This window comes from Castellaniella sp. WN (assembly GCF_054457555.1).
In genome coordinates this window covers 724,532-775,287 of sequence record NZ_JBTKZC010000002.1, presented here as the reverse complement: position 1 = coordinate 775,287, position 50,756 = coordinate 724,532, and the positions used below count along the sequence as shown (strand labels likewise).

The window sequence follows — 50,756 nt, the reverse complement described above, 5'->3', positions numbered from 1 at the left end:
CCCGAGTTCGACAGTTAGAACCGCAACTCATTGATTTATAAAGAAGCGCCTTAAAAACGCTCCATTACAGATTAACGAAGGCCTCAGTTGCTGTGAGCTTTCCAACCTGCAGGCTCTTCAGGATGGCCGCCTGTTCGGCATCGATCGTCGAGATGCCCGTGATGGATTTGCCGCCCGGCAGCACGACCCGGTGGGTCTGGATGCGACGCAGAATCGACAAGGCGCGCTCGGGCGAGACCACGTCGGCCACGGGCTGTTCGCGCAGCCGCATGCGTATGACCCGTTGCAACACCAAGGCAATAAAGCAGATCATGGCGTGTGCCCGGATGCGATCGGGGCGTCGGTGGTAGACGGGTCCGATCTCAATTTCGGACTTGAGCACCTTGAAGCCCCGCTCGATGTCGGCCAGGGATTTGTAGCGGCTAATCACATCGGCTGGCGCCAGATCGCAGACGTTGGTGATCAGTAGCAGCTTGCCATCCATGGCGCGTGCCAGGGCCAGCGCCTTTTCATTGACCTGGTAGGTGAAGAGCTCACTTTTAAGGTCTACCCGGATGATGCGTGCGAGATGCGCTTCGCAGACCGCGTGATAGAACCGGGCGCGCGCGCCACCATCGGAGAGCTTGCGGCCTTTGCCGCGTACCCCAGCATCCTGGGCGTCCAGTTTGCCGACCCACTGGGCGGCCTGGGCTTCGAGCGCTGCAATTTTCTGATCGCGCTGGGCCGTTTGTTCGGCAGCCCGGTACCGATCATGGGCAACAACCAACCGCAGCCCTTGCCACGCCTGTTCGCCCACGATCTCGGGGCTGTCGCTCTCGATAGCCGCTTGGTTGATCGGTTCGAGCAGCTCGGCAAACTCGTTGTACCGTCGGCCGGGGACCGCCAGAATGAATTCCAACGGCTGGCCATTGGGCAGGCGCATGGCTTGCAAGTCTGCGAGGTTGTCAATCGACAGCAGCCCTCGATCGGCGACGGCGATTACCCGGCGCACCGGGAAGCGATCCATGACCTTTTGCAGCGAGGCCTTCAGCGTCCCCACTTCGGCCGTATTGCCTTCAAAGATCTCGTGATAGAGCGGGATGCCTTCAGCGGTTTGCACCAGCCCCAGCATGAACTGACGGGCAATGATGCCTTCCTTGGACTTGCCAAACTGGCGAATGTCATCCGTTTGCTCAGAGAGCCCTTCGGCACGAATCGTGGTCATGTCGTAGAAGACCACCGACAATTCTTCACTTACCAAGGGTTTGACGGCTGCGACCAGCGCCTGATCGATGACGGCCTGGTGCTCCACCATCGCGTCCATGGTGCGCAGCAATTGCTGGTGCTCAACCGATGCCAGATCGGTATCGGGAAAGCTGACGGTCTGTAGCCAGCGCAGGGTCCCAAGCTTTGAATCGGCATCGCTCAGGCGATTAAAGACCATGACGCGCAGTAGCGCCTCCAGGTCGATTTTGTGGCGGGTGCGCTGGCGCAGCACCTGACGCAGGCGATCCAGGCCCAGCTGCTTCCAGATCTGAGTCAGTGCCCAAAGGTCCCCGATGGCTCGTGAAGAATCGAAGCGGGCGGTGCCATCATCAAGCGCTGGTGAAGGCTCTATGCCCAGGATGCGCGCCAGGCCTTCGTGCAGGGACTTGATGGAATCACCCATCTGGTCCAAACGGCCAAGTGTCGCCACAGTGCGCTGCTTGGGGCACCCAGCGTCGTCGCGGTAGGCCTCCACGAGCTGCACATAGCGGCGGGGGCCTGACTTGGTGACTTTGATAAACATGCCATTACTATAATCACATATACACAGTATAGTCAATGCGCAATTATGATAACGTGCCATTACAAAATTATCGTTGTAATTCTGTGAAAGCCGCGTCGTTACTGCGTTTCGATCAAAAAGCAGGGGTCAAACTGTCGAACTCAGGTGCGCCGGTCCGCAGATGCCTTGCAGGCAAAGATCGAATACTACCGCTCGGTCGAACAGTCCCTGGCGCTGGAGTCACTCTCTGATGAAGGACATGCTGATGAACGTCGAAAACCGATACGAGCGCGGGCTCGCCAAACTGCGTGAGATCGATGGCGAAGCCGGGGAACGCGTACTGGAAAGCCTGGAAGGCATTGCCCCTGACTTCGCACGCTACCTGATCGAGTTCCCTTTCGGGGACATCTACTCCAGGCCGAACCTTGATCTGAAAAGCCGGGAAATCGCGGTCGTGGCCGGGCTCACCGCGCTCGGCAATGCCGCGCCTCAGCTCAAGGTGCATATCCAGGGCGCGCTCAATGTGGGCGTGAGCCGCGCGGAGGTGGTCGAGATCATCATGCAGATGGCGGTTTATGCCGGATTCCCGGCCGCCCTGAATGGATTGGCGGTGGCAAAAGAAGTGTTTGCGCAAGAAGGCGAACCAACCTGATCTGATTCTTGCCGCGCGCATCCTGATCTTGCGGTCTGCGCGGCATAGAAAAGTGGCACGGAAAGCACTAACCTATCATGCTCATATCCAGTATCGGGCTGTGCGCGATCCGCATGCGCGGTCCGGTATCCACTCTTTTCACATTGCCACGGAGACCGTTCCATGCCCTACGTCAACATCAAGATCACCCGCGAAGGCGCCACCGCCGAGCAGAAGGCCCGCCTGATCGAGGGCGCCACTCAGCTGCTGGTGGACGTACTGGGCAAGAACCCCAAGACCACCTTCGTGGTCATCGAGGAAGTCGACACCGACAACTGGGGGATCGCGGGCGAGACGGTGACGACGATCCGGGCGCGCGCCAAAGCGTCGGGCGGTTGACGGGCGCCGCCGCGTTCAGGCGGCCTTGGTCCCCGGGACGCGCCGGTACGTGACGAAATCGTAGGCCAGGCCGTTTTCCGGCGGCTGCGGCAGGCGTTCGGCTTCCCGCCAGTGCCCGGCGGGCAGCTCCGGAAACCAGGTGTCGCCATCCAGGTCCGCGTGGATTTCCGTGGCGATCAGTTCGTCGGCCAGCGGCAGGGCCAGGCGGAAAATCTGCTCGCCGCCGATGACGCAGACGAGATCCGCCCGTGCGCAGCTGGACAGGGCGGCTTCGAGGCTGGCGTGGCATTCGGCGCCGGGCGCGTCGAAGCCGGGGTCGCGGCTCAGCACCAGATTGCGGCGACCGGGCAGGGGGCGTCCCAGGGACAGCCAGGTCTTGCGCCCCATGACGATGGGATGGCCCAGGGTGCTGCGCTTGAAGTGCGCCAGGTCGGCGGGCAGGCGCCAGGGCATGGCGCCGTCGCGGCCGATCACTCGGTTGTCGGTGTAGGCGACGACCAGGCGGATGGGGGGATGGGACGGCATGGCGGGGGTGCTCCGTAAAGACATGCGCGCCAGTGTAAACCACGCGCGTCGACGGACCCGGCAGCCGGCGGCTTCAGTCCAGGCGCTGGATCGCCTGGTCCGCGCGGCGCGCCAGCAGTTCGGCCAGGCCGCCCTGGGCCAGCGTCAGGCCGGGCGCCAGGTCTATCAGGGGGCGCAGGACGAAGGCGCGTTCGTGCATGCGGGGATGGGGCACCGTCAGGGCGGGCAGGTCGATGGCCTGGTCGCCGTACAGCAGCAGGTCCAGGTCCAGGGTGCGCGGGGCGTTGCGGTAGGGGCGTTCCCGGCCGTGACGCTGTTCGATGGCCTGCAGCGCCGCCAGCAGGTCCAGCGGAGGCAGGGCGGTGCGCAGGCTGGCCACGGCATTGACGTAGTCGGGGCCGGAGGAATTCACCGGAGCGGTGCCGTACAGGGGAGAGAGGCGCAGGCCGGACACGCCGGGCGCGCCGGCCAGTTCGGCTGCCGCCCGGCGGACGGTGCCGGCGGCGTCGCCCAGGTTGGCGCCCAGGCCGACATAGACGAGGACGGGCGGGGTGCCGAGAGGGGGGGCGGAAGGGCTCATGGTCGTTGGCGTGCCGGACGATGCGCCGCACCGGGTGCCGGGGATCGTTCAGGCGGCGCCGTCCGGCGCCACAGCGGCGGCCGTCGCGGACTGGCCGTCCGCGCCTGAAGATGCGCCGCGCCGGCGGCGGCGTTTTCGGGTCGCGCCCGCGCCGGCGCGGCGGGCGCCTGCGTGGCCCGCCTGCCAGGCGTCGATCATCTGCGAACGGCGCTCGTCGTTGCTGTCGGACAGGTCCATCCACCATTGGGCCAGGACGCTGTCGACTTCGCGGGCCTCGGCCCGCAATTGCAGGAAATCCACGGCGGCACGGAAGCGCGGCTGTTCCATCATGCGCCAGATCGAGCGCACCGTGGCGCGCTCGAAGCGGGCCTGCATCAGCCAGATCTCGCGCATGTCGGCCTGGTGGCGGCGCTGGATGGCGAGCTTGTCCATCTGTTCCTCGATCACCGAGTCGGCGGCGTGGATCAGGGCCTCGTTGCGCTGCTTGCCCTGGGCGACCAGGGCGGCCCAGCGCTTCTGCACCAGCCGCCACAGCAGGGCGGCGAACAGGAAGCTGGGGCTGACGGGCTTGCCCGACCGGACCCGGGCGTCGGTGCGCGACAGGGCGATTTCCACGAAGGCCTCGCCGCCTTCTTCCTCGAAGATCCGGTCGATCAGCGGGATCAGGCTTTTCATCAGACCCGAGCGGCGCAGCTCGCGCAGGCAGTCCATGGCATGGCCGCAGGTCAGCAGCTTCAGTGTCTCGTCGAACAGGCGCGAAGCCGGGACGTGCTCGATGAGCGACGCCAGCTGGCTGATCGGGGCTTCGGTGGCCGGGTCGATGCGAGCCCCCAGCTTGGCCTGGAAGCGCAGCGCCCGCAGCATGCGCACCGGATCCTCGCGGTAGCGCGTTTCCGGGTCGCCGATCATGCGCACCACGCGGTTCTTCAGGTCCGCCACCCCCTGGTGGAAGTCGATGACCTCTTCTTTCAGGGGATCGTAGTACAGGGCGTTGATGGTGAAGTCACGGCGCGCGGCGTCTTCTTCGTGCGTGCCGAATTCATTGTCGCGCAGGATGCGGCCGTGCTCATCGGTTTCCTGGTTGCCGGAGGACGGCGCGCGGAAGGTCGAGGTCTCGATGATTTCCTGGCCGAACACCACATGCACCAGCTGGAAGCGCCGACCGATGACGCGGGCGCGCCGGAACAGCGGCCGGACCTGGTTGGGCGTGGCGTTGGTGGCGACGTCGAAGTCCTTGGGTTCCAGTCCGACGATCAGGTCGCGCACCGCGCCGCCCACGATGTAGGCGTCGAAGCCGTGCTGGTTCAGGACTTCGCAGACTTTGATGGCGTGCCGCGATACCAGGCGCCGGTCGATGCCGTGCTTGTCGCGCGACAGGCGCACCGGGCCGCTGGGCGGGGTCGCGAACAGTCGCGAGACGAAATTCTTGATGGTCTGCTTGAGCATGGCGCGTATTTTAAGGCTTTGTATCGCCGATGTCCCCGCTCAGGATTTTGCGTCCCGCAGGGCGCCGAACAGGTCGAGGATGCGCCAGCCCCGGCCGGCGGCGGTCTCTCGCAGTGCCGGGCTGGGGTTGGTGGCCACCGGGTGGGTCACTGCCTCCAGCAGGGGCAGGTCGTTCATGGAGTCGCTGTAGAACCAGGATTCGTCGAAGTCTTCCAGTTTCCGGCCCTGGTTCCGCAGCCATTGGCGCACTCTCAGGACCTTGCCCGCCTTGAAGCTGGGCGTGCCCTCGATGCGGCCCGTGTAGCCGCCCAGCGCGTCGCGCTGCGGGATGGTGGCGATCAGGTGCTCGAAGCCCAGAGCCCGGGCGATGGGCGAGGTGACGAAGGCGTTGGTGGCCGTGACGATGGCGCACAGTCCGCCCCGGTCCTGGTGCTCGGCGACTAGTTCGCGCGCGGCGGGCAGGATGCCCGGTTCGACGACTTCGGCCATGTAGTCCAGGTGCCAGCGGTCGAGTTCGTCGGGACGGCCCAGGCGCAGCAGGCCCAGCATGAAGTCGGCCGCTTCCTCGGCGGACAGGCTGCCCTCGTTGTAGCGGCGCATCAGATCATCGTTGCGGCGGCGCGCGGCCTCCGGATCCCCGGCGCGGCCGGTGCGCGCCAGGAATTCGGCCCATTGGTAGTCACTGTCGAAGGGCAGCAGGGTGTGATCCAGGTCGAACAGGGCCAGGTGGGTCGGCGGAGTCATGGCATCCTCGGGGCGGCCGGCGTGTCGGCCAGCAAGTTTTTCAGCAGGGGCAGGGTGATGGGGCGGTGGCGGGCCAGGGAATACTGGTCCAGGGTGTCGATCAGCGCCGTCAGGCGACCCATGTCGCGGTCGCAGCGGGTCAGGATCCAGCGCAGGACCTCGTCGGACAGCTGCAGCCCGCGCTGTCGGGCGCGGTCGCGCAGGGCCTGGGCGCGATCCTCGTCGGACAGCTGCTCCAAGCGGTAGACCAGGTCCCAGCCCAGGCGGGTGCGCAGGTCTTCGCGCAGGGGCATGGTCAGGGGCGCGCGGTCGCCCGCCGTCAGCAGGGCGAAGGCGCCCGGCGTGCCGGCGGCGGTGCGCCAGCGGTTGAACAGGGCGAACAGCGCGGCCCGGGCGGCGGGGTTCAGGTCGGCGACGTCGTCCACCGCCACCAGGGACAGGGACTGGTCCTCGTCGGTAGCCAGGGCGTGCAGCCGCTGCGCCGGAGAACGCGCGTCCAGGTAGTGGCCGCCCGCGCTCCGCGCCCGGGCGCGCAGCAGATGGCTGCGTCCCGAGCCGACGCCGCCCCACAGGTACACGGCGCGCCCGGGCGCGAGCAGTCGCACCGCCTCCAGCGCGGCCAGGTTCGCGCCGGGCACGAAACCGTCCAGCGACGGCATCGTGCCCGGCAGGATGTCGAGCAATAATTGCTGCGCCTGGGGCTGCACGGGAGGCGATGTCCGGTCTTGCGTCATGCTGGAAGGAACTTCATCGTAAAATCAGGTGAATATCCAAACCTGCAATTCTTGCACATTCGGCGGCTTTTCTCATGACATCAGGCTCCACTCCTTCCATGACCTACCGCGACGCGGGGGTCGACATCGATGCCGGCGACGCGCTGGTCGACCGCATCAAGCCCCTGGCCGCCCGCACGATGCGCCCCGGCGTGATGGCGGGGATCGGCGGCTTCGGCGCCCTGTTCGAGGTTCCGCGCCATCTGCGCGAACCGGTGCTGGTGTCCGGCACCGACGGCGTGGGCACCAAGCTGCGCCTGGCCTTCGAATGGCAGCGCCACGACACGGTCGGCATCGATCTGGTCGCCATGAGCGTCAACGACATTCTGGTCCAGGGCGCCGAACCCTTGTACTTCCTCGATTATTTCGCCTGCGGCAAGCTGTCCGTGGACACGGCGGCCCGCGTCGTGGGCGGTATCGCGCGCGGCTGCGAGCTGGCCGGCTGCGCCCTGATCGGCGGCGAGACGGCGGAAATGCCCGGCATGTACCCGGACGGCGAATACGACCTGGCGGGTTTCGCCGTGGGCGCGGTCGAAAAGTCCGCGATCATCGACGGAGCCGGCATCCGGACCGGCGACGCGGTGCTGGGCCTGGCTTCCAGCGGCGCGCACTCCAATGGCTACTCCCTGGTGCGCAAGATCCTGCAGCATGCCGGTGCGCGTCCCGACCAGGATCTGGGAGGCCGCCCCCTGGGCGACGTGGTCATGGAGCCCACCCGCATCTACGTCAAGTCCGTGCTGGCCGCCCTGGCGGCTCACGGCGCGGGGATCAAGGGCCTGGCGCACATCACCGGCGGCGGCCTGCTGGAAAACGTGCCGCGCATTCTCAAGCCGGACCTGTGCGCCCACCTGCACCGCGACGCCTGGGAGTGGCCGGCGCTGTTCCAGTGGCTGCAGGCCCAGGGCGGCGTGGCCGACCAGGAAATGGCGCGCGTGTTCAACTGCGGCATCGGCATGGTGCTGGTGGTGGATCCGGCCCGGGCCGACGCCATCGCCGCCACCCTGCGCGCCCAGGGCGAAACCGTCTACGCGCTGGGGACCATCGAAACCCGGGCCGAAGGCGGCGCCCAGACGATCGTGGATTGATCCGGTCCCCGGCCGCGGACCGGACTGTCCGGCGATCGTCCGGGGCGGTCCGATCCCGCGGCGGATGGAACGACGAAACGCCCCTCTGAAGTGAGGGGCGTTTCCCTGGACATCCAGGCGGGGAGCCGGCCCGCCCGGCCTGTCAGCGCCCGTAGGCGCTGCCTTCGGGATTGTCCAGCGTGGAGTGATGCCGGTTGTCGTGCATCGACAGGATCGCGATCATGCCGAGTGCGGCGATGGCCACCATGTACCAGGGGAATACGTTGCCGATGCCATGACTCTTCATGAACAGCGCGACGTATTCGGCGGAGCCGCCGAATAGCGAATTGCCGATGGCGTAGGTAAATCCCACGCCCAGGCCGCGGACGTGCACGGGGAACATCTCGGCCTTCACGATCCCGGAAATCGAGGTATAGAAGCTCAGGAACACCATGGCGGACAGGATCAGCAAGCCCACGATCAGGGGGGATTGCTGGGATCCGATGGCGCCGAGCAGCGGCACCGGCAGGATGATCATGCCGGTGGCGAAGATGATCATGGAATTCCTGCGCCCGATGCGGTCTGAAATCGAGCCCACGATCGGCTGCATCAGCATGAAGATGAACAGGCAGGTGGTCATGATCTCCGCGACCACGCCCTTGCTCAGGCCGGCGGTGTTGATCAGGTACTTCTGCATGTAGGTCGTGAACACATAGAAGGCCAGCGATCCGATGCAGGTGATGCCCAGCACGATCCAGAAGGCGCGCGGGTAGCGCAGCACTTCCTTGAAAGCGCCGGAGCCGGCGCGGGCGCGGTCTTTCTCCGTGGTGGTCTCGTCCAGCCCCGAGCGCAGCCAGAGCGACACCAGCGCGGCCACGGCGCCGATCGCAAACGGCAGGCGCCACCAGCCGGCGGAAATCTGCTCGCTGCCCAGCGTGTGCGTCATGATGACGGCCAGCAGGCTGGCCAGCAACTGGCCGCCGATGAGTGTCACGTACTGGAACGAGGAAAAGAAGCCGCGCCGTCCCCGCTGGGCGACTTCGGACATGTAGGTGGCGGTGGCGCCGTATTCGCCTCCGACGGAGATTCCCTGGATGCAGCGCATCAGGATCAGCAGCGCCGGCGCGAGGCTGCCCGCGGTCGTGGCGGTCGGCAGTACGGCCACCCCCAGCGATCCCAGGCCCATCATGATGATGGATACGACCATGGCGCGCTTGCGGCCGTAGCGGTCGGACATGTGGCCGAACAGGTAGCCGCCCACCGGGCGCATGAGAAAACCGATGAAAAATACGCCGGCCGCCTGCATGAACGCCACCGTCTGGCTGACGCCCGTGAAGAACTGCTCGGCGAAATATACGCTGAAGAAGGCATACGTATAGAAGTCGAACCATTCGACCAGATTGCCGCTGGAGGCGGCGAAAATCGACTTGACGACTTTTCCGGTCGGCGGTTGCTGGGATGATTCTGCTGCCGTACGGGCATGCGCATCGCCCGGGCCGGCCGGGTTGGCGGCAATCGTCATAGATGAATCTCCTGGGGGCGCCCCCATGCGATGGGGGCCGTCTCCTGAACGTGTTTATAGGGTCCGCATCCGTCCGGAAGACGGGCGGTGAGGCTTTTGTGATCCGAGTTTCGGACACTGCGGCATTTCCCGCATCCGGGTCATTCGCCTCCATCGACTCCGTAAAACTACGCAGGCCGCTCCGGAAGATGACGCCCGGACACGTGCTATCGTTGGCGGCGGAGCACACACCCATGACACTCATGACCTCCCACCGGGCCCTGCGTCTCTGGCGCTGGGGCATTGCCGCGATCGTGAGCGTGTTGCTGGCCATCGGGGCCGGTCACTGGGCGGGGCAGCAAGAGCTGCGTTCGACGACCCTGCGGCTGCGTCAGGCATCCGAGGCCTATGCATTGGCGCTGCATGGCATCATCGAGCGTTACAGCGATCTGCCTTATGTCGTGGCCTGGCAGCCTGCCGTGCAGGCCTTGCTGCGGCAGCCCTCGTCCGGGCAGGCGGATACCGTGAACCGCTACCTGGCCGATTTGCAGCATCGCACGCTGGCCGAAGTCCTCTACGTCGTGGACACACAGGGCCTGACGCTCGCGGCCAGCAACTGGGACACGGCCGACAGCTTCATCGGGCAGTCCTACCGGCAACGCCCGTATTTCGAAGACGCCATGAAGGGCGAGCGCGGCCTGTTCTACGGCATCGGCCTGACGACCGGCCGTCCGGGCCTGTTCATCGCCGAGCCCATCCGCGACGGCGGCGGGCGCATCATCGGGGTCGGCGTCGCCAAACTCGGGCTGGAGCGCCTGCGGCAGGCCTGGCTGGACGATGCCGATCCCGTCGTCCTGCAGGATCGGCATGGCATCGTATTCCTGAGCTCGGTCGAAGACTGGCTCTATCGCGGCGAACGGGCGCTCACGGCGTCCGACCTGACGTGGATCCGCGAACACGACCAGTATGGCGGGCGCACGGACTTTGCCCCCTTGCCGTGGCGCATCGAGCGCCCGGACGACCTGCCCGGCCCGCGCCTGCTGGCCGAGGTGGACGGCCGCATGAAAGACCTGCTGGCTTTCCAGACGGCCCTGCCCGAGCTTGGCTGGACACTGACAGTCACCGGCGATCTGCGGAAAGTGCGCGAGGCCCGCGAGCGGGCGCAGGTCATTGTGGGGCTCGCCGCCATCGTGGCGCTGCTGGGCACGCTGTACTGGCGCCAGCGCAAGAAACGGTATGCGGAGCGGCGCCAGGCCCGGCTGGAACGCGAAGCGGAAGCGCGCCAGCGCGAACAGGAGCGGCAGCTGCAGATCAGCGCCCGCCTGGCCAGTGTCGGTGAAATGGCTTCGACCCTGGCGCATGAACTCAATCAGCCGCTCATGGCGGTCTCGAATTTTGCCGTGGCGGCCAGGACGCTGGCCAAAGGCGGCCAGGAAGACATGCTGATGACGGCACTGGACGGGATCGTCGAACAGTCCGGCCGCGCCAGCGACATCGTCAAGCGGGTACGGGCCTTCATCAACCCCCAGCAGGCCAATTACGGTCCTGTCGACATCAATGCGTGCGCCGCCCATGCTCATGCCCTGCTGGCGATCGACCTGGAACGCGCCCGGACCGCCTGCACGATGCGGCTCATGGACGATCCCCCGATCGTACGCGGGGATGCCGTATTGCTGGAGCAGGTGCTGGTGAATCTGGTGCAGAACGCCATCCAGGCCATGCACGACCTGCCGGTCGCCGAGCGCCAGGTCACCATTGCCACGCGCCGCCGCGAAAACGTCGTGGAGATCACGGTGGCGGACCGGGGGGCGGGTGTCGATGCGGATCAGGCGGAGCGCATTTTCACACCGTTTTTCAGTACCCGGGCCGAGGGCCTTGGCCTGGGGCTCAATATCTGCCGCACCATCGTGGAGGCCCACGGCGGGCAGATCGAGATCACGCGTCCCGCCGGGGGCGGAGCCGCCTTCACTTTTTCGCTGCCCATCGAATCATGAGCGACAGCCCCCTGACTCTCTATGTCGTCGACGACGATGAAGCCCTGCGCAGGTCGTTGCTCATCCTGCTGTTTTCCCAGGGTGTCGCCGTGCAGTCGTTCAGTTCGGGCGAGGCGTTCCTGGCCAGCGTCGATCTGCGGCAGCCCGGCTGCGTCATCCTGGATCTGCGGCTGGGCGGGTTGAGCGGCCTGGGCGTGTTCGAGCGCCTGCAAAATGCGCGCAGCCCGCTGGTCACCCTGTTCCTGTCCGGTCATGGCGATATCCCGACCGCGCTGGAGGCCGTGCGCAAGGGCGCCTACGATTGGGTGGTCAAGCCGGACACTCAGCGGTTGCTGGAAAAACTGCCTGGAGCCCTGGACGAGGCGCGGGCGCGCGCCACGGCGCAGCAGCAGTGGCGCGATCTCACGCCCCGCGAGCGCGAGGTTGCCCATCTGGTGGGGTCCGGCCATCCCAACAAAGAGATCGCCCGCATGCTGGTGCCGCCGTGCAGCCCCCGTTCGGTGGAAACCCACCGCGCCAACATTTTCGGCAAGCTGCCGGTCGCCAACGACAACGAGCTGGGGCGGTGGCTGGCGGCGCACCGGTGGCTCGCCTGACCGGCCAGGAGCCCGCTGGGCCCGGCTTTCAGCCGTCCAGGGCCTGCCTGCAATGTTCGGCGACCTGCTCCACGATCCGCTCGGACAGGCAATCGGCCGTCCGCCGCCGCGGCAGCGATCGCAGCCAGGTGATCTGGCGCTTGGCCAGCTGGCGGGTGGCGGCGATGGCCTGGTCGATGGCCTGGTCCAGGGGGATGCGGCCGTCCAGGTGGTCCCAGAGCTGGCGGTAGCCCACGCAGCGGATCGACGGCAGGCCCGGGTGCAGGTCCGGGCGCGCATGCAGGGCGCGGACCTCGTCCAGCAGGCCAGCGGCGATCATGGAATGATAGCGTTGCGCGATGCGCGCGTGCAGGACGGCGCGGTCGGATGGTTCCAGGCTGATGGTCTCGAAGCGCCAGCCCGGCAGTGCCGGCCGTGGTGATTCGGCCAGCCAGTCGCTCAGGGGCCGGCCGCTGCCGCGCCAGACCTCCAGCGCGCGTTGCAGGCGCTGGCTGTCGTTGGGCGCCAGCCGGGCGGCCGTGGCCGGGTCCACGCGGGCCAGTTCGGCGTGCAAGGCGGGCCAGCCCCGCTCGACGGCTTCCTCGTCCAGTTGGCGGCGGATCGCCGGGTCGGCCTCGGGCAGGTCGTTCAGTCCCTCGCGCAGCGCCTTGTAGTACAGCATCGTGCCTCCGCATAGCAGGGGAATCCGGCCACGTGCGCGGATGTCTCGCGCCAGTGCGGCGGCGTCCCGGGCGAATTCGGCGGCGGAATAGGCTTGCGCCGGGTCGCGGATGTCCAGCAGGTGGTGCGGTACCCGCGCCTGTTCCTCGGCCGTGGGCTTGGCCGTGCCGATGTCCATGCCGCGATAGATCGTCGCCGAGTCCATCACGATGATTTCGATGGGCCGGCGTTCGGCCAGGGCCAGGGCGGCGGCGGACTTGCCGGAGGCCGTCGGGCCGGCCAGGCAGATCAGGACGGGGGCGTTCGTGGACATGGGGGAGATTATCGCCGACCGCCGGACGCGGCCCGGGCCGGTTCAGGATGCGCGGCGCCTACTGCCCTCGCATGAACAGCTTGTCCAGATCGCCCAGGCTCCACTGGAACCAGGTCGGGCGTCCGTGGTTGCACTGGTCGGCACGTTCGGTGCGCTCCATCTGGCGCAGCAGGGCGTTCATTTCGTCCAGCGTCAGCCGCCGGTGGGCGCGCACCGCGCCGTGGCAGGCCATGGTGGACAGCAGCTCGTTGCGCTGTTCGGTCAGACGGGCCGAATGGCCGATGCGCTCGATGTCGGCCAGCACTCCGCGCGCCAGGGCTTCGATGTCGCCCCGGGCCAGCAGGGCCGGCACGGCGCGCACGGCCAGCGAGGCCGGGCCGGTGGCGCGGATCCGCAGGCCCAGGCCATCGAGCGTGTCCTGGTGCGCCTGGGCTGTGGCCACCTGGAGCTCCGTGGCGGTGAACACCACCGGGACCAGCAGTTCCTGCGCCGGCAGCGGCGCCTGGTCCAGGGCCTGCTTCAGGGATTCATAGACGACGCGCTCGTGCGCGGCGTGCATGTCCACCAGGACCAGGCCGCGCGCATTCTGGGCCAGGATGTAGATCCCGTGCAACTGCCCCAGGGCCATCCCCAGGGGCGGGTTCGCGGCGTGGGGATCGGCGTTCCCGGCCCGCCCGGCGGCGTCCGCCCCGTCCGGCATGGAGCCGGCGTCCTCGGGCGATCCTCCCGCTCGGGCCGGCTCGTCCGGCGCCGTCAGGTCCGGTTCCGCGTCTTCCCGTCCCGGGACGATGGCTTCGGCGGCGCCCAGCGGCTGGTACAGCTTGCGCCAATCCTGGGCCGAGATCCGGTCGTTCAGTGGAAAACGCTGCTGGACGGGGATCCGGGCGGGGTAGGAGGACGTGGGGCGGGTCGGGCTCGATGGCCCGCCGGCCGCCGCCGGGCCGGGCCGCGGCGCCGTGGTGCCCGGCGTCAGTCCGTCGGCGTCGCCGTCCGTCGGCGTGGGGGGCGTGTCGGCCGGACCGTTCACGGCGGCCCCGCCGCGTCCCGCGAGGGCCTCGCCCAGCGTCTGGGCGACGTAGCGGTGCACCGCCCCGCTGTCGCGGAAGCGGACCTCGTGCTTGGCCGGATGCACGTTCACGTCCACCCCGGCCGGGTCCAGCGTCAGGAACAGCACGAAGGCCGGCTGGCGGTCGCCGTGCAGCACGTCGGCGTAGGCCTGGCGCACCGCGTGGGAGACCGTGCGGTCGCGCACGTAGCGACCGTTGACGTACAGGTATTGCCGGTCGGCCCGGCTGCGGGCGAAGGTCGGGCGCGTGATGCAGCCTTCCAGCGCCACCAGCCCCTGCTCGGCCGACACCGGCAGGCTCTGGGCCGTGAATTCCTCGCCCAGCACATCGCGGATGCGGCCGTGGATGTCGGTAGCCGGCCAGTTGCGTTGCGGCTTGTCGTTGTGGAACACGCGCAGGGCCACCTGAGGGTGCGCCAGCGCAATGCGCTCCACGGCGTCCAGGCAGTGGGCGTATTCGGTCTGTTCGCTGCGCAGGAATTTGCGTCGCGCGGGGATGTGGTCGAACAGCTGGCGCACGTCCACGCGCGTGCCCACGGGCCCCGCCGCCGGGGCCGGCTCCGCCTGCCCGGCGGCGAGCTGCCAGGCTTGCGTGTCTCCGGCGGTGCGCGAGCTCAGGGTCAACTGGGCGACCGAGGCGATCGAAGCCAGGGCCTCGCCCCGGAACCCCAGGGTGGCCACCGACTCCAGTTCAGCCAGGGACGTGATCTTGCTGGTGGCGTGGCGCTGCAGGGCCAGGGGCATCTGGCCGGGCGGGATGCCGTGGCCGTCGTCGGCCACCAGGATGCGGCGGATGCCGCCGCCATCCAGGCGGATCTCGATGGCCCGGGCGCCGGCGTCCAGGGCGTTTTCCAGCAGCTCCTTCAATACGGAGGCGGGGCGTTCGATGACTTCGCCCGCGGCGATCTGGCTGATCAGGACGTCGGGCAGGGCGGCAATGGTTCGCATCATGAAAACGATTATAGTGAGCAAGGGATCCCGTGTTTTCTCCATGCCGATCACCCGGGCCCGGCGCCGCTCCGGTATGATCCGCGGGCGTATCCCTTCTCATCGCTTCGAGGTCTCGCGGCCAAATGGCTGAACTCTTTCAACTCGTCCTGCACGTCGATCAGTACCTGGGAGTCTGGGTGGCGCAATACGGTGCCTGGATCTATCTGATCCTGGCGCTCATCATTTTCGGCGAAACGGGGCTGGTGGTGCTGCCGTTCCTGCCCGGGGATTCGCTGCTGTTCATCGCCGGCGCCTTCGGCGCCTCCGGTCTGCTGGACCCGGTCCTGCTGGGCGGCATCCTGATCGCGGCCGCGATCCTGGGCAATACCGTCAATTACCAGGTGGGGCGCTTCATCGGTCCCAAGGTCTTTTCCCGCGACTACCGCTTCCTGGACCGCAAGGCCCTGGTCAAGACCCACGCCTTCTATGAAAAACACGGCGGCAAGACCATCGTGCTGTCGCGTTTCCTGCCGCTGTTCCGGACCTTCGCGCCTTTCGTGGCCGGGGTCGCGGGCATGCGCCGGGTGACTTTCCAGTTCTACAACGCCCTGGGCGCCACGGCCTGGATCGCCGGTTTGATCACCCTGGGGTATTTCTTCGGCAACGTCCCCATCATCAAGGAGCACCTCAACACCATCGTGCTGGTCGGCGTGGGCGCCGCCGCCGTGCCGGCGGCCGGCGGGGTGCTGTGGAAGTTGTTGCGAGGCAAGAAGGCCGGAGAGGTTTGAGTGCCACCTCGCCGCTTGCAAGCGGCTCGGATTCGGCAGGCACGGGGCGTCTCCGGCCGTGGCATCTCTCCACCTCGCCGCTTGCAAGCGGTTCGGATTCGGCAGGCACAGGGCGTCTCCGGCCGTGGCATCTCTCCACCTCGCCGCTTGCAAGCGGCTCGGATTCGGCAGGCACAGGGCGTCTCCGGCCGTGGCATCTCTCCACCTCGCCGCTTGCAAGCGGCTCGGATTCGGCAGGCACAGGTCAGTCCGCGGGGACTGACCTGTGTCCGGCCTCATCCACGTCGCGCCAGCGCGGGGTGTGCCGAAAAATAATCCTGGATCCCGCTCAGCACCGCGTTGGCGATGCGCTGCTGGTGCGCCGAGGTGCGCAGCAGCTGTTCTTCCTGGGGATTGCTGATGAAAGCGGTCTCGATCAGGATCGACGGGATGTCCGGCGCCTTCAGCACGGCGAAGCCCGCGCGCTCGATGCGGTTCTTGTGCAGTTGGTTGATCTTGCCGATCTCGTTCAGGACCTGGGTGCCGACCCGGATGGAATCGTTGATCTGCGCCCCCGTGGACAGATCCAGCAGCACCTTGGCCACCTGGGCGTTATGCGCGCCCAGGTTCACTCCGCCGATCAGGTCGGCGTCGTTCTCCTTTTTCGCCAGCCAGCGTGCGGCGGAACTGGTGGCGCCGTGCTGCGACAGCGCCCAGACCGACGAGCCGCGCGCCGACGGCTTGATCCAGGCATCGGCGTGGATCGAGATGAACAGGTCCGCCTGGACGCGGCGGGCTTTCTGCACCCGCACGTTCAGCGGCACGAAATAATCGCGGTCGCGGGTCAGATAGGCGCGCATGTTCGGCTGGGCGTCGATCAGCTTCTTCAGCCGGTGCGCGATCTGCAGGACGACGTCCTTTTCGCGCGTGCCGCGTTGGCCGATGGCGCCCGGGTCCTCGCCGCCATGGCCCGGGTCCAGCGCGATCAGGATCGGGCGGCCCGGGCGGGCGCCCGGTGCCGCGCGCGGCTGGGGCGGGGTGTCGTCCGGCTGCTTGCGGGCGACCGGAGGCAGCTTCTGTCCTTCGACCGAGGGGATGGGCGCTTCGGTGGGGTTGTTCTGAGCGAGGTTTTCCAGGATGCCGGCGAGCGGGTCGTTGTCCGCGTCTTTCAGCAAGGCCATCAGAGGGTCCTGCGCGACCTTCGGGTACAGATCCAGCACCAGACGGTACTTGTATTCGCCGATGGGCTTCAGGGTGAAGACCTGCGGAGCGACGTCCTGCTTCAGGTCGAACACCAGGCGCACCACGTCGGGGCGGTTCTGGCCCGCGCGCACGGTGCGGATGTAGGGGTCGTTGGGCCGGATCTTGGAAACCAGGTCGTTGATGGCCGAACTCAGTCGCACGCCCTCGATGTCCACCACCAGCCGGTGGGGATTGTCGAGCGTGAAGTGTTCGGCCTTCAGTTCGGTGTCCATCTCCAGGGTCACGCGCGTGTATTCGTCGGCCGGCCAGGTTCGCACCGCCAGGATGGTGGCGGCCCGCGCCAGGCGGGGCACGACAGGCAGCAGCAGCAGGGCGCCGCCGCTCGCGATCATCTTGCGCCGCAAGGGGGCGGTGGGGGCGTTCATCGGCGCGGTGGGTCCAGATGCGTCAGCCATTGTTGTCCTTTTTCGCTGCAGGCGGTCAGGCGGGCGTGCCGGCCGGTGCCGGCATATTCCAGGCGGATGTCCAGGTCCGGAGGCGGCAGGCGCGTACCGGCCTGCTCGGGCCATTCGATCAGGACGACCGCGTTTTCGTCGAGCAGTTCGTCGAATCCCGCGTCCCGCCATTCGTGCGCATCGCTAAATCTATAGAAATCAAGATGATAGAAGTATAAGTTAGAAACGTTATAGCTTTCAAGAAGCGCGTAGCTGGGACTCTTGATCCGGCCGGTCACGCCGCCGGCCCGCAGCAGGGCGCGGGCCAGGCTGGTCTTGCCCGCGCCCAGTTCGCCGCGCAGATGGATGCGTCCCCCGGCGGCGGGGCCGTTCGGCGCGAGGCCGCAGGCCAGTTCGGCCAGATGTTGTGCCAGAGCAACAGTGGCGTCTTCGTCCGGCAGGGGCCATTCCAGTGAAGAGAACGGGGGCGTCATCGGGGGATCCTTCGGAGTCAGGCCGCGGCATTCAGCCACAGCGGCAAGGTCAGAGCGGACAGCAGCGTGCCGATCGACATGGTGACCGCCACCAGGCGGCCGTCGCCACCCATGCGGGCGGCCAGCACATGGGCCGAGGAAGCCGTGGGCAGGGCGCTGAACAGCAGCAGGACCAGTCGTTCGCCGGCCGACAGATCCAGCGCCCAGGCCAGCGCCAGCGCGACCGGCGGCAGCAGGACCAGCTTGGCCGCCACCATCCAGGCCATCAGCGGCGCATGCGCGCGGCCACCCTGCAGGGACAGGGTGGCGCCCACGCACAGCAGGCCGATGGCGATGGCGCAGGCGCCCAGTCGCCCCAGGGTGACGTCGAGCACGGGGGGAATGGGCACCCGCAGGAAGTTGCAGGCCAGCGCGGCCAGCGTGGCCAGGATGAAGGGGTTGCGCGCGATTTCGCGCAGGGCGCGTCCGCCATGGCGGCTGGCCAGGGCGTGCACCGCGCCGATGTTGCTGATGGGCACCGCGAAGCCCACGATCACCGCCATGGTCGTCTGCGCGCCAGGCCAACCCAGGCCGCCGGCCAGGGACAGGGCCAGGTAGGTGTTGAAACGGAAGGCGCACTGGGCGACCGAGGCATGCGCCGCCGGATCCGGGCGCACCGCCAGGCGGCCCAGCCAGGCCAGAGCGATGCCGCCGAGCATCACGCCGACAGTCGCGGCCAGCAGCACAGAGGTGTTGCCCAGGTCCAGCGGCGTGCGGGTGATCGAATGGAATAGCAGGGCGGGGAACAGGACGAAATAGACTAGCTTTTCCGCACCGGCGAAGAAGGCCCGGTCGAACCCCAGGCGGTGCAGCAGGGCCCAGCCCAGGGCAATCAGCAGGAAGTCGGGCAGGATGAGCGGGATGACGGACATGGGCGGTTGGTGCCTGGACGGGGCAGGTCTGATTGTACGTGGCTTGCGGCCCGGCCGGGCGCGCGAGAAGGGCTTCGGAGACCGCGTCGGCGTCAGCGGGGTCCGATCGTCATGGTAATTACCCTTAAATAAGGTCAATTATTCATTTTTGGTTGAAGTCAATACTAGTCACGGTTCTTCCATCTTCGTACAATGTGCCTACGTTTTGATTCATAAACGTACCAAGACGCAAGTTCATGCTTCAAGAACTCTGGCCGGAAGCCAGAGGCTCCGACTTGCCACTGGGTGAAAGCCCCGTCCTGCCATGCATATCCGATATTGATGCGTTCGTGGCGGTTGCACCGTCCCCCATAGGCACGGCATCATCAGTCCCCGCCCGGGTCGATCTCATCGATCGTGATGCCGGCACCCGTCCCTGTTTCAGGCGTTCGCTCCCGCGGACGATCCGGGTGCGTGAATCTCAATAAAGACGCGGCGGCCTCGTGGCCGTCCTGGTCCCCGAGTTCAGGAGCATTGAACATGGCCAGCTATAAAAAAACAACGTTATCCGCCCTCTGGGCCGCACTCTCTCTTGCATTCGCCCCAGCGGCCTTCGCCGACAACGCCACGCTGTCGCAGGCGGTCGAGACCGCCGTCCTCAACAACCCCGAGGTCGGGGCGCAGTTCCACAACTTCCAGTCCGGCCTCGAAGGCCAGAAGGTCCGCCGCGGCGCCCTGCTGCCCGAAGTCAACCTGCAGGGCTGGACGGGCCGCGAATACCGCGGCAGCACCAGCGCCAACGGCTCCACCGACTGGACGCGCAGCGGCTACAGCCTGTCCCTGCGCCAGCTGTTGTTCGACGGCTTCTCCACGATCAATGACGTGCGTCAACTGGGTTTCGAAAAGCTGGCCGACTACTACACTCTGAAGTCCACGGTGGACGACCTGGCCCAGCAGGCGGCTCAGGCCTACCTGGACGTTCAGCGCTACCGCGAGCAGGTCTCCCTGGCGCAGCAGAACTACAACCTGCACAAGGACATCCTGGGCCAGATCTCCGAGCGCAGTTCCTCGGGCGTCGGCCGCGGGGTGGACGAAGTCCAGGCGCAGGCCCGCCTGGCCTTGGCCCAGACCAATCTCATGACCGCTTCGGGCAACCTGAACGACGTCACCCAGCGTTATCAGCGCATCGTCGGCCAGGTTCCGGCCGAGACGCTGGCCGAAGCGCCCGGCGTCGACGCCGAACTGCCGAAGGATCCGGCCGACTTCAGCCAGTCCGTGCGCGTCAATCCCTCCGTGCTGGCGAAGCAGGCGCTGGTCCAGGCAGCCGAGCGCGGCAAGGCTTCGGCGCAGGGCCGCTTCTCGCCCACGCTCGAACTGCGCGCCGCCACGGGTCGCGATCGCTCCGATCCGCCCTACATCAATGACGAGACCACCCAGAGCTCCAATGTCCAGCTGATGGCGACGTTCAACCTGTTCCGCGGCGGCGCGGACGCGGCCCGCGTGCGTCAGACCGCGGCCCAGACCTACGCCGCCCGGGACGTGCGCGACTATACCTGCCGCAACGTTCAGCAGGAACTCTCCATCGCCTGGAACAACGTCGTGCGCCTGCGCCAGCAGCTCCCCTTCCTGCGACAGCACGAGCGCGACATCGCCCAGGTGCGCGTGGCCTACATGCAGCAGTTCAAGATCGGACAGCGCACTCTGCTGGACCTGCTGGACACCGAAAACGAGTTGTTCGACGCCCGCCAGGCGCTCACCAACGGGATCTTCGACCTGCGCGTCGCCGAATACCGCTGGCTGAGCCTGTCCCACAAGCTGCTGCCGACTCTGGGGCTGGCCGATCCCTACCAGGAACAGCCGGACGAGGCCGCCAAGCTCCAGTTCCCCGACGAGGTCCTCAAGGCCTGCCTGACGCCGCTGCCGGACACTCGCAACCTGCAGCCCGTCCGGGTCAATTACCAATCGGGCCTCAAGCCGCCCGTGCTGGCGCCCTCGGGCAAATCATCCGGCAAGGCCAGCGGCTGGAACTGACCTCCGCCGCTGAAATACTAAGGAAATGCCCGGGCCGCGAGGCCCGGCCTGAAGGTGAAGGCCCGGAGACCCGCCGCTGCCGCGGCACTCCGGCTTTCCCCGCAGCTTGAGGGAATGCCGATGGCCTCTGATCAGGAACGTTTCAAACAGGATCTTTCCGAACTCGACGCCGGATTCATCCGCGTCCTGGAAGACCTGATCGACGCATTGATCGCCAACGGCTCCCTGCGCCTGACCGATCTGCCGCCCCAGGCTCTGGAAAAGCTGGCCGAACGCAAGCGCACGCGCCAGCGCCTGCAGGGCGCCCTGAATCTGATCTCCGACGACGATGCCATCCTCTGAGGCCGCTGCCGCCATGGCTGCCCAACCCGAAGCCGCCAACCTCGCCGGTGCCGCGCCGGCACCGGAATTGCCGGGCGCCACACCGTACCAACTGCATGACGATCCGTTGCTGGCCAGCCTGGTCCTGGTCACGCGGCTGCTGGGCCGGCCGTGCACCGCCCAGCAGCTGTCCTCGGGCCTGCCCCTGGTGGACCAGCGCCTGACGCCGTCCCTGCTGGGCCGCGCCGCCGGTCGCGCCCAGTGTGGCGCCCGGATCGTGCGCCGCGCCCTGGGCGACTGGTCGCGCAGCGTCATGCCGGCCATTCTTTTCCTGAAGAACCAGCGCGCCTGCGTGCTGATCCAGGAACGCCGCGACCATTACCTGGTCCACTACCCCGAGGCGGCCGAACCCGTCGAGGTCCCGCGCGCCGAACTGGAGGCCGAGTATTCCGGCCTGGCCTGTTTCGTGCAGCCGCGCTACCGCACCGAGGACCGCACCGAGGACGCCCACATGCGGGCGCGGAGCGGCCACTGGTTCTGGGCCGCGATGCTGGGCAACTGGAAGTTCTACCGCGATGCCGTGGCGGCCGCCGTGCTGATCAACATCTTCGCGCTGGTCATGCCGCTGTACACGATGAACATCTACGACCGGGTGATCCCAAACAGCGCGGTCGAGACACTTTGGGCGCTCACCATCGGCATCGCCCTGGCCATGGTGTTCAACCTGGTGCTGACCGCCATCCGCGCCTATGTCGTGGACATCGCCAGCAAGCGGGTGGACGTGGAACTGTCCTCGCGCATCATGGAGCAGGTCCTGGACCTGCGCATGGAAAGCCGGCCGGTCTCCGTGGGATCCTTTGCCTCGAACCTGCGCTCGTTCGAGTCCGTGCGCGACTTCATCGCCTCCGCCAGCCTGACCACGCTGGTTGACCTGCCTTTCGTGCTGCTGTTCCTGGCCGTGCTGGCCTGGATCTCGCCGTGGATGGTGCTGCCCCCGCTGGTGGCCATCGTCGTGATCCTGGCCGTGTCGCTGTTTTCCCTGGCCCGGGTCGAAAAGATGACCCTCGAATCCTTCCAGGCCGGGGCGCAGCGCAACGCCGGCCTGATCGAGGCCCTGAACGGCATGGAAACCGTCAAGGCGCTGAACGCCCAGAGCCATGCCCAGCGCATGTGGGAAGAGTCCACCCGCTGGCTGGCCGAGCTGGGGGCGCACATCAAGCTCACGTCCTCCGTCACCGTCAGCTTCGTGCAGACCTGCCAGCAGCTGGTCAATATTTCCGTCGTGGTCATCGGCGTCTATCTGGTCCAGGAAGGCATGACCATGGGCGGCATCATCGCCGCTTCCATGATTTCGGGGCGCTGTCTCGCGCCACTGGGCCAGGTCGTGGGCCTGATGATGCAGTACCACAACGCCAAGGCGTCCCTGAAGTCCATCGACAATTACATGGGCATGCCGGTCGAGCGCCCGGCCGACCGCTCTTTCATGCCGCGGCCCGTCCTGAAGGGCGGCATCGAGTTCCAGGGCGTCACCTTCGCCTACCCGAACAGCTCGGTCGCGGCGCTGGACAACATCAGCTTCCGCATCCAGCCCGGCGAAAAGGTCGGCATCATCGGCCGCATCGGCTCGGGCAAGACCACCCTGGAAAAACTCATCCTGAAGCTCTATGCGCCCACTTCGGGCGCCGTCCTGATCGACGGCATCGATCTCAACCAGATCGATCCGGCCGACGTCAGGCGCGCCGTCGGCTATGTCCCCCAGGATCCGGTGCTGTTCTACGGCACGCTCAAGCACAACCTGACCATCGCCTCGCCCTTCGCCACGGACGAGGACGTCCTGGCCGCCGCCACCCTGGCGGGCGTGGATGAATTCGCCGCCGGCCACCCCGAGGGCTACGACATGATCGTCGGCGAGCGTGGCGATTCCCTGTCCGGCGGGCAACGGCAGTCGATCGCCATCGCGCGCGCCCTGGTCAACGATCCCCAGATCCTGCTGCTGGACGAGCCCAGCAGCAATATGGACCACCAGAGCGAATCCCAGCTCAAGACGCGCCTGCGGGCCGCCAGCCAGGACAAGACCCTCATTCTGGTCACGCACCGCACATCCTTGCTGGAACTGGTCGACCGCCTGATGGTCATCGACCACGGCCGCCTCGTCGCCGATGGTCCCAAGGCGCAGGTCGTCGAGGCCTTGCGCCAGGGCCGCATCGGCGGCGCGCGCAGGAGCGGATGATGGGGATGCTGCCAGATTTCCTCGCCGGTCTGCGGCGTTCTTTCGCTCCCAAGCATCAGGGCGGGCGCGGCGACATGATCGGCGACGCCGTCTGGACGCTCAGCCAGCAGCGCACGCGCGGTTCGCGTCTGCTGATCTGGATGTCGCTGCTCACGGTGGGTGTCCTGATCGCCTGGGCCTCCACCGCCAATATCGACGAGGTCGTGCGTGGCGAAGGCAAGGTCGTGCCCTCGCGCCAGGTCCAGGTCATCCAGAGCCTGGATGGCGGTGTCGTCCAGCAGATCCTGGTGCGCCCGGGCGACAAGGTCGTCAAGGAGCAGGTCCTGCTGCGCATCGACCCCACGCGCTATTCCTCGTCCCTGGGAGAAAACCGCGCCGAGGCCCTGGCCCTGAAGGCCAAGATCGCCCGCCTGGAAGCCATCGCCAACGACACGCCCTACCAGGCGCCCGAAGACGTCCAGGCCCAGGCACCCGCCCTGGCCGAGCAGGAACGCAACGTCTGGCTGGCCCGCACCCGCGAACTGCAGGCCAACCTGGAAGTCGCTCGCGAGCAGCTGAACCAGCGCCAGCAGGAATTGCGCTCCACCATCGCCAACCGCGACCAGGCGGCCACCAGTTGCGGCCTGGCCTCGCGCGAATACTCCATGACCAAACCGCTGCTTTCCAGCGGTGCCGTGTCGCAGGTGGACCTGCTGCGCCTGCAGCGCGACGTGGCGCGTTTCTGCGGCGAGCAGAAAGCCGCCGCCGCCCAGATCGACAAGATCCGGGCCTCCATCCAGGAAGCCGAGGCCAAGCTCAAGGAAACCGAGGTCACTTTCCGCAACCAGGCGCGCACCGACCTGTCCGACGCGCGTGCCAAGCTGTCCGCCCTGCTGGAAAGCCAGGTCGCCCTGGCCGACCGCGTCACCCTGTCCAACATCCGTTCCCCGGTCAACGGCACCGTCAAGACCCTGACGGCCAATACGGTGGGCGGCGTGGTGCAGCCCGGCAAGGACATCATGGAAATCGTCCCGTCGGACGATACCCTGCTGCTCGAAGTGCGCATCAATCCGCGCGATATCGGCTTCCTGTATCCCGGCCAGAAGGCCGAGGTCAAGTTCACGGCCTACGATTTTTCCATCTACGGCGGCCTGCAGGGCCATGTCGAGGAAATCGGCGCCGACTCCATCACCGACGAAAAGGGAAATTCCTATTACATCGTGAAGGTCCGCACGGAAACTGCCTACGTTGGCAGCGACGAGCGCCCCATCATTCCGGGGATGATGGCCGAAGTCCACATCCTGACGGGCAAGCGCACATTGATGCAGTATTTGCTCAAGCCCGTTCTGCGCGCGCATTCCAACGCCTTCCGCGAACGTTGAAAGGACTCGCAATGACGATACCGGTTCTGCTGCTGACCGCCGATGATGCCCTGTACCGCCATTGGTCCGGGCTGGACGGGATGGATTGGGCGCCCGCACGAGGCCACCGCCTGGCCGATCTGGCCCCCTGGGGGCGGCGCGGCGTTCTGGTCGTCATGGACGCCCGCCTGCTGCCCAAGGCCGGGGCGGACGTGCCCGACGTGCCGGCAGGGCTGCAGGTGGTCGTCGCCAGCACCCATCCCGGCGACCCTGAAGGCCAGCGCGCCCTGGTCGCGGGGGCTGTCGGCTACGTGCACGCCTACATGCCGGTCACCGGCCTGGATCGCGTCCTGCGCCATGTCATGGGCGGCGAAATCTGGGTGGGCAAGGGCATGCTGTCGCGCATGCTCAGCCAGATCGGGCAGGCCGCGCCCGAGCCCAACCAGGACTGGGCGCGCGACCTGACGGTGCGCGAACGCGACGTGGCCCGTTATGTGGCACTGGGCCATTCCAACCAGTCCATCGCCGACAGCCTGGGCATCACCGAGCGCACCGTGCGTGCGCACATCTCCGCCATTTTCGAAAAAATGGGCGTTACCGATCGTTTGATGCTGGCCCTGCGGGTGCACGGAATCGACCAGACCGCGACACAGGGGGCCTCGCGGGACATGGACGTGTGAGGGGCATTGGCCGTCAGGCCGCCCCGATCCGGCATGAGGTGGCCTTGGCGATGGGGCGCATGATTCCGTTGGTTTCGGTGGCATTCGTCGTCATATCGATGCGGAATTCGGCTTTCTTATCGGGATGAATCCGCACTTCCCCTGAGCAATCCCCGCCCCTTATTGTCTTTTCCGCCAATACGAAGATCGCGGCCACACGCGTAGCATCCCGGCACATGATCGCCGCCAAAGCGCATTCCGCGCATCGGCCGGCACCACCGATTTCATGACAGGGGATCCCTCATGGCCACCGATACAGTCCTCATCACCCACGTCACCGGCAAGGCCTGGATGCGCGCATCCGACGGCACGATGGTCGCGCTGCGCGAGGGCATGCGCGTGCCCGTCGATGCGCACATCATGACGGACGAGGGCGCCAGCGTAACCCTGCAGGCCACCGGCGTGCCGCCGGTGATCGTCGGCCAGAACACCGACATGCTGATCACCGAAGACCTGGCCGCGGCGCAGCCGCAGCCAGCCGACAATGCCGTGGCGCCGCCGGCCGACCCCGTGGTCGACCAGGTGCTGGCCGCGTTGGACGCGGGCCAGGATCCGTTCGCCATCCTGGACCCGACCGCCGCGGTGCTGACCGGCGGCGGTGGCGGCGGGGCCAGTTTCACCCGCCTGTCCAGCGTGGTCGAGGCCACTTCTCCTCTGGCCCTGGCCTATCCGCGCCCGGGCGTGGAGACGCCGGAATTCGTGCAACTGGGCGGCGTCGCCGCCACGGCGGGCGATGAACTCCCGGCGGCGCCTTCGCTGAACATTCCCGACGGCAACGACAACCCGGGCGGAGACGGCGGCGGTCCCGTCGTGCGGCCGGGCACCTTCGACATCAGCGAGGCCGACACGACCACGGGGGTCGGGGGCACCTTCACCTTCTCCGCCCCGGCCGGCCTGGCCGCCCTGGTGTTCAACTTCGCAGGCGAAACCGGCGTGGCGGGCGGCAACGCCGCCCCCCCGGCCGCGTCCCTGACCGTTACCCTGGCCGAACTCGCCGCCGCGACGCCCGGCTCCCCCATCGTCATCGATACCGACCGAGGCGTCCTGACCCTGACTGGCTACGATCCGGCGACCGGCACCGTCACTTACCATTACGTGTCCGATGGCTGGCAGGATCACACCGGCGCGGCCACGGATCCGTCCATCGGACAATACCTGCCCGATTCCATCGGCGTCACCGTGATCGACAGCCTGGGCCGTTCCGTCGCCAGCGAAATTGTCGCGGCCATTACCGACACGGATCCCGTCGCCCGGCCCGATACGGCCGCGGTGACCGAAGATACGGTCCTGCAGGCCACCGGCAACGTCATCACGGGCGTGGGGATCGATAGCCAGGATACCCTGGCGGCGGACCCCACCCACGTCACCGCGATCCAGGCGCCCGGCGCGGCGACCGGCACCCCCGTGCCTGAAAGCGGCGCGGTGACCGTGCAAGGTGCCTATGGCGATCTGACGATCGACGCGGACGGGAACTATACGTACACGCTGGCGGGCGAGGGCGATCCGCGCCATGGCGACGTGCAGGCGCTGGGAGCGGATGCCCATCCCACGGAAGTCTTCACCTATACGCTGACCGACCAGGATGGCGATGCCTCGGTGACGACGCTGACGATCACCGTCAACGGCACCAACGACGCGCCGACGATCATCTTTGGCGGCGACAATGGCGCCGACGCGAACGCGGCGGTCTCGGAAGAAGGGTTGAAGGGCGGCATCCTGCCGCCGCACGGCCCCGGCATCCCGGATGACGCCGGCACTACGGACACGACCGACAGCGCCGAGGACGGCGGCACCTTCACGGTTCACGACGTGGACGCGGGCGATGTGCTGACGGTGAAGCTGGGTACGCCGTCCGAAGCCCTGACCTCGGCCGGCCAGGAAGTGCACTGGTCGGTGTCGGGCGATGGCCAGACGCTGACGGGCCAGATCGGGATCATGCTCTTCGGGCATTTCATCCCGGTGGCCGACGTGATCCAGGTTTCCCTGCACGACAACGGCGGCGGGAACTATTCGTACGACGTGAAGCTGCTGGCGCCGATCGATCATCCCGATACGAGCATCGAGGACGCCCTGAACCTGGGCGTGCCGATTCTGGTGTCGGATGGGTCCACCACGACCACGGGCAACCTGACCGTGAACATCCAGGACGACAGCCCCCTGGCGGCCAACGACGATGGCGGCACGGTGACCGAGGACGCGCCCGGCGCCGCCGCGGTCCTGGGGGGCAACGTGCTCCTGAACGATACCGGCTGGGGCGCGGACGGCCCGAAGGACGTGGTTCACGGCTTTGCCTGGAACGCCGGCGACAACGCGGCGGCGCAGGCCGACCTGTCGCAGTACGGTACCCTGGTGCTGGGTCCCGCCGGGGGCTGGACCTTCGTGCTGGACAGTTCCAAACCGGCCACGCAGGCGCTGGCCGAAGGCCAGGTCAAGGACTTCGTCCTGAAATACACGCTGACGGACAACGACGGCGACACGTCGGAAGCCAATCTGACCATCCATATCCAGGGCACCAACGACGCGCCGACGATCACTTTTGGCGGCGACGATGGCGCCGACGCGAACGCGGCGGTCTCGGAAGAAGGGTTGAAGGGCGGCATCCTGCCGCCGCACGGCCCCGGCATCCCGGATGACGCCGGCACTACGGACACGACCGACAGCGCCGAGGACGGCGGCACCTTCACGGTTCACGACGTGGACGCGGGCGATGTGCTGACGGTGAAGCTGGGTACGCCGTCCGAGGCCCTGACCTCGGCCGGCCAGGAAGTGCACTGGTCGGTGTCGGGCGACGGCCAGACGCTGACGGGCCAGATCGGGATCATGCTCTTCGGGCATTTCATCCCGGTGGCCGACGTGATCCAGGTTTCCCTGCACGACAACGGCGGCGGGAACTATTCGTACGACGTGAAGCTGCTGGCGCCGATCGATCATCCCGATACGAGCATCGAGGACGCCCTGAACCTGGGCGTGCCGATTCTGGTGTCGGATGGGTCCACTACGACCACGGGCAACCTGACCGTGAACATCCAGGACGACAGCCCCCTGGCGGCCAACGACGATGGCGGCACGGTGACCGAGGACGCGCATGGCCTGGCCGCGATCCTGGCGGGCAATGTGCTGACCAACGATACCGGCTGGGGCGCGGACGGTCAGAAGGACGTGGTTCACGGCTTCGCCTGGAACGCCGGCGACAACGCGGCGGCGCAGGCCGACCTGTCGCAGTACGGTACCCTGGTGCTGGGTCCCGCCGGAGGCTGGACCTTCGTGCTGGACAGTTCCAAACCGGCCACGCAGGCGCTGGCCGAAGGCCAGGTCAAGGACTTCGTCCTGAAATACACGCTGACGGACAACGACGGCGACACGTCGGAAGCCAATCTGACCATCCATATCCAGGGCACCAACGACGCGCCGACGATCACCTTCGGCCAGGATGGCGGTCACGTGGTCGTCTCCGAGGAAGGCCTGACGCTGGCCGGCGGCAACTACGACGACGGCATCGCCGACCACGGGAACGATGTCCCCAGCGGCGACCAGACCGACGCGCCTTCCGCATCGGGCTCGTTCATCGTCGCGGACGTGGATGGGGATACGCCGACCGTGACCCTGGGCACGGGCGTGACGGCGGCCAGCCCGACGCATCCCGCCGGCTATGCCGGCGCGCTGCAATCGCATGGCGTGGACATCCAGTGGATCGCCGATGCCGGCGGCCATGCGCTGACCGGCTATGTCGGTACGCCCGGCCAGGACGATTATCGTGAAATCATCCAGATCGACCTGACGCCGAGCGCCGATGGGCATTATGACTACACGGTGACGCTGAAAGGCGCCATTGATCATCCGATCACAGCCGATGCGGCCGAGGACGTGCTCAACCTGAACATCCCGATCACGGTGGATGACGGCCGTGGCGGCGTGGTGGATTCCTCCATCACCGTGCGCGTCGAGGACGACAGCCCGTTCATCGGCACGCCCGACGCCCAGGGTTCCGCGGACCTGACCGGCATTCCGGACGTCTATGTCGGAACCGTGGACTTCACGGGGGATGCCTCCGGCAATGCGCTGAGCTTCAATGGCGGTGCCATCGTCGTCACGGCCAAGGGCTTCACCTCGGCCACGGACTCCACCCTGATCGACGCGGGCGTTCAGCAGTCCGGTAACGGCCTGGGCGTGATCAGCGCGGGCGAGCCCTATCACGTCCTGCCCGGCGAGGTCGATTTCCGGAACTTCGAGGACGGCCGCAACGCTTCCGAAACCCTGACCGTCGCTCTGCAGGACGGCAAGGTCGCCTACAGCGCCCACGTGGAATTCTCCGTCATGTTCGGCGGCGAACTCGAATCCGGGGTCGTAGAGTTCTGGCGGGGCGGCGTCAAGGTCGGTCAGCAGTCTTTCGATTCCGATGCCGGGTCCGGCAACTATGCGGAGGATTTCAACGCCGACAGCTTCGGCGGCTTCGATACGCTGGTGTTCCGGGCGACCAGCAACGGCAACACCAATTTCAGCGATAACAGCGACTTCGCCGTCAAGAGCATCACCTTCGGCGGTTCCGAATTGCCTCAGGCCCTGGCCTACGGCACGGGCCAGCTCGACTATCAGTACGGCGCCGACGGCGCCGGCGGCGCCCGGTGGAATACGCCGGCGGCCGGCGGCATCCATGCGGACGGCCAGGCGGTCGTAATCTCGATGGCTGGCGACGGCACCGTGATGAATGGCATGGTCGATGGCAAGCTTGCCTTCCAGCTGATCCTGTCGCCCGCGACCGGACAATGGGAATTCTTCGAGTACAAGTCCCTGACCGACGCGGACGGCCAGGCGCTGAAGAGCCTGCCGTTCTCTTATACAGTGACCGATGCCGACGGCGATCCGTCCGCCGGAACGATCACCATCGGCCTGCCGGAACTCAACCATGCGCCCGCCCTGGATCTGAGCGGCAGCAATGCCCTGGTGGCTGAAAACGATCTGTCCGGGGATACCGGAACATCCTGGTCGGGTACGTTCAAGGCGACCGATCCCGATGCGGGCGACACGTTGGTCACCAAACTGGGCGATCTGTCGGGCGACAAGGACCCGGGCCTGAAGTCCGGCGGCGAGGACATCACGTGGGTGTTGAACGGCGCGGGGACCGAACTGGTCGGGACGGCCGGCGGCAAGGAGATCGTCAAGATCACCTTGGGAGGCCTGGATTCCGACGGTACCCAGCACTACACGGTCACGCTGCTTGGACCGGTCGATCACGGCAGCCAGGGCTCCGGCACCGATGGTGCGCTCGGCTTCGACGTGCCGGTCACGGTATCCGATGGCCACAGCGGTAGCGCAAGTGGCAACCTGACGGTCACGATCCAGGACGGCATCCCCAGCGTCAGCGTGGGGGGCGGTCTGAGTGTTGTTTCGGGCGCGGCGACGGCGGCGACGGCGGCCGGGACCTTCGGGTTCGACTTTGGCGCGGACGATGGTGCCGGGGTCAGCGCGACGGTGACGGTCAACGGCGTGGAGACGGCGCTGACGCACGGCGCGGTGAACACCATCGTGGGCCAGTACGGAACGCTGGAGATTGCCGCCGACGGCAGCTACGTGTACACGGCCAATGCCGACACGGGCGGCCAGACCGACAGTTTCAAGTTCACGGTGACCGATGCCGACGGCGACGTGGCCGAGGACACGTTGAGCGTGACGATTGCGCAGCCGCAGCAGCCTGGCACGGTGTCCGATGTGCAGGTCGATGAGCATGGTCTGGGCGACAGCGCGGACGCGAGCGAGACGGCGCCGATCGTGCTGCCGTCCGGCTTTACGCTGGTCAACGTGGTGACGCAGGGCGATCACGGGACGGTGTCGCAGGTCGGGGGGCAGTGGGTCTACACGCTCAACGGGCCTATCGCCCACACGGGCGGGAACAATGGCGCGAACACCGCCAATGACGCCGATGTGGTGACGGTGAAGGTTCAGGACGCGCACGGCAACACCTTCGATGTGCAGGTGAAGGTGGACATCGTGGACGACATCCCGGCGGTGACGCTGGGCGGCGACCTGGCGGTGAGCTCTGGCGAGGCGACGGCGGCGACGGCGGCCGGGACCTTCGGGTTCGACTTTGGCGCGGACGATGGTGCCGGGGTCAGCGCGACGGTGACGGTCAACGGCGTGGAGACGGCGCTGACGCACGGCGCGGTGAACACCATCGTGGGCCAGTACGGAACGCTGGAGATTGCCGCCGACGGCAGCTACGTGTACACGGCCAATGCCGACACGGGCGGCCAGACCGACAGTTTCAAGTTCACGGTGACCGATGCCGACGGCGACGTGGCCGAGGACACGTTGAGCGTGACGATTGCGCAGCCGCAGCAGCCTGGCACGGTGTCCGATGTGCAGGTCGATGAGCATGGTCTGGGCGACAGCGCGGACGCGAGCGAGACGGCGCCGATCGTGCTGCCGTCCGGCTTTACGCTGGTCAACGTGGTGACGCAGGGCGATCACGGGACGGTGTCGCAGGTCGGGGGGCAGTGGGTCTACACGCTCAACGGGCCTATCGCCCACACGGGCGGGAACAATGGCGCGAACACCGCCAATGACGCCGATGTGGTGACGGTGAAGGTTCAGGACGCGCACGGCAACACCTTCGATGTGCAGGTGAAGGTGGACATCGTGGACGACATCCCGGCGGTGACGCTGGGCGGCGACCTAGCGGTGAACTCTGGGGAGGCGACGGCGGCGACGGCGGCCGGGACCTTCGGGTTCGACTTTGGCGCGGACGATGGTGCCGGGGTCAGCGCGACGGTGACGGTCAACGGCGTGGAGACGGCGCTGACGCATGGCGCGGTGAACACCATCGTGGGCCAGTACGGAACGCTGGAGATTGCCGCCGACGGCAGCTACGTGTACACGGCCAATGCCGACACGGGCGGCCAGACCGACAGTTTCAAGTTCACGGTGACCGATGCCGACGGCGACGTGGCCGAGGACACGTTGAGCGTGACGATTGCGCAGCCGCAGCAGCCTGGCACGGTGTCCGATGTGCAGGTCGATGAGCATGGTCTGGGCGACAGCGCGGACGCGAGCGAGACGGCGCCGATCGTGCTGCCGTCCGGCTTTACGCTGGTCAACGTGGTGACGCAGGGCGATCACGGGACGGTGTCGCAGGTCGGGGGGCAGTGGGTCTACACGCTCAACGGGCCTATCGCCCACACGGGCGGGAACAATGGCGCGAACACCGCCAATGACGCCGATGTGGTGACGGTGAAGGTTCAGGACGCGCACGGCAACACCTTCGATGTGCAGGTGAAGGTGGACATCGTGGACGACATCCCGGCGGTGACGCTGGGCGGCGACCTGGCGGTGAGCTCTGGCGAGGCGACGGCGGCGACGGCGGCCGGGACCTTCGGGTTCGACTTTGGCGCGGACGATGGTGCCGGGGTCAGCGCGACGGTGACGGTCAACGGCGTGGAGACGGCGCTGACGCATGGCGCGGTGAACACCATCGTGGGCCAGTACGGAACGCTGGAGATTGCCGCCGACGGCAGCTACGTGTACACGGCCAGGCCGCATGCGGGTGGAACGGATAAATTCGTGTTTGCCGTGACGGATGCGGATGGTGACATCGCCTCCAAGACGCTGTCCGTCGTCGTGAGCGAAGTAAATGCCACCCCCACGATCACCAGCGGCGTGGCGACTGTCTCCGAAGAGGGTCTCGCTCACGGCATTCCGGATGGCGTGGGCAATCCTGGCGACTCTTCAAATAGCACAACGGCAACTGGCACCCTGACCATTGCCGATGCGGACGATACGTCCGGATTCTCCGTCAGCCTGGTGAAACCTGCCGATGGCACCTTCATGTCCGGCGGCCAGTCAGTGCATTGGACCTTGACGGATAATGGCCATACCCTGACGGGAACGGCGGGCGGATCGACCGTGATGACGATCACCATTGATAATGGTGGGGAATATCATGTCAACCTGCTCCAGCCGATCAAGCATGCGGATACGACCTCCGAGGATGTGAAGTCCTTTGATGTCGGTGTCAAGGTCACCGATTCCCATGGGGCCACGGGAACGTCCACCCTGACTGTCAATGTCGAGGACGACAGCCCGGCCAACAATCCCAATGCCGATAGCGACCTGGGTATTCCCGTCAGCGTCATCAGCGTGGGTGGCCTGGAGTCCGGCTTTGCGAACTGGAAGCTCGAGAACAATGGGTCTCTGACCCAGACGATCAACAACGATAGCGATCCCGGAATCGACCGGATCGTCTGGGGGAGTTCCAGCCAGGGCTCTGGCTATGCGTTCGTGGACAACGAGGGACTTCGTGGAGCGGATTCCAATCTCCTGGACACGACGTTCAAGCTGGGGACGTTCACCCACAATAATTTCCCGGTTTCGGGCAATTCACTGACCTCGGTCGATCTGCAGGTCTCCATCCATGTGACGATCGATGGGGTCGAGCACATCGTCCAGCACACGATCAAGCTGAAGCATACGGAGACGCCGAATCAACCGGGTGACGGCTGGAATGGCAGTAGCGACGACATAGTCAGCATCTCGAATTCCACTGCGACGCAGACCTTCACGGTCGGGGACAGGACCTACGTACTGGATATCCGAGGTTTCCGGGATGCGAATGGGAACCTGGTCTCGACGATCAACACGAAGGAGAATCAGGCGAATTCGTTCGATCTGTATGCCACGATTTCCTCCACGGACGCGCTGCCTCGGGTCGAGGGCGATCTGTTCGATCAGAACTCCGGCATCACGACATGGCAGTATGGCGCAGATGGCGCCGGTGCGGTGGTTTGGGAAGGCGGAGTCGCGGGAGCCGGCGGATCGACGGTCATCACCAATCAGTACGGTACGCTGACGGTGGGAGCCGATGGGCATTACGTGTTCGAGATGAGCCGGGCCGCACGGGACAACTTCCAGATCGGCGACAAGAGCCTGACCTACAACTACACGGTCACGGACGCCGATGGCGATTCCCAGGTCGGGCATATCACGATCGACCTGAGCGGCTACAAGAACATCCCGACGGTCCCGACGGTCGATCATGTGGCGGACAATACCCTGCTGGCCAATGAGGCCGGCCTGGTGACCACGGCGGATACCGGCATCGACGTGGGCAAGGACGTGTCCGGCGCCACGATCGCCATCACCGGTGCCGACAAGGCCGACCTGGATGGTTCGCCCGTGATCGCCAGCGCCATGGTGGATGGCTCGCCGCAGTCGATCACCCTGACTTCGGGTGGGCACGAATTGAGCTTCAAGGCCAATCCGGATGGCACGCTGTCCGCCGGGTATCAGTCGGGCGGTTCGTGGCATTCGGTATTCGAGGTCTCCGGCTCGGCCGCGGACGGCACCTATTCCGTGCACATGACCGGGACGCTGGATCCGGTTGCCTCGTACATCACGACGGTCCCTGGGGCAAGCGGAACCGCTAATTTCGATTTTGCCGACTCCAACAGCCAGGCGAGCATCATCGGCACCGAAGGCGGCGTCAAACTGACGCTGTCGGCCTTCCTCGACAAGGGCGGCGTCAATGGCGTCAAGGATGGCAGCGATGCGGCCGCGAATGTCGTGGTGAACGACAGCTCGAACCGGGGCATCAGCGTCGATAATACGAGCTGGAGCAGTTCCAGCTCGGATGATCAGTACATCCAGAACAATACCTATGGCCCCGGTAACAACAACAGCCGGTCGGATGGCAGCTTTGGCGAGAAGCTGGTGCTGGATTTCAGCGCCAATGCGGCCGATGGCCGGCATATCACCGAGGTGGCCCTGACTCTGAACCAGTTCGGGGACCGACAGGCGGATGGCAAGAACAGCCAGTCCAGGGGTGACGAGGATACGGCTCACATCACCGTGTTCTATACCGATGGTTCGCACGAGGATGTGGATGTGACGGCGGCATGGCGATCCCGGTCCCAGGGCTCGAACAGCGACGACGGGACCCATGCCGTCACGATCCAGGCGTCGGGCGGCAGGGATATCGACCATATCGTCATCGGCGCCGGTGATACGGAGAGCCAGTTCTCGGTGGATGAGCAGATCCAGGTGAAATGGCATACCGACACCCATGACGTCATCCATGTCGTCGACCAGGACAGCCTGACCCTGCATCTGGGCGCGACCGTGACGGATGGCACTTCGGATCAGGCATCGACGAACTTCGACGTGTCGATCGATAATTCGTCGGCCCAGGCCAATGCCCTGCACGGCACGAATGGCAACGATGCGCTGTTCGGCGGCCAGGGTTCCGATACCCTGGTGGGTGGTGCCGGCAACGATCACCTGCATGGCGGCGCCGGCAACGACACCCTGACCGGCGGCGCGGGCGACGACGTGTTCGTGTGGAAGCTGGGCGACCAGGCTGCGGCCGGACAACCGGCCGCGGTGGATCACGTCACGGACTTCGGGGTGACGAGCGGCGGTGCGCTGGGCAAGGATACCCTCGACCTCAGCGATCTGCTGAGCGGCCATACGGATGCCAACGATCTGACGCAGTACCTCCATATCAGCGGCGGCACCGGCGTGGATGCGGGCAAGACCATCATCAACGTCAGCACGGATGGAGATGTAGCCAATGGCCATGATCAGCAGATCGTCATCGACAACGTCGATCTGACGGCGGGTCATGGCGGAGATCAGGCGGCGCTGATCCAGGGCTTGATCAACGATGGCAAGCTGAAGGTCGATCACAGCTGAGTCCTCGTTTCCGCAGGCCCTTCGCCCGCGCTCCAGCCATCCCTGGCGCGCGGGCGTTTTACATGGGGTGTCCGGCAGGACACTCTACCTCAGGCCTGGTTCGGTCGAGTTCGATCTGTTCTCATTACGGATGGGTTGTGGCCAGGCGGATGTCATGGCCTACTGTCTTCGGCGCCAATGGCAAGACCCCCATGGGGCAAGTAGCATCCACACAAAGATCGTGGAAATATTGCGTCGCCTCTTTCCTGACGTCTCTATTTGTATCAAAATCCGTGCATGCCCTATTGCCAGCCGACCGCTGCCAGGGTCCGGGCCCTGTCGCGTGGGCTGACGGCTCTGGCCCTGTGCCTGGCGCTGGCCTGGGGGCCGGCGCCGGCGATCACGTTCGATCCCGGGGCGCTGGCGTCCTATGCCCGGCAGCATTACGGGGCCAAGGCCGGCCGCGCGGTGGAGTCCTGGCAGGTCGCGCTGGCTCAGGCCGGAGGCTTGGACGAGCAGGAAAAGCTCCGCATGGTCAACGACTTCTGGAACAACGCCCTGATCGGCGGGGAAGACATCTCCATCTGGGGCCAGGTGGATTACTGGGCCACGCCGCTGCAGTCCCTGGCCAAGGGTTCCGGGGATTGCGAAGACTACGTGATCGGCAAGTATTTTTCTCTGCTGTACCTGGGGGTGGCGCCCGAAAAGCTGCGCTTCGTCTATGTGCGCGCCCAGGTCGGCAGCCAGAGCATCGCCCATATGGTACTGGGCTATTATCCGCAGCCCCAGGCCGAGCCCCTGGTGCTCGACAGCCTGGTGGACCGGATCCAGCCCGCGCACAATCGGCCGGATCTGACGCCGGTGTTCAGTTTCAATGCCCAGGGGGTGTACATGCCCGGTGGGAAGCGGTCTTCGGTGGAAGGCATCGGGCGTTGGCGGGATCTGCTGTCCCGCATGCGGGCCGAAGGTTTCCAGCCGTGATGGAATGAAAGGAATGTCATGTCCCTGTTGAGACAATTGCTGTTGAGCGTGACCCTGGCGATTCTGGTGATCCTGGCCGGGGCGACCATTTTCAGTATCGGCTCGGCGCGCCAGTATCTGGACGCCCAGCTCCAGGGGCAGAGCGATTCCACCGCGACGTCCCTGGCTTTGACGCTGTCGCAGCCGTCCAATCAGGATCCGACGGTGCGGGAACTGCTGATTTCCGTGCTGTTCGACAGCGGCCAGTTCCAGGTGGTGGAATTCCTGGATCCCGCGGGCCGGATCCTGATCCGCCGCGAGATCGAGGATGGCCGCGATGACCGGGTCACCGCGCCGGACTGGTTCAGCCACCTGCTGCCCCTGGAACGGCACGAGGCCCAGCGCCAGGTGACCAATGGCTGGACCCAACTGGGCGTAGTGCGGTTGCAGGCGAGCGACGCCTATGCGCGCAATGCGCTGTGGGCCAGCACCGCGCGGATCGTGACGCTGACGGTGGGTGCCGGCATCCTCTGGGGGCTGTTCGTGGTCATGCTGATGCGCTGGCTGCGCCGGGCGTTGCAGGACGACGTGACGGCACGGGTCCAGGCCATGGCGCAGTCTTCCTCGGGGGATGACCTGCCGCCGGTGCGCCATCCCGCGATGGTGGAATTGCGCGAGGTCGCCCAGATCATCACGCGCACGCACGAGCGGGTGAGGGCGACGGCGGCGGAGCATCAGTCGCGCATCGAATCGCTGGAACTCGAACTGAACCAGGACGCGGTGACGGGCCTGGCCAACCGCAAGTATTTCATCAATGAACTGCGCCGGCTGCTGGAGCAATCCACACCCGACCAGGGCGAGGACGGCCATGTGATGCTGTTCCGCCAGTGCGACCTGCAGTCGATCAACCAGACCTTGAGCCGCCAGGTAGTGGACCGGTGGCTGCGCAATGTGGGGCAACTGGTGCTGGAGGTACTGCGCGAAAGGCTCGGGCCGCAGGCCTGGCTGGCGCGCCTGAACGGGTCGGATTTCGCCTTCATCCTGCCGATGATGCCCGGCCCGGTGGCGGTGCGCGTGGCGCAGGCCGTGGGCGAGATCCTGCAGGCTCAGCGCATCCAGCTGGGTCAGGCGGATCTGTGCCGCTGGCGCATGGTCCTGACGGATTTCGAGCCCGGCGAGGGGCTCAGCGACGTGCTGTCGCGCCTGGACGAGGCTCTGATGCGTGCCGAAAGCGCCGGCCATACGGACGTGGAATACTTGCCGGGCGAGGACTTGCGCAGCGTGACGGGCGGCCGGGGCGGCGGCGAGCAGGCCTGGCGCGCGTTGCTGCGCAATGCTCTGGACGAGGGCTGGTTCGCCCTGGCGACTCAGCGCGATCCGTCCGCGACCTCCGAGGACCGCGTGCAGGGCTTGTTGACTTTGCACGAGCCCGGCGCTTCGGAACCGCTGTCGGGCTATTTGTTCATGCCCCCGGCCGTGCGCCTGGGGTTGTCAGCGGCCTGCGATGTCCAGGCCGTCGGTCTGGGGCTGGGCTGGCTGCGCGCGCATCGGGGGGATCTGATGCTGCGCGTGTCGCTGGCTTCGATCCTGCATGAGGAATTCCGTGGTGAAGTCGCCGGCCTGCTCGCCGAGATGCCCGACCAGAGCGCCCGTCTGCTGATCGATCTGGATTCCTACGGGTTGGTGGCGCATCGCGCGCAGGTGGTGGCGTTCGCCTCGATGTTGCGCGAACATGGTGTACGCCTGGGGTTGCGGCGCTTCGCCGAGCAGCCCGAGGCGCTGCTGTACCTGCATGAAATCCGGCCCGAGCACATCCGTGTGTCGGGCAATCTGCTGGCCGCCCAGGTCGACAGTCCGGGCGCCCGCCGCCTCCTGGCGGCCGTCCAGGAAACCGCCCGCGAGATCGGCGCGGTGGTGGACCTGGCGGCCGGGGCGTAGACTATAATCGCCAGCTTGCGCCAGCGCGGTCGTCTTTCCGGGCGACCGTGTCTCTCATTGCTTCGGCGCCGCGCCTCTGTAGTTAAATGGATATAACTTTCCCCTCCTAAGGGAAGATTGCAGGTTCGATTCCTGCCGGAGGCGCCAGTTTATTCTTCATCCCCCAGCGCCACCGACACGGGCTTGCCGTCCAGCGCCCCGGTCAGTACGCTTGACGCCACGCTGATCAGATAACCCCGCCGTCCGCCGTTCAGGTACACCGTGTCGTAGTCCAGCAGGCCGGCCTCGACCCAGACGGGCATGCGCTTGCGCGTGGCGAAGGGCGAAGTGCCGCCTACCTGGTAGCCCGAATGGCGCTGCGCCGTATCGGGCGAACAGGGCGCGATCTTCTTGGCTCCGGTCTGGCGGGCCAGGTTCTTGGTGGAGACTTCGCAGTCGCCGTGCATGAGCACGACCAACGGCCGGGCCTGTTCGTCTTCCATGATCAGGGTCTTGGCGACCTGATGCAGGGGCACGCCCAGTTGGTGCGCGGCTTCGCGCGCGCCGCCGTGATCGACGTAATCGTAGGGATGCTCGCCGAAGGGAATCTTCTGCTGTCGCAGCCAGTGGGTGGCGGGGGTCTCGGAGGTGTGCCTGGTCTTGGACATGGGAGGATCCTTGCGAGTGCCACGCCCCTTACGCGCGCGGATGGTGCTGCGCGTGCAGGGTCTTGAGCCGTTCGCGGGCGACGTGGGTGTAGATCTGGGTGGTGGAGATGTCCGCGTGGCCCAGCAGCATCTGCACGACGCGCAGGTCGGCACCGTGGTTCAGCAAGTGGGTGGCGAAGGCGTGGCGCAGGACGTGGGGCGACAGGGGTACGCGGATGTCGGCCTGCAGGGCGTATTTGCGGATCAGCAGCCAGAAGGCCTGGCGCGTCATGGCGGCCCCCCGGGAGGTGACGAACAGGGCGTCGCAGGGGCGCGCGCCCAGGATGGCGGGCCGGCTTTCGCGCAGGTGGCGCTCGATCCAGTGCAGAGCCTCGGCGCCCAGGGGGACCAGCCGGTCCTTGCCGCCCTTGCCCATGACGACGCGCACCACGCCGTCGCTCAGGCTCAGGTCCTGGACGCCCAGGCCGACCAGTTCGCTGACCCGCAGGCCGGTGGCGTACAGGGTCTCCAGCATGGCGCGGTCGCGCAGGCCGAGCGTGGAGCCGACTTCCGGCGCGGCCAGCAGGGCCTCGACCTGGGCCTCGGACAGGGTCTTGGGGAAGCGGGCGGGCTGGCGGGCACTGCGCAGACCCAGGCAGGGATCCTCGACGCACAGGCCGCGCCGCAGCGCCCACAGAAAGAAGCGCCGCAGGGAGGCCAGGCGGCGGTTGGCCGTGCTGGCCTTGGTCTGCCGATGCTGGGCCGCCAGCCAGGCCTGGATGTCTTCCCGCAGCGCGGATTCGGGCGGGCGGCCGTGCTCGGCGCGCAGCCAGTCGCCGAAGGCGCACAGGTCGCGCCGATAAGCGGCCAGGGTATTGTCCGCCAAGCCGTCCTCCAGCCACAGGGCGTCCAGGAAGGTGTCGATCGTCGGGAAGGGAGAGGGCTGCGCCCTATCCTCTGGGGCGTCCGTCGTGGGCATGCCTGAATTCTACTCGCCCGGACGGGGGGCGGGTCGCCGCGCCCTGGCCGCGTTCCCCTGATTGTCCAATATCAATCATCATGCGGGCGGAATGGCGGAATATATCTATATATATTACGATAGGCGTCTTGTCCGCCGGGACCATCCATGTAACCGGGCGGTCCGTGGCCGGAACGTAGACCGGAACCAAAATCGAGACCAAGGAGTCCTGCATGAAGATTCGTACCTGGGTGGCCGCGTGCGCCCTGACCTGCGTGGTGATGCCGGCCGTCGCCGGCGAAGTTCTGGTGTCGGCGGCCGCCAGCCTGACCAACGCGTTCAAGGAACTGGCGACGCAGTACGAAGCCGCCCATCCCGGCACGAAGGTATTGACGACCTTCGGCGCCTCGGATGTGGTGCTGCGCCAGATCACCGAAGGCGCCCCGGCCGACGTGTTCGCCTCGGCCGACCAGAAGGCCATGGACAAGGCCGAGGCCGCCAAGGCCGTGGATCCCTCGACCCGGGTGAATTTCGTGCGCAACGAGGTCGTGCTGGTGGTGCCGGCCGACAATCCCCACGGGATCGTTTCGCTGGCCGACCTGAAAAAACCGGGCGTGACGCGCATCGCACTGGGCAATCCGGCCTCCGTGCCGGTGGGCCGCTACACCCAGGCCGCCCTGGAAAAGGCCGGTGCCTGGGATACGGTCAAGGCGCATGAGATCCTGGGTGAGAACGTGCGCCAGGTGCTCAGCTATGTGGAACGCGGCGAGGTCGACGCCGGCTTCGTTTTCGCCACCGACGCCGCGATCATGAAGAACAAGGTCAAAGTCGTCCAGGCGGTCGAGACGCCCACCCCGGTGGTCTACCCGATCGCCCTGGTGCAACGAGACGGCCGCGCGCCGGAGGCCGCCGGCTTCCTGAAGTTCGTACTGTCGGCCGACGGCCAGGCCGTGCTGTCGCGCTACGGGTTCGCCAAGCCCTGATCCGATGAGCGGCATCTGGGTTCCGCTGCTGCTGTCGCTGAAGGTCGCCGGCTGGGCGACCGTGCTGGCGACGGTCGGCGGGATCGCCGTGGCCTGGGGATTGTCGCGCTGGTCCTCGCGCTGGTGCGACGTGGTCGACGCGTTCCTGACCCTGCCCATGGTGCTGCCGCCCACGGTGACCGGCTATTACCTGCTGGTGCTGTTCGGCCGGCGCGGCTGGCTGGGCGAATGGCTGCAGTCGCACGGGATCGAACTGGTCTTCACCTGGCAGGGCGCGGTGTTGGCCGCCGCCGTGGTGGCGTTCCCGATGGTGCTGAAGGCCGCCCGTGCGGCCTTCCTGGACGTGGATCACCGCCTGGAGCAGGCCGCCGCCGTGCTGGGAGTGTCGCCCGCCGCCGTGTTCTTCCGCGTCAGCCTGCCGCTGGCGATGCGCGGCATTCTGGCCGGGGTCTTGCTGGCGTTCGCGCGCGCCCTGGGGGAATTCGGCGCCACGCTGATGGTGGCTGGCAACATCCCGGGCCGCACGCAGACTCTGTCGATCGCCATCTACGAGGCGGTCCAGGCCGGCAACGACGACACGGCCAATGTCCTGGTGCTGGTCACGTCGGCGACCTGCGTCGCGATCCTGTGCCTGGCGTCCTGGCTGGTGCCCGGCGGGCGCGGCCGGCAGCCCGGGCGCCGGAGCGCGTCATGAGCCTGTCGGTCGATATCGAATGCCGGGTCGGCGGCGACGATGGCTTCCTGCTGCGGCCTCGCTGGCGCACCGACGCCCGGCGCGTGGCTCTGTTCGGGCCGTCGGGCTCGGGCAAGAGCCTGACGATGCAGGCCATTGCCGGGTTGCTGCGTCCCGACCGGGGCCGCATCGAGGTCGCCGGCCGGGTCCTGTTCGACGCCGAGGCGGGCGTGGACGTGCCGCCGCGCGGCCGGCGGCTGGCCTATCTGTTCCAGGACTATGCACTGTTTCCCCACCTGACGGTGCGCCAGAACATCGGCTTCGGCCTGCGGCAAGGGTGGCTGAACCTGCATGGACGTCGCGATCTGCCGGAACGGGCGCTGCGCTGGGTGAGGGCCTTCGGCCTGGCCGCGCTGCTGGACCGCTATCCCGCTGAATTGTCCGGCGGCCAGCGCCAGCGCGTGGCCCTGGCGCGGGCGTTGTCCACGGCCCCGGGGCTGCTGCTGCTGGACGAACCCCTATCGGCCCTGGACGCCGGCCTGCGGGTGCGGATGCGGGAAGAACTCGCGCAATTGCAGCGCGACATCGACATCCCGACGGTGCTGATCACGCACGATCAGGCCGACGTTCAGGCCCTGGCCGACGAGGTCTTCCACATCGCCCACGGGGAAATCCAGGGATCCTCTGAACGGGTCGGGCGGTAGACGGGCGCTGTGGCCCGGGATGGGATGCAAGGCGTAAATCGCGGCGATGGCCATTGCTGTCGTGTCGCGAGCGTTTGCGACGCGGCGGACCGTCCGGTTCAGGACGGCTTCGATGCCGCGGGTGACGCGAAGCGGTTTCGTTCAGTCCGACGTGCCGATCAGCACGTCGGCGGCCTGGAAACAGGCCACGGCCGTGGCGCCGGGGACGAGGCCGCCGCCTGGGGCATCCGGATCGGCCAGCCCCGTGATGCGCACTCTCGGGCCGATGTCCAGGCTGATTTCCGTCAAGGTGCCGTCGTCCGCGCGGTGGCCGATGCGGCCGGTCCAGCGGTTCCGTCCTTCGAGGTCGGCGTGCGGGTCGCCGGCTTCCTGCGGCTGGATGCGGACCGCCTGGGCCTTCAGGAAGGCCAGCGCGCGCCGGCCCTCGGCCAGGCCCAGCCGTTCGGTGCTGGCGTGGGTCAGCGTGGCGGTCAGCGACACGCCCTCGTCCAGGTCCAGCCGGATGCGGTCGTTGATGCGGCCGGATTCGATGGCGCCGATGACGCCCTCGTAGCGGTTGCGCGCCGAGGTCTGCAGCGCCATGCTGTGCAGCAGGTCCAGGTGCCGGGTGCCATCGGGGCCGAAGCGCGCCAGGGCTTCCATGAAGCGCTGGTGCTCCGCCTGGGCCGCCTGGTACCAGGCGACGAGTTCGCGCGCCCGGACGGTCAGATGCGCGCCGCCGCCGCGTTTGCCGCCGGTGACGCGTTCGACCAGCAGGTCGCCGGACAGGCTGTTCATCATGTCCACCGCGTCCCAGGCTGCTTTGTAGCTCAGTCCGACCTTGCGCGCCGCCGCGCTGATCGAGCCTTCGGTTCCGATGGCGGCCAGCAGCGCCATGCGCCGTTCCGTGCCCCAGCTCTGGTCGCCGCTGCGCAGGCTCAGGGTGGTGCTCAGTTCGAGGAGAGGGGGCGTGTGCGTCATGGGAGGCAGTGTACGCGGCGGACCGGGGCGGTTCAAGGAGGGAAGGGGGCGGCCAGCCGCATTCAGGATCGGCGCGTGGATGTCCCGGCGAGGCAGGCCGCGTAGCCGTCGAGCATGTCGGGCCAGGCGGGCGTCCAGCCGCTGGCCCGCAGCCGAGCGTTCGACAGGCGTTTGCCGTCGGGGGGGCGGCTTTCGCGGGCGGGCGGCGGCCCGCCCGCCAGCCGCGCCAGCGCGTCGTACAGTTCCGCCGTGGGCATCGGATGGTCGTCGGTGCCGATGTAGCAGGGCAGGGGATCGGCCAGGGTCAGCAGGTGGGCGCAGGCCAGGGCCGCGTCGTCTACGTGGATCCGGTTGGCCCAGTGGCCTGGACCGTCCGGCGCGGCGATCCGCCCGGCGCGCAGGCCGTCGGGCAGGCGCAGCCGCCCGGGGCCGTACAGGCCCGACAGGCGCAGGGCGACGCCGCGTCCGGGGACCCGGGCGCGCAGCAGGGCCTCGGCCTCCAGCATCGCCGCGCCGCGGAAATCAGCCGGGGAAGGGGGGGTGTCCTCGTCCACCACGTCGTCGGCCGCGTCCGGTCCCCAGACGGCCGAGGAATCGACCAGCACGCAGCGCCTCAGCCGATCGGGATCGGGCAGGGCGTTCAGCAGGGCTCGCAGGCCCAGGGGGTAGGTGAGGGCGTAGGCTTCGGGCGTGCGTGCGGCGGGTGCGGGAGCATAGAGGATGTGGGTGATGGCGCCGCCGCCGGGCGCGAAGGGGGCCGCCAGCGTCTCGGCCAGGGCGTCGGGATCGCCCAGGTCGGCCCTCAGCCAGCGGATCCGGTCGCCGGGCCGGGCGTCCATGGCCCGCCGCCGCAGGCCGATGCGGATCCAGGACTCCGGGTCCAGCGCGTCCGCCGCGCGTGCGCACAGGTCGCCGCCGACGAGCAGCAGGGTATGCGCTTTCATCCGATCCCCGTCGAGGCCACACCTAATAGAATGGTCTTTTTCCATGTCCGCACAGTCTATCCCATGAGCGATTCCTTTCCCTTGCGCCGCAGCCACCCCGACGAACTGATCGTGGGGCTGGTGTCCGTGTCCGATCGGGCCTCGTCCGGCGTCTACCAGGATCAGGGCATTCCCGCCTTGCGAGAATGGCTGGCATCCGCCCTGGCGCAGCCGCCGCGGATCGTCGCCCGGCTGGTCCCGGACGAGCGGGCCGGTATCGCCGCCGTCCTGCGCGAACTGGTGGACGAGGCACGCTGCGACCTGGTGCTGACCACCGGTGGGACCGGTCCCGCGCGGCGTGACGTGACGCCCGAGGCCACCCTGGATGTGGCAACCCGCGAGATGCCCGGATTCGGCGAGCAGATGCGCCAGGTCAGCCTGAAGTTCGTGCCCACCGCCATCCTGTCGCGCCAGGTGGCGGTGATCCGCGAATTGGCGGATCACGCGGCCCTGATCGTCAACCTGCCCGGTCAGCCCAAAGCCATCCGGGAAACGCTGGAAGGCCTGCGCGGCGAGGACGGCGCCGTCCTGGTGTCCGGTGTTTTCGCGGCCGTGCCTTATTGCCTGGACCTGATCGGAGGCCCCTATGTCGAGACGCGCGACGAGGTGGTGCGGGCGTTCCGGCCCAAGTCCGCGCGCCGCCCGGCGTCCTGATGCCGCCCCGATCCGACGGCGCCGGCCCGCGCAGCGCGGGCCGGCGCCGTCCTTGCGCGCCAGCATCGATTCCCGTTCCGCCTTAAAATCCCGGAATCCGCCTTTTCCACCATTCCATTTTCTGGAGGTCCAGCCATGGCCCTGGTTTCCATGCGTCAACTCCTCGATCACGCGGCCGAACACGGCTACGGGATCCCCGCGTTCAACGTCAACAACCTGGAGCAGGTCCAGGCCATCATGGAGGCCGCCGCCCAGACCGACAGCCCCGTGATCATGCAGGCGTCGGCCGGCGCGCGCAAATACGCGGGCGAGGGCTTCCTGAAATACCTGATCCAGGCCGCGGTCGAATCCTATCCGCACATCCCCGTCGTCATGCACCAGGACCATGGCCAGTCGCCCGATGTGTGCCGGGGCGCCATCGAGCTGGGCTTTTCCAGCGTCATGATGGACGGCTCCCTGATGTCCGACGGCAAGACGATCTCTTCCTACGAATACAACCTGGACGTCACCCGGCAGGTGGTTGCCATGGCGCACAAGCTGGGCGTCACCGTGGAAGGCGAGCTGGGCTGCCTGGGCTCCCTGGAAACCATGAAGGGCGACAAGGAAGACGGCCATGGCGCCGAGGGCACCATGACCCGCGAGCAGCTGCTGACCGATCCGGAGCAGGCCGCCGACTTCGTCCAGCAGACCCAGCTGGACGCCCTGGCCATCGCGGTGGGCACCAGCCACGGCGCCTACAAGTTCACGCGCAAGCCCACCGGCGACATCCTGTCCGTGCAGCGGATCAAGGAAATCCACGCCCGCCTGCCCAACACCCACCTGGTGATGCACGGCAGCTCCAGCGTGCCCCAGGAACTGCTGGCCGAGATCCGCCAGTTCGGCGGCGACATGAAGGAAACCTACGGCGTGCCCGTGGAAGAACTCCAGGAAGCCATCAAGTTCGGCGTGCGCAAGGTCAACATCGACACCGACATCCGCCTGGCCATGACCGGCGCGATCCGCCGCTTCCTGGCGGAAAATCCCGGCAAGTTCGATCCGCGCGAATACCTGAAGCCCGCCCGCGAGGCCGCGAAGAAGGTCTGCCTGGCGCGTTACGAGCAGTTCGGCACGGCCGGCCACGCCTCCAGGATCAAGGCGATCCCGCTGTCCGACATGGCCGCGCGCTACGCCGCCGGCGAACTCAAGCAATTGGTGAAATAAATCCGCATGAAGGCTCTGCTCCAATCCTCCATCGAGTCGCTGCCCCTGCTGGGGCGCGGCAAGGTCCGCGACATGTACGCCGTGGGCGAAGACAAGCTGCTCATCGTCGCCACCGACCGGATCTCGGCCTTCGACGTGATCCTCGACGACCCCATCCCCGGCAAGGGCCAGGTCCTGACGGCTCTGACCGAATTCTGGTTGGGGCGCCTGGGGCACCTGATTCCCACGCACGCTACCGGCATCGCTCCTGAAGACGTGGTCGCCCCCGGCGAACGCGAGCAGGTGGCCGGACGCGCCATGGTGGTCAAGCGCCTGGAGCCCATCCTGGTCGAAGCCGTCGCGCGCGGCTACCTGATCGGCTCGGGCTGGAAGGACTACCAGGCCACCGGGGCAGTCTGCGGCATCGCCCTGCCGCCCGGGCTGCGCCAGGCCGAACGCCTGCCGGAGCCGATCTTCACCCCTGCGGCCAAGGCCGAATTCGGCCAGCATGACGAGAACGTCGATTTCAACTACGTCGTCGCCCAGGTGGGCGCCGACCTGGCGGCCGAACTGCGCCGCGTCACGCTGGCCCTCTACGCCGAGGCCGCCGAATATGCCCGCGGCCAGGGCATCCTGATCGCCGACACCAAGTTCGAGTTCGGCCTGGACGCGCGCGGCACGCTGCATCTGATGGACGAGGTCCTGACGCCGGATTCCTCGCGCTTCTGGCCGGCGGACGGCTACGCCGTGGGCATCAGCCCGCCTTCCTTCGACAAGCAGTTCGTGCGCGACTGGCTGGAAACCCAGGATTGGGACAAGACCGCGCCGGCGCCGCGCCTGCCGGCCGACGTGCTGGAACGCACGGCCGCCAAGTACCGCGAGGCCCTGGACCGCCTGACGCGGGGCGCGGCATGAGTCTGTCCGCATCCGGCGCGGCGCCGGCCGCCCTGGTCGGCCTGATCATGGGTTCGTCCAGCGACTGGGACGTGATGCGCCATGCGGCGGCGGTGTTCGACGAGTTCGGCATTGCCTACGAATCCCGGGTCGTGTCCGCGCATCGCATGCCGCTGGACATGGTCGAATATGGCGCCGGGGCGGTGGAACGCGGCCTGCGCGCCATCGTCGCGGGGGCGGGCGGCGCGGCCCATCTGCCCGGCATGATGGCGGCGCTGACGCCGGTGCCGGTGTTCGGCGTGCCCGTGCCCTCGCGCTACCTGCGCGGCGAAGATTCCCTGCTGTCCATCGTGCAGATGCCGCGCGGCGTGCCGGTGGGCACCTTCGCCATCGGCGAGGCGGGCGCGGCCAACGCCGCCCTGCACGTGGTGGCCAACCTGGCCATGACGGACGCCGGCCTGCTGCGGAAGCTGCAGGACTACCGCGCGCGTCAGACCGGGGCCGCGCGCGCCATGGCCGTGCCGCCGGAGGCGCCATGAGCGTTCCCCCGGACACGGTCGCCCGGGGGGCTGTCCCGCTGCCCCCGGGTACCTGGCTGGGCGTGCTGGGCGGTGGCCAGCTGGGTCGCATGTTCTGCCAGGCGGCCCAGGCCCAGGGCTACCGGGTGGCCGTGCTGGACCCGGCGGAATCCTGTCCGGCGAGCATGGTGGCCGACGAGCACGTCCGCGCCGCCTACGACGATGCGGCCGGGCTCGACCGCCTGGCGTTGCGCTGCGCCGCCGTGACCACGGAATTCGAGAACGTCCCGGCCGACAGCCTGCGCCGCCTGGCACAGTCCCGGGTCACGGCGCCTTCGGGCGACGCCGTGGCGGTGGCCCAGGACCGGCTGGCCGAAAAATCCTACATCCAGGCGGCCGGCGTGCCGGTGGCTCCTCATGCGGCCATCCGCTCCGCGGCCGATGTGGACGCTTGTCCCGACGCGCTGTTCCCGGGCATCCTCAAGACCGCCCGTCTCGGCTACGACGGCAAGGGCCAGGTCCGCGTGGCCTCGCGCGACGAGGCCCGGCAGGCTTTCGGCGCGCTGCGCGGCGTGCCTTGCATCCTCGAGGCCCTGCAGCCCCTGGACTACGAGATCTCGGTGGTGGTGGCGCGCGATCTGCGCGGCCGCGCCGTCAGTTACATGCCCTCGCGCAACACGCACCGGGACGGCATCCTGGCGCTGTCGGTCGCGGACGGCTCGGTGCCGGCCGGGATCGCCGGACAGGCGCGGGGCCACGCTCTGTCCCTGGCCGATCACCTGGACTACCACGGCGTGCTGTGCGTGGAGTTTTTCGTGCTGCGCGACGGCCGCGTGCTGGCCAACGAGATGGCGCCGCGCCCCCACAACAGCGGCCACTACACCCAGGACGGCTGTCTGGTCAGCCAGTTCGAGCAGCAGGCGCGCATCATGGCCGGACTGCCGCTGGGCGATACCGCCGCGCTGCGACCGGCCGCGATGCTCAACCTGTTGGGCGACCTGTGGTTCGACGCGCGCGGGTGTCGGCGCGAGCCGGATTGGGCGGGCGTGCTGGCCGTGCCCGGCACCCGCCTGCACCTGTATGCCAAATCCGAGGCGCGCCGCGCCCGCAAGATGGGCCATGTGAACATCCTCGGCGCGGACGCCGCGCAGCTGCGCGAGCGCATCGCCCGAGTATCGGCCGTCCTGGGGCTGCCCGATGCCTGACCCGCGTGCGGATTCCGGCAGCGCGGCCCCGCCGGGGGCGGACGCGGAGCGAGCCGAGGCCAGTCCCGATCAGATCCTGGAGGCCGCGCAGCGGCTGGCCCAGGGCCGGCTGGTGGCCTTCCCGACCGAGACCGTCTATGGCCTGGGGGCCGATGCGGAAAACCCCGAGGCCGTCGCCCGCATCTACGCCGCCAAGCGGCGGCCGGCCGATCATCCCGTCATCGTCCATCTGGCGCCGGACACGGATCCGGGCTATTGGGCGGCTTCGATCCCGCCCCAGGTCCGGCTGCTGATGGCGGCCTTCTGGCCGGGGCCCTTGACCCTGATCCTGCCGCGCGCGGCCCGCATTCCGGATGCGGTCAGCGGCGGCCAGGACAGCATCGGCCTGCGCTGTCCCTCGCATCCGGTGGCGCAGCGGCTGTTGCACGCCTTCTCCGTCCTCAAGCCGCACGGCTGCGGCGGAGTGGCGGCGCCCTCGGCCAACCAGTTCGGTCAGGTCTCGCCCACACGCGCCGACCACGTGCGCGGCGAATTCCCGCACCTGGACGGACAGGCGTTGATGGTCCTGGAAGGCGGAGCCTCGGAAGTCGGGATCGAATCCACGATCCTGGACCTGTCGCGGCTCGAACTGGGTGCAGGCCCCGTGCTGCTGCGGCCCGGCCATGTGACCGCCGCCCAGATCGCCGAGGTGCTGGGCGCGCCGCCGGCTCTGCCCGATGCGGCGGCGCCCCGGGTGTCGGGTTCGCTCAAGGCGCATTATGCGCCGCGCACGCCGGTGTCCCTGGTGACCGCGGAGGCTCTGGCCGGCTGGGTTCGGGGCGAGGGCCTGCCGGCGGTCGCGGGCCGCCGCGTGGCCGCGGTCGTCCTGGACGCGGCGCCGGGGCCCGCGCCCGCCGGGGCGGAATGGATCGTCCTGCCGGCCGATCCGGCAGCCTATGCGCGCCGCCTGTATGCCTTGTTGCGCGAGCTCGATGAAGCTGGCTACGACCGCATCCTGCTGCAGCGCCCGCCGGCCGGGCCGGCCTGGCAGGGCGTCAACGACCGGATCACCCGGGCGGCGGCCGCGTTCGACTGATCGCGCGGCGGATTCCGGGCATTTCCGCGCGCTGGCGCCGCGGCGTTCGCCAACTTGCGGGGTCCGCGCTACACTGTCCCGCTGCCGTGCCGGTGGTATCCCCCTGGCCCTGATTCGGCGCCGTCCTCGAGAGCCGGGCGTCGCTTTCCGGAGTTGGTCTGATGAAATTCAAGGAATTCGAACCCGGCCTGGTGATCCATCACGGCCCGGTCATCGTGGACGAGGCCGAGATGCTGGCCTTTTCCCGCGCCTATGACCCCCAGTGGTTCCATGTCGATCCCGAACGCGCCCGCAAGGGCCGCTGGGGCGGCCTGATCGCGAGCGGCTGGATGACCTGCGCGCTGGCCATGCGCATGGCCGTCGAGGCCGCCTTGCACGATTCGGAATCG

The 50,756-nt window shown here is 67.4% G+C and carries 41 protein-coding genes and 1 tRNA gene (1 of these 42 cut by a window edge); 25 read left to right on the top strand and 17 right to left on the bottom strand.

Annotated features, from left to right (window positions below):
• Positions 1 to 64 precede the first annotated feature (64 nt).
• The gene (locus ACTPOE_RS17600) at positions 65 to 1,768 is read right to left on the bottom strand and encodes an IS1634 family transposase (RefSeq protein ID WP_458870344.1); all 1,704 of its coding nucleotides are present in this window, start codon (positions 1,766 to 1,768) and stop codon (positions 65 to 67) included.
• 229 nt (positions 1,769 to 1,997) lie between these two features.
• On the opposite strand from ACTPOE_RS17600, the gene ACTPOE_RS17595 reads away from it, so the two are divergent.
• Both ACTPOE_RS17595 and ACTPOE_RS17590 read left to right on the top strand, forming a co-directional pair.
• Positions 1,998 to 2,399: a carboxymuconolactone decarboxylase family protein gene (locus tag ACTPOE_RS17595; RefSeq protein WP_458873501.1), complete on the top strand. Its 402-nt coding sequence runs from the start codon at positions 1,998 to 2,000 to the stop codon at positions 2,397 to 2,399.
• A 162-nt stretch (positions 2,400 to 2,561) separates the two neighbouring features.
• Positions 2,562 to 2,777: a tautomerase family protein gene (locus tag ACTPOE_RS17590; RefSeq protein ID WP_458873500.1), complete on the top strand. Its 216-nt coding sequence runs from the start codon at positions 2,562 to 2,564 to the stop codon at positions 2,775 to 2,777.
• Between the two features lie 15 nt (positions 2,778 to 2,792).
• Here the strand turns inward: ACTPOE_RS17590 and ACTPOE_RS17585 are convergent, their stop codons facing one another.
• The 5 genes from ACTPOE_RS17585 to hda all read right to left on the bottom strand — a co-directional run bounded on the left by ACTPOE_RS17585 (position 2,793) and on the right by hda (position 6,806).
• Positions 2,793 to 3,302 carry a dihydrofolate reductase gene (locus tag ACTPOE_RS17585; protein ID WP_458873499.1) on the bottom strand — a complete coding sequence of 170 codons (510 nt, stop codon included), beginning with the start codon at positions 3,300 to 3,302 and terminating at the stop codon, positions 2,793 to 2,795.
• 73 nt (positions 3,303 to 3,375) lie between these two features.
• Positions 3,376 to 3,882 (bottom strand): 2-amino-4-hydroxy-6-hydroxymethyldihydropteridine diphosphokinase, encoded by a 507-nt coding sequence (locus tag ACTPOE_RS17580; protein WP_458873498.1) that lies wholly within the window; start codon positions 3,880 to 3,882, stop codon positions 3,376 to 3,378.
• Positions 3,883 to 3,930: 48 nt separating this feature from the next.
• Positions 3,931 to 5,328, bottom strand: coding sequence for a polynucleotide adenylyltransferase PcnB (pcnB, locus tag ACTPOE_RS17575; protein ID WP_458873497.1), 1,398 nt, complete (start codon positions 5,326 to 5,328; stop codon positions 3,931 to 3,933).
• A gap of 39 nt (positions 5,329 to 5,367) precedes the next feature.
• A complete protein-coding gene (locus ACTPOE_RS17570) occupies positions 5,368 to 6,072 on the bottom strand; it encodes an HAD family hydrolase (RefSeq protein WP_458873496.1) in 705 nt (234 codons plus the stop codon).
• Positions 6,069 to 6,806 (bottom strand): DnaA regulatory inactivator Hda, encoded by a 738-nt coding sequence (hda, locus tag ACTPOE_RS17565; protein WP_458873495.1) that lies wholly within the window; start codon positions 6,804 to 6,806, stop codon positions 6,069 to 6,071. Before hda ends, ACTPOE_RS17570 begins: the two co-directional genes overlap by 4 nt.
• 74 nt (positions 6,807 to 6,880) lie before the next feature.
• On the opposite strand from hda, the gene purM reads away from it, so the two are divergent.
• The gene (purM, locus tag ACTPOE_RS17560) at positions 6,881 to 7,930 is read left to right on the top strand and encodes a phosphoribosylformylglycinamidine cyclo-ligase (RefSeq protein WP_458873494.1); all 1,050 of its coding nucleotides are present in this window, start codon (positions 6,881 to 6,883) and stop codon (positions 7,928 to 7,930) included.
• Between the two features lie 142 nt (positions 7,931 to 8,072).
• Here the strand turns inward: purM and ACTPOE_RS17555 are convergent, their stop codons facing one another.
• Positions 8,073 to 9,431, bottom strand: a complete 1,359-nt coding sequence (locus tag ACTPOE_RS17555; protein ID WP_458873493.1) for an MFS transporter — start codon at positions 9,429 to 9,431, stop codon at positions 8,073 to 8,075.
• Positions 9,432 to 9,664: 233 nt separating this feature from the next.
• Between ACTPOE_RS17555 and ACTPOE_RS17550 the strand changes: the two genes are divergently transcribed.
• Positions 9,665 to 11,404 carry a sensor histidine kinase gene (locus tag ACTPOE_RS17550; protein ID WP_458873492.1) on the top strand — a complete coding sequence of 580 codons (1,740 nt, stop codon included), beginning with the start codon at positions 9,665 to 9,667 and terminating at the stop codon, positions 11,402 to 11,404.
• Positions 11,401 to 12,000, top strand: a complete 600-nt coding sequence (locus ACTPOE_RS17545) for a response regulator transcription factor (RefSeq protein WP_458873491.1) — start codon at positions 11,401 to 11,403, stop codon at positions 11,998 to 12,000. The genes ACTPOE_RS17550 and ACTPOE_RS17545 overlap by 4 nt, the downstream gene beginning before the upstream one ends.
• A 28-nt stretch (positions 12,001 to 12,028) precedes the next feature.
• Here the strand turns inward: ACTPOE_RS17545 and miaA are convergent, their stop codons facing one another.
• Positions 12,029 to 12,973: a tRNA (adenosine(37)-N6)-dimethylallyltransferase MiaA gene (gene miaA / locus ACTPOE_RS17540; RefSeq protein WP_458873490.1), complete on the bottom strand. Its 945-nt coding sequence runs from the start codon at positions 12,971 to 12,973 to the stop codon at positions 12,029 to 12,031.
• A 58-nt stretch (positions 12,974 to 13,031) separates the two neighbouring features.
• Positions 13,032 to 14,990, bottom strand: a complete 1,959-nt coding sequence (gene mutL / locus ACTPOE_RS17535; protein ID WP_458873489.1) for a DNA mismatch repair endonuclease MutL — start codon at positions 14,988 to 14,990, stop codon at positions 13,032 to 13,034.
• 122 nt (positions 14,991 to 15,112) lie between these two features.
• On the opposite strand from mutL, the gene ACTPOE_RS17530 reads away from it, so the two are divergent.
• The gene (locus tag ACTPOE_RS17530; RefSeq protein ID WP_458873488.1) at positions 15,113 to 15,757 is read left to right on the top strand and encodes a VTT domain-containing protein; all 645 of its coding nucleotides are present in this window, start codon (positions 15,113 to 15,115) and stop codon (positions 15,755 to 15,757) included.
• Positions 15,758 to 16,032: 275 nt separating this feature from the next.
• Here ACTPOE_RS17530 and ACTPOE_RS17525 read toward each other — a convergent pair whose 3' ends face one another.
• The 3 genes from ACTPOE_RS17525 to ACTPOE_RS17515 are packed head-to-tail and all read right to left on the bottom strand — an operon-like array spanning position 16,033 to position 18,778.
• A complete protein-coding gene (locus ACTPOE_RS17525) occupies positions 16,033 to 17,394 on the bottom strand; it encodes an N-acetylmuramoyl-L-alanine amidase (protein ID WP_458873487.1) in 1,362 nt (453 codons plus the stop codon).
• A complete protein-coding gene (tsaE, locus tag ACTPOE_RS17520) occupies positions 17,361 to 17,867 on the bottom strand; it encodes a tRNA (adenosine(37)-N6)-threonylcarbamoyltransferase complex ATPase subunit type 1 TsaE (protein ID WP_458873486.1) in 507 nt (168 codons plus the stop codon). Before tsaE ends, ACTPOE_RS17525 begins: the two co-directional genes overlap by 34 nt.
• Before the next feature lie 17 nt (positions 17,868 to 17,884).
• Positions 17,885 to 18,778, bottom strand: coding sequence for an AEC family transporter (locus tag ACTPOE_RS17515; RefSeq protein ID WP_458873485.1), 894 nt, complete (start codon positions 18,776 to 18,778; stop codon positions 17,885 to 17,887).
• A gap of 519 nt (positions 18,779 to 19,297) precedes the next feature.
• Here ACTPOE_RS17515 and ACTPOE_RS17510 point away from each other — a divergent pair.
• From ACTPOE_RS17510 to ACTPOE_RS17490, 5 genes are all read left to right on the top strand, one after another.
• Positions 19,298 to 20,788, top strand: a complete 1,491-nt coding sequence (locus ACTPOE_RS17510) for a TolC family outer membrane protein (protein WP_458873484.1) — start codon at positions 19,298 to 19,300, stop codon at positions 20,786 to 20,788.
• A gap of 120 nt (positions 20,789 to 20,908) precedes the next feature.
• Entirely contained in the window at positions 20,909 to 21,130 is a 222-nt protein-coding gene (locus ACTPOE_RS17505) for a hypothetical protein (protein ID WP_320348643.1), read from the top strand.
• Between the two features lie 13 nt (positions 21,131 to 21,143).
• On the top strand, positions 21,144 to 23,339 hold the full coding sequence (locus tag ACTPOE_RS17500; RefSeq protein WP_458873483.1) for a type I secretion system permease/ATPase: 2,196 nt from the start codon (positions 21,144 to 21,146) through the stop codon (positions 23,337 to 23,339).
• A gap of 5 nt (positions 23,340 to 23,344) precedes the next feature.
• Complete coding sequence (locus tag ACTPOE_RS17495) at positions 23,345 to 24,700, top strand: HlyD family type I secretion periplasmic adaptor subunit (RefSeq protein ID WP_425545189.1); 1,356 nt, start codon at positions 23,345 to 23,347, stop codon at positions 24,698 to 24,700.
• 11 nt (positions 24,701 to 24,711) lie between these two features.
• Positions 24,712 to 25,359 carry a helix-turn-helix transcriptional regulator gene (locus ACTPOE_RS17490; protein WP_458873482.1) on the top strand — a complete coding sequence of 216 codons (648 nt, stop codon included), beginning with the start codon at positions 24,712 to 24,714 and terminating at the stop codon, positions 25,357 to 25,359.
• 13 nt (positions 25,360 to 25,372) lie between these two features.
• Here ACTPOE_RS17490 and ACTPOE_RS17485 read toward each other — a convergent pair whose 3' ends face one another.
• A complete protein-coding gene (locus ACTPOE_RS17485) occupies positions 25,373 to 25,588 on the bottom strand; it encodes a hypothetical protein (protein ID WP_458873481.1) in 216 nt (71 codons plus the stop codon).
• Positions 25,589 to 25,641: 53 nt separating this feature from the next.
• Between ACTPOE_RS17485 and ACTPOE_RS17480 the strand changes: the two genes are divergently transcribed.
• The 4 genes from ACTPOE_RS17480 (at position 25,642) to ACTPOE_RS17465 (ending at position 39,102) form a co-directional block, all read left to right on the top strand.
• A complete protein-coding gene (locus tag ACTPOE_RS17480; RefSeq protein ID WP_458873480.1) occupies positions 25,642 to 36,078 on the top strand; it encodes a retention module-containing protein in 10,437 nt (3,478 codons plus the stop codon).
• 276 nt (positions 36,079 to 36,354) lie between these two features.
• The gene (locus ACTPOE_RS17475) at positions 36,355 to 37,038 is read left to right on the top strand and encodes a transglutaminase-like cysteine peptidase (protein WP_458873479.1); all 684 of its coding nucleotides are present in this window, start codon (positions 36,355 to 36,357) and stop codon (positions 37,036 to 37,038) included.
• 18 nt (positions 37,039 to 37,056) lie between these two features.
• A complete protein-coding gene (locus tag ACTPOE_RS17470) occupies positions 37,057 to 38,955 on the top strand; it encodes a LapD/MoxY N-terminal periplasmic domain-containing protein (protein ID WP_458873478.1) in 1,899 nt (632 codons plus the stop codon).
• 72 nt (positions 38,956 to 39,027) lie between these two features.
• Positions 39,028 to 39,102 (top strand) — tRNA-Arg (locus tag ACTPOE_RS17465).
• A 2-nt stretch (positions 39,103 to 39,104) separates the two neighbouring features.
• Here ACTPOE_RS17465 and ACTPOE_RS17460 read toward each other — a convergent pair.
• Both ACTPOE_RS17460 and xerD read right to left on the bottom strand, forming a co-directional pair.
• Positions 39,105 to 39,602 (bottom strand): aminoacyl-tRNA deacylase, encoded by a 498-nt coding sequence (locus ACTPOE_RS17460; RefSeq protein ID WP_458873477.1) that lies wholly within the window; start codon positions 39,600 to 39,602, stop codon positions 39,105 to 39,107.
• A gap of 28 nt (positions 39,603 to 39,630) precedes the next feature.
• Positions 39,631 to 40,560: a site-specific tyrosine recombinase XerD gene (xerD, locus tag ACTPOE_RS17455; protein ID WP_458873476.1), complete on the bottom strand. Its 930-nt coding sequence runs from the start codon at positions 40,558 to 40,560 to the stop codon at positions 39,631 to 39,633.
• Between the two features lie 212 nt (positions 40,561 to 40,772).
• Between xerD and modA the strand changes: the two genes are divergently transcribed.
• From modA to ACTPOE_RS17440, 3 genes are read left to right on the top strand one after another with little or no spacing between them, the layout of a single operon-like run.
• A complete protein-coding gene (gene modA / locus ACTPOE_RS17450; RefSeq protein ID WP_458873474.1) occupies positions 40,773 to 41,522 on the top strand; it encodes a molybdate ABC transporter substrate-binding protein in 750 nt (249 codons plus the stop codon).
• A 4-nt stretch (positions 41,523 to 41,526) separates the two neighbouring features.
• Complete coding sequence (gene modB, locus ACTPOE_RS17445; RefSeq protein WP_458873473.1) at positions 41,527 to 42,216, top strand: molybdate ABC transporter permease subunit; 690 nt, start codon at positions 41,527 to 41,529, stop codon at positions 42,214 to 42,216.
• Positions 42,213 to 42,899 (top strand): ABC transporter ATP-binding protein, encoded by a 687-nt coding sequence (locus tag ACTPOE_RS17440; RefSeq protein ID WP_458873472.1) that lies wholly within the window; start codon positions 42,213 to 42,215, stop codon positions 42,897 to 42,899. Before modB ends, ACTPOE_RS17440 begins: the two co-directional genes overlap by 4 nt.
• Before the next feature lie 141 nt (positions 42,900 to 43,040).
• Here ACTPOE_RS17440 and ACTPOE_RS17435 read toward each other — a convergent pair whose 3' ends face one another.
• Together ACTPOE_RS17435 and ACTPOE_RS17430 are read right to left on the bottom strand one after the other, a co-directional pair.
• Complete coding sequence (locus tag ACTPOE_RS17435) at positions 43,041 to 43,859, bottom strand: TOBE domain-containing protein (protein ID WP_458873471.1); 819 nt, start codon at positions 43,857 to 43,859, stop codon at positions 43,041 to 43,043.
• A 62-nt stretch (positions 43,860 to 43,921) separates the two neighbouring features.
• Positions 43,922 to 44,803: a Rossmann-fold NAD(P)-binding domain-containing protein gene (locus ACTPOE_RS17430; RefSeq protein WP_458873470.1), complete on the bottom strand. Its 882-nt coding sequence runs from the start codon at positions 44,801 to 44,803 to the stop codon at positions 43,922 to 43,924.
• A 63-nt stretch (positions 44,804 to 44,866) separates the two neighbouring features.
• Here ACTPOE_RS17430 and mog point away from each other — a divergent pair, with 63 nt between their 5' ends.
• The 7 genes from mog to ACTPOE_RS17395 all read left to right on the top strand — a co-directional run.
• Positions 44,867 to 45,496, top strand: a complete 630-nt coding sequence (mog, locus tag ACTPOE_RS17425) for a molybdopterin adenylyltransferase (RefSeq protein WP_458873469.1) — start codon at positions 44,867 to 44,869, stop codon at positions 45,494 to 45,496.
• 135 nt (positions 45,497 to 45,631) lie between these two features.
• Entirely contained in the window at positions 45,632 to 46,696 is a 1,065-nt protein-coding gene (fba, locus tag ACTPOE_RS17420; RefSeq protein ID WP_458873468.1) for a class II fructose-bisphosphate aldolase, read from the top strand.
• Positions 46,697 to 46,702: 6 nt separating this feature from the next.
• Positions 46,703 to 47,590, top strand: a complete 888-nt coding sequence (locus ACTPOE_RS17415; RefSeq protein ID WP_323025146.1) for a phosphoribosylaminoimidazolesuccinocarboxamide synthase — start codon at positions 46,703 to 46,705, stop codon at positions 47,588 to 47,590.
• Positions 47,587 to 48,108, top strand: coding sequence for a 5-(carboxyamino)imidazole ribonucleotide mutase (gene purE / locus ACTPOE_RS17410; RefSeq protein WP_458873467.1), 522 nt, complete (start codon positions 47,587 to 47,589; stop codon positions 48,106 to 48,108). Before ACTPOE_RS17415 ends, purE begins: the two co-directional genes overlap by 4 nt.
• Positions 48,105 to 49,292 carry a 5-(carboxyamino)imidazole ribonucleotide synthase gene (locus ACTPOE_RS17405; RefSeq protein WP_458873466.1) on the top strand — a complete coding sequence of 396 codons (1,188 nt, stop codon included), beginning with the start codon at positions 48,105 to 48,107 and terminating at the stop codon, positions 49,290 to 49,292. The genes purE and ACTPOE_RS17405 overlap by 4 nt, the downstream gene beginning before the upstream one ends.
• Positions 49,285 to 50,367, top strand: a complete 1,083-nt coding sequence (locus ACTPOE_RS17400) for an L-threonylcarbamoyladenylate synthase (protein WP_458873465.1) — start codon at positions 49,285 to 49,287, stop codon at positions 50,365 to 50,367. The genes ACTPOE_RS17405 and ACTPOE_RS17400 overlap by 8 nt, the downstream gene beginning before the upstream one ends.
• Before the next feature lie 161 nt (positions 50,368 to 50,528).
• On the top strand, positions 50,529 to 50,756 hold the 5' portion of the coding sequence (locus ACTPOE_RS17395) for a MaoC family dehydratase (protein ID WP_458873464.1). The gene runs 225 nt beyond the window's last position; 228 of the gene's 453 nt are visible here — the first part of the coding sequence; the start codon lies at positions 50,529 to 50,531; its stop codon lies off the right edge, out of view.

Bases quoted from the DNA above. Each gene is read 5' to 3' on its own strand.
- ACTPOE_RS17500 (WP_458873483.1), top strand. From the start codon at position 21,144: ATGGCTGCCCAACCCGAAGCCGCCAACCTCGCCGGTGCCGCGCCGGCA.
- purM (WP_458873494.1), top strand. From the start codon at position 6,881: ATGACATCAGGCTCCACTCCTTCCATGACCTACCGCGACGCGGGGGTC.
- xerD (WP_458873476.1), bottom strand. From the start codon at position 40,560: ATGCCCACGACGGACGCCCCAGAGGATAGGGCGCAGCCCTCTCCCTTC.
- ACTPOE_RS17550 (WP_458873492.1), top strand. From the start codon at position 9,665: ATGACACTCATGACCTCCCACCGGGCCCTGCGTCTCTGGCGCTGGGGC.
- ACTPOE_RS17570 (WP_458873496.1), bottom strand. From the start codon at position 6,072: ATGACTCCGCCGACCCACCTGGCCCTGTTCGACCTGGATCACACCCTG.
- modA (WP_458873474.1), top strand. From the start codon at position 40,773: ATGAAGATTCGTACCTGGGTGGCCGCGTGCGCCCTGACCTGCGTGGTG.
- ACTPOE_RS17400 (WP_458873465.1), top strand. From the start codon at position 49,285: ATGCCTGACCCGCGTGCGGATTCCGGCAGCGCGGCCCCGCCGGGGGCG.
- pcnB (WP_458873497.1), bottom strand. From the start codon at position 5,328: ATGCTCAAGCAGACCATCAAGAATTTCGTCTCGCGACTGTTCGCGACC.
- ACTPOE_RS17545 (WP_458873491.1), top strand. From the start codon at position 11,401: ATGAGCGACAGCCCCCTGACTCTCTATGTCGTCGACGACGATGAAGCC.
- ACTPOE_RS17585 (WP_458873499.1), bottom strand. From the start codon at position 3,302: ATGCCGTCCCATCCCCCCATCCGCCTGGTCGTCGCCTACACCGACAAC.
- tsaE (WP_458873486.1), bottom strand. From the start codon at position 17,867: ATGACGCCCCCGTTCTCTTCACTGGAATGGCCCCTGCCGGACGAAGAC.
- ACTPOE_RS17580 (WP_458873498.1), bottom strand. From the start codon at position 3,882: ATGAGCCCTTCCGCCCCCCCTCTCGGCACCCCGCCCGTCCTCGTCTAT.
- ACTPOE_RS17515 (WP_458873485.1), bottom strand. From the start codon at position 18,778: ATGTCCGTCATCCCGCTCATCCTGCCCGACTTCCTGCTGATTGCCCTG.
- ACTPOE_RS17470 (WP_458873478.1), top strand. From the start codon at position 37,057: ATGTCCCTGTTGAGACAATTGCTGTTGAGCGTGACCCTGGCGATTCTG.
- ACTPOE_RS17440 (WP_458873472.1), top strand. From the start codon at position 42,213: ATGAGCCTGTCGGTCGATATCGAATGCCGGGTCGGCGGCGACGATGGC.
- ACTPOE_RS17505 (WP_320348643.1), top strand. From the start codon at position 20,909: ATGGCCTCTGATCAGGAACGTTTCAAACAGGATCTTTCCGAACTCGAC.
- ACTPOE_RS17590 (WP_458873500.1), top strand. From the start codon at position 2,562: ATGCCCTACGTCAACATCAAGATCACCCGCGAAGGCGCCACCGCCGAG.
- ACTPOE_RS17595 (WP_458873501.1), top strand. From the start codon at position 1,998: ATGAAGGACATGCTGATGAACGTCGAAAACCGATACGAGCGCGGGCTC.
- modB (WP_458873473.1), top strand. From the start codon at position 41,527: ATGAGCGGCATCTGGGTTCCGCTGCTGCTGTCGCTGAAGGTCGCCGGC.
- ACTPOE_RS17490 (WP_458873482.1), top strand. From the start codon at position 24,712: ATGACGATACCGGTTCTGCTGCTGACCGCCGATGATGCCCTGTACCGC.
- miaA (WP_458873490.1), bottom strand. From the start codon at position 12,973: ATGTCCACGAACGCCCCCGTCCTGATCTGCCTGGCCGGCCCGACGGCC.
- mog (WP_458873469.1), top strand. From the start codon at position 44,867: ATGAGCGATTCCTTTCCCTTGCGCCGCAGCCACCCCGACGAACTGATC.
- ACTPOE_RS17435 (WP_458873471.1), bottom strand. From the start codon at position 43,859: ATGACGCACACGCCCCCTCTCCTCGAACTGAGCACCACCCTGAGCCTG.
- ACTPOE_RS17495 (WP_425545189.1), top strand. From the start codon at position 23,345: ATGCTGCCAGATTTCCTCGCCGGTCTGCGGCGTTCTTTCGCTCCCAAG.
- ACTPOE_RS17555 (WP_458873493.1), bottom strand. From the start codon at position 9,431: ATGACGATTGCCGCCAACCCGGCCGGCCCGGGCGATGCGCATGCCCGT.
- hda (WP_458873495.1), bottom strand. From the start codon at position 6,806: ATGACGCAAGACCGGACATCGCCTCCCGTGCAGCCCCAGGCGCAGCAA.
- ACTPOE_RS17405 (WP_458873466.1), top strand. From the start codon at position 48,105: ATGAGCGTTCCCCCGGACACGGTCGCCCGGGGGGCTGTCCCGCTGCCC.
- ACTPOE_RS17460 (WP_458873477.1), bottom strand. From the start codon at position 39,602: ATGTCCAAGACCAGGCACACCTCCGAGACCCCCGCCACCCACTGGCTG.
- purE (WP_458873467.1), top strand. From the start codon at position 47,587: ATGAGTCTGTCCGCATCCGGCGCGGCGCCGGCCGCCCTGGTCGGCCTG.
- ACTPOE_RS17525 (WP_458873487.1), bottom strand. From the start codon at position 17,394: ATGGCTGACGCATCTGGACCCACCGCGCCGATGAACGCCCCCACCGCC.
- mutL (WP_458873489.1), bottom strand. From the start codon at position 14,990: ATGATGCGAACCATTGCCGCCCTGCCCGACGTCCTGATCAGCCAGATC.
- ACTPOE_RS17510 (WP_458873484.1), top strand. From the start codon at position 19,298: ATGGCCAGCTATAAAAAAACAACGTTATCCGCCCTCTGGGCCGCACTC.
- ACTPOE_RS17475 (WP_458873479.1), top strand. From the start codon at position 36,355: ATGCCCTATTGCCAGCCGACCGCTGCCAGGGTCCGGGCCCTGTCGCGT.
- ACTPOE_RS17530 (WP_458873488.1), top strand. From the start codon at position 15,113: ATGGCTGAACTCTTTCAACTCGTCCTGCACGTCGATCAGTACCTGGGA.
- ACTPOE_RS17480 (WP_458873480.1), top strand. From the start codon at position 25,642: ATGGCCACCGATACAGTCCTCATCACCCACGTCACCGGCAAGGCCTGG.
- fba (WP_458873468.1), top strand. From the start codon at position 45,632: ATGGCCCTGGTTTCCATGCGTCAACTCCTCGATCACGCGGCCGAACAC.
- ACTPOE_RS17600 (WP_458870344.1), bottom strand. From the start codon at position 1,768: ATGTTTATCAAAGTCACCAAGTCAGGCCCCCGCCGCTATGTGCAGCTC.
- ACTPOE_RS17415 (WP_323025146.1), top strand. From the start codon at position 46,703: ATGAAGGCTCTGCTCCAATCCTCCATCGAGTCGCTGCCCCTGCTGGGG.
- ACTPOE_RS17430 (WP_458873470.1), bottom strand. From the start codon at position 44,803: ATGAAAGCGCATACCCTGCTGCTCGTCGGCGGCGACCTGTGCGCACGC.